The organism is Parabacteroides sp. AF17-28, assembly GCF_003479205.1.
Classification (GTDB): Bacteria; Bacteroidota; Bacteroidia; order Bacteroidales; family Tannerellaceae; genus Parabacteroides; species Parabacteroides acidifaciens.
The window spans coordinates 1-57,671 of record NZ_QUGV01000019.1 but is presented as its reverse complement, the minus strand read 5'-3'; the positions used below and the strand labels follow the sequence as shown (position 1 = coordinate 57,671).

The following is a 57,671-nucleotide window of genomic DNA, read 5'->3' as shown; positions in this document are numbered from 1 at the left end:
CGACGTCAAGTTCGACCTGAACGCCCGTTTCGGTGGCGAGCAACGCATCGGATTAGGCGGTAACGTGGAATATTTTAACTACAGCCTACCGACACAGAACGGACAGGAATATCTGGAATTTGAGAACCATGCCGAAGCAACCCTTTCCCCTTATTATAAGGTGGCAGGAGACAACTGGAATTTGAAATTAGGTGCTAACGTGATGTTTGTAACCGGCGATAACAGCAAGTTCATGGCTTCGCCCAATATCGCGGCGGATGTGGAAGTGGCCGACAAGACACAGCTTTACCTGGTTGCCGGCGGTAAACTCTACTCCAACAGCATGTACGATATGTCCCTGATCAACCGTTATATAAATCCGACGATGGAACTGCTTCCTTCGCGCAATTACCTGGACGGCACGGTCGGCATCAGAAGCGGTGTCGCTCCCGGTTTCTGGTTTGATGTATTCGGCGGTTATAAGATCACGAGTGACGAAGTTTTCTTCGTTCCGACGCTCCTTGCTCCAAGTATGCAAGGCGGTATTTTTGCCAACACCGGCACAGCTTTGCAAGCGAATGCCAAACAAGCATTCGGAGGCGTGAACCTGAAATACAGCTATCAGCAATTATTCGACATCAACCTGAAAGGCGTTTACAATCATTGGAGCGTAGACGACCTCGATAACGCTTACGGCAAACCCGAAATGGAAGTGACGGCAGGTGTGACAGTCCGCCCGATCAGCCAAGTCACCGCATCTTTGGATTATTACCTGGCCACCGGACGCAAGACTTACTTAGGAATGTCCGGCGAAGAAAAGATGAAGAACATCAACGAACTGAATCTGACCGGTTCATACACGCTGAACGACACCTTCGGCCTGTATCTGAAACTGAACAACGTCTTGTTCCAGAAGTACGAACTCTATTACGGCTATCCGCTCCAGAGCTTCAGTGCAATGATTGGCGTGAACATTAATTTCTGATTCATCTACAGATAAATTTCATAATAAAGCCTCGCGGTGCTTCCGTGAGGCTTTATTATTTATGGATTCCACGTCAAGCTCTGGATTGAGGCACTATTGGCACCTGTAATGAAAGATTGAACGGTTTTAGTCTATTTATTTTATTGTTGGTATCTTTGCAACCAAATACGAAACGGACATGCAAGGGACAAAGAATCTGACGGAAGGACCTATCAAGAAGCAACTGTTTAACCTGGCACTTCCCATAATGGGGACCTCGTTTATACAGATGGCGTATAGCATCACCGATATGGCTTGGGTGGGACGTCTGGGCAGCGAAGCGGTGGCAGCAGTCGGAGCTGTCGGTATTCTGACGTGGATGACGAGTTCCATCTCCTATCTGAACAAAGTAGGTTCGGAGGTCAGCGTTGCGCAAAGCATCGGGGCGCAGGAGGCGGAAGAAGCCCGGAACTTTGCATCCCACAACCTGACAATCGCGCTGATTATCTCGATCTGTTGGGGATTGCTGCTGTTCGCCCTCGCGCATCCTGTCATCGGTTTCTTCAAACTGGATGCCGCCATTTCGGCACATGCCGTGTCTTACCTGCGGATTATCTCGACGGCTTTTCCATTCGTGCTCCTGTCGGCGGCCTGTACCGGAATTTATAATGCGGCGGGGCTGAGCAAGATACCGTTCTACGTCAGCGGAAGCGGATTAATAATGAATATGATACTCGATCCGCTGTTCATATTTGGCTTCGGGATGGGGACGAACGGAGCTGCCTGCGCGACCTGGCTGTCGGAGGCGACTGTCCTTGCGATTTTCATTTATTACCTGAAAAAGAGATACAAACTGTTCGGAGGCTTCTCCTTCTTCGTACGGTTGAAAAGCCGGTACAGCAAACGGATCTTTCAGTTAGGACTTCCCGTTGCGATGCTGAACAGCCTCTTTGCCGTTATCAACCTTATGATGGCGCGTACGGCGTCGACCTACGGCGGGCATATCGGGCTGATGACGCTAACTGCCGGCGGTCAGATCGAGGCGCTTGCCTGGAACACCTCGCAAGGGTTCAGTACGGCGCTGAGTACCTTTGTCGCCCAGAACTATGCCGCCCGCAAGAAGGAGCGTGTCCTCGGGGCTTATCATACGACATTGAAGATGACGGCGATATTAGGAGTCTTTTGTACCCTGTTGTTCGTCTTTTTCGGCAGCGAACTGTTCTCCCTGATCGTTCCGGAAAAGGCGGCTTATGAGGCAGGCGGCATCTTCCTGCGCATCGACGGTTATTCGATGATATTCATGATGCTTGAGATAACGATGCAGGGCTTGTTCTACGGAACAGGTCGCACGGTTCCGCCGGCCATCATCAGCATCACGTTCAACAGCCTGCGCATCCCGATGGCGATCGGACTGACGGCTATGGGACTGGGAATAACGGGTGTCTGGTGGGCAATCAGCATTTCCAGCATGCTGAAAGGAATCGTCTTGTTCGCCTGGTTCCGTATTTTACAGAAGAAGATATTGTGATAGTAACGAACTATTCCTTATTTTTGCCGGATAATAACAAATACTTAGTAAAACATTACCATAATGAACAATCCATTAAAGCCGGAAACCCTCTGTGTGCAGGGAGGCTGGCAACCGAAAAAGGGAGAACCGCGCGTCCTGCCTATCTATCAGAGTACGACATTCAAGTATGACACCAGTGAACAGATGGCCAAACTGTTCGACCTGGAAGAAAGCGGATACTTCTACACCCGTCTGCAAAACCCGACCAACGACGCCGTTGCGTCCAAGATTGCAGCTCTGGAAGGCGGTGTAGGCGCCATGCTGACCTCTTCGGGACAGGCTGCGAACTTCTATGCCGTATTCAACATCTGTGAGGCGGGCGACCACCTGGTTTGTTCTTCTACTATCTACGGCGGAACGTTCAACCTGTTTGGTGTGACGATCAAGAAATTGGGCATCGACGTGACATTCGTAGACCCGGATGCGCCGGAAGAAGAGATATCGGCAGCTTTCCGCCCGAACACGAAAGCGCTGTTCGGCGAAACGATGTCCAACCCGGGCATGAGCGTGCTGGATATCGAGAAGTTCGCCCGCATCGCCCACAGCCATGGCGTTCCCCTGATTGTCGACAATACCTTCGCCACACCTATCAACTGCCGCCCGTTCGAATGGGGAGCAGATATCGTGACCCACTCTACGACCAAGTATATGGATGGCCATGCGACAAGCGTCGGCGGTGCAGTAGTAGACAGCGGTAACTTCGACTGGGATGCCCACGCAGACAAATTCCCCGGCCTGACAACTCCGGACGAATCCTATCACGGCCTGACCTACACGAAAGCTTTTGGCAAGATGGCCTATATGACAAAGGCGACGGCACAGTTGATGCGCGACTTAGGTTCCATCCAATCTCCGATGAACTCATTCCTGCTGAACCTGGGACTTGAAACCCTTCACCTGCGTATGCCGCAGCACTGCAAGAACGCACAGCAGGTAGCCGAATGGTTAGAAGCGAACGAGCAGGTGGCTTGGGTCAACTTCCCCGGCCTGAAGAGTAATAAGTATTATGAACTGGCTCAGAAATATATGCCGAACGGCACGTGCGGTGTCATCGCTTTCGGCCTGAAAGGTTCCCGCGAAGATGCCATCCGCTTTATGGACAACCTGAAGATGATTTGTATCGTTACGCATGTGGCCGACGCCCGCACCTGTGTCCTCCACCCTGCCAGCCATACGCACCGCCAGTTGTCGGACGAACAGCTGATCGAAGCAGGCGTAGCTCCCGACCTGATCCGCCTCTCCGTCGGTATCGAGAATGCCGGCGACATTATCGCAGACATCGAACAAGCGCTGAAAGGATAACACCATTACAAATGGTATAAACATGGAACACTGATAATACAAACTTTTAATCATTATTCCGTCCGGCTGATTGTGAGGATCTCCGAGAAAGAGATAGGCCATTCGATTGCATTCATCAGGGTTTCAAATGCAATCCGAAAATTGAGGGGAACATGAGTATAACCGGAATAGAAATCACAGACAGTCAACGCAAGTAGCATCTTCTTATTGTAGTGCATGCCTTTCAAGACAACCAGGCTGGACAAGACCGACGCCGAACGCGCCTGTTCGAAGTCAGAATCGGTTATATTCATTTTCCCTTTCAATGATTGATAGTGGCGGCAAGCCTCTATATCGTCTTCCGCCCCCATAGCCTTCATAACATCCAGTAAAACACAACATATTGCAATTCTTTCCGATTCACCTGAGCTCATACTGCTATTATTGCCGCCCTGCTCCCCTATGTTTGGCATCTATATGTTAAAAAGCGTGGGAACTGTAATCTACTATTCGAAACTGAGGCATCGCCAAACACCCATCGGACAAATAATAAACAACAGCCCACGCTTTATTCTATATACACGAGTATATATAACAAGCGTGAGCGTCCAGTTGTCTATTATCTTTGTCCGAGTTGAAAGTTGGCGATTTTCAGTTCCAAAGATAATATCTTAAACGCTTAAAGCTTCCTACCATAAAACAGCCGAAAAGTCAAAGCTCCGACGATTTTAGGTCTGCCACAAAGATAAGCAAAAACGATGAACTATATAGTTTACAAAGAAACATTAACAGATATGAATCTAAGATTTCCCGCAACCAAAAAGGGCGGCCTTTTACAGCCGCCCTCCCCAATCTTCCGATTGTCAAAAATCCCCCTTAGATATCGTGTAATTATTTCTCTACCGTAAATTTATAAAGGCATTCGCTGAAGTATTTCTCACCCGGACGCAGCACTACACTCGGGAAGTTCGGCTGGTTGGGAGAGTCGGGATAATGCTGTGTTTCCAGGCACAAAGCACCGCGATGCGGATAGACAACACCCAGTTTTCCCTTATCACCGGCTTTCGCCATTGCGTTTCCTGCATAGAACTGGATACCCGGTTCGTTAGTGTAGACTTCAAGACCGATGCCGCTTTTTGCCGATACGGCTTTTGCAGCCAGGACATTCATGTCACAATTATTATTCAAGACCCAGTTATGGTCATATCCTTTACCTCTTACCAACTGTTCGAACGGCTCATCGATATGAGTACCGACAGCAACCGGCTGGCGCAGATCCATCGGAGTACCGGCTACATCTTCCAACACTCCGGTCGGGATCAGTGTCTCGTCTACCGGAACATATGTGTCGGCATTAATCATGATCGAGTGGTCCAGAATCTGGGAACCCGGAACGCCGGAAAGGTTGAAATAGCTGTGATTAGTCAAGTTGACAACAGTCGGTTTGTCTGTCGTAGCCTCGTATTTGATATCGACAGCATTGTCGTTTGTCAGCGTATAGGTAACCTTTACGTTCAGATTACCCGGGAAACCGGCTTCACCGTCTTTGGAAAGATAAGTCAGTTCGACAGTCTGGTCGTTCACCTGTTTGGCATCCCAGACAACCGTGTGGTAACCGTTCGGGCCACCGTGCAGGCAATGGCCGTTGTTGTTCAGCGGAAGCTGGTAGTCGTTGCCGTCCAATGAGAACTTACCGTGTGCGATACGGTTGCCGTAACGTCCGATCAACCCGCCGTAGTTGTTATCAGGATTGTCGACATACTGCTGGATATTGTCGTAACCTAAGACGACATCCGTCATCTTGCCGTCTTTGTCGGGCACCATAACCGAAACCAGGCGTCCTCCCCAGTTTGTTACACAAGCTTCTGCACCATTCTGGTTTTTCAACACATATAATGCGGTCGGTTTTCCTTGTACTTCTGATACGAAATCAGATTTCATCAGTCCAGAAAGAGTGGCTTCCTCTTTTTTCTCCGTACATGACAACAAAACACACATTGCCATGACAGCCATACATAGTCTCTTCATCTTCGATACTAATAAATTAATGTTTGTTAGATATGCTGGCAAATATACAGTATTATTGTCAAAAACAAACGATGCTGCTGAATAATGTTGTTTAATACAAATCACTTTCGTACATTTGTGTGCATTAATAGAGAAAAATGAAACAATATTTAGATTTACTCGATCGTGTCCTCCGTGAAGGAGTTAAGAAAGAAGACAGGACCGGAACCGGTACATACAGTGTGTTCGGACATCAGATGCGCTTCAATCTGGAAGACGGTTTTCCTCTGCTAACGACCAAGAAACTGCATTTGAAATCCATTATATATGAACTGCTATGGTTCCTCCAGGGCGATACCAACGCAAAATACCTGCAAGACCATGGTGTACGTATCTGGAACGAATGGGCGGATGCAGACGGCAACTTAGGGCATATCTACGGTTTCCAATGGCGTTCATGGCCGGACTATAAAGGCGGCAGCATCGACCAGATCAGCGAGGCGGTGGAAACAATCAAGCACAATCCCGATTCGCGCCGTATCATCGTCAGCGCCTGGAATGTCGGGGATTTAGACAATATGAACCTGCCTCCCTGCCATGCATTCTTCCAGTTTTATGTGGCAGACGGGCGTTTGAGCTTGCAGATGTACCAGCGCAGTGCCGACATCTTCTTAGGCGTTCCGTTCAACATCGCGTCGTACGCACTGTTATTACAGATGATGGCTCAGGTGACAGGCCTGAAAGCCGGAGATTTCGTGCATACGCTCGGTGATGCGCATATCTATACGAACCACATCGAGCAGGTGAAGTTGCAGCTGACACGCGACCCGCGTCCGCTCCCCCGTATGGAGATCAATCCGGAAGTAAAGGACATATTCAGCTTCCAATACGAAGACTTTACTCTGACAGGATACGACCCGCACCCGCATATCAAGGGTGAAGTGGCCGTCTAAATAAAAATAAAGACAGCAAGATTTATTAAATTCGATAAGTTTATGAGTACTATTTCAATTGTAGCAGCTATTTCCGACAACAATGCTATCGGGAAGAATCTGGGACTGCTCTGGCACATGCCGGCAGACATGAAGCGTTTTAAAGACCTGACAACAGGCCACGCCGTAATAATGGGACGTAAAACTTTCGAGTCTTTACCTAAAGGCGGACTGCCCAACCGCAAAAACGTAGTACTGACGACCATGCCGGAAGCCGGTTTCGTCAATTGCTTCGCTTGCGAGTCGATGCACGACGCTTTGGATATTTGCGAAAAAGAAGAAGACATCTTCATCATCGGCGGTTCCTTAGTTTACAGACAAGGATTAGGCATTGCCGACAAGATGTATCTGACCCGCGTACACGGCGACTTCCCCGATGCGGACGCGTTCTTCCCGGTTGTCAACTGGGATCTGTGGGAAGAGGTGGAACGCCAGGAATTCGAGGCAGACGAGAAAAATCCGTACCCTTACACATTCCTGACTTACGTGCGTAAAAAATAGAATTACTCCTATTTAACAGTAGTTTTACAACTTTTTGCTCTTTCTTTGTATCTATACACTAAAGGTTGTTTGTTTAACAAGTAAACTCATATAGATATGAAGATAAGAGCATTCATTGTTTTAGCCCTGATCGCTTGTGGAATATTGTCTACGGTATTCTACGTGCAGGCAAACCGGGCCTCTCTCGATGAGAAGGCGATAGCAGAAGCCATCCAAACGAAAAACACGCCGCAGTTAATCCAGTCGCTTATTACGAAGATGAAGAATCAACTGGAGAAAGACAGCGAGACTTTCCCCGAACTGATAAAAGAGGTGGAAACATATACCGCCGTATGTCCCGATTCGGCCTCTGTCGCCATACTCCACTCCATGATTGCGGAGATGTATAACAACTATTACAGACAGAACCGCTGGAACATCAACCAGCGGACGGAACTCACCGGTTACGTGCCCGACGATATCCGCGAATGGACCTCCAACCTCTTCACGGAAAAGATTAAACAGGAACTGACACTCTCCCTCGAACCCGCCCGTTTGCTGCAACAGACGCCGGTCGGCCAATACAACCTGATCCTGAAGAAAGGGAAAGACAGCCCCGAACTCCGTCCGACACTGTACGATTTTCTGGCTTTCCGCGCCATCGGGATACAGCCGGCGGCAGAATGGTATAACGACCTGATCGCCTTCCGCCGCACCCAGCCGGAAAAGAAAGCCCTGCTGCTGGACGAATTGGACTACTGGCAATATAAATACGACAACCGGCTGACAACCTCCGCAGACTATAAAAACGCATTAGACAGCCTGTTCCAGGTGTACGGAAAAGAACCGTTTGCCATCGAAATAGAGATCGCACAGATGCATCGCCTCCAACGCGAACGCTATCAGGGCAACAAAGCGCACCAGGATTCCATCCAGGCCGCCATCTACGCACTTTGCAAGGAAAGCATCGCCCGGTACGCTAAAAACGACCGCGTCAACGCGTTCAAGAACCAATTAGGGCAAATGGAAATGCCCGTCCTGAACGTCGAATCGCAGAACAACGTCTATCCGGGAAAGAGCCTGACGCTCCGGATCAGATACACCAACACCCCGCAACTGACCGTCCGCATCTACAAAAGCCTCCGTCAGCCGCAGGATGCCTGGCGGAACTATAATAAAAACAACAAGAACATGTTGGGCGAGTTAGTGAAAGAGCAGACGTTCAAGATGAATATGCCCGACACCTACACCGAAGGCGATTCCACACTCTCCATTCCGATGGATAAATTAGGATTATACGAATACGTCATCACGGTTCCGGGCAAGCAACTGACCGTCTCCAACCGTTTCAGCGTGAGCCGCCTGGCCGCCCTTACCCGCAGCCAGACGAACAACTCGGAAGTGCTCGTCACCGACCTGGAAAGCGGCAAACCCATCGAAGGCGCAACCGTGATCTACTACAAGACCGATATGATGAAGGGAACGCTTCAACGCCAGGGAGAAGTGAAGACAGACCATTTAGGCATCGCTGTCCTTCCCGCCAAAAAGAAGATCGAACAAATCCGTCCGGTCTTCCGCGAAGACACCGCTTCCATCATCACGAGCATCTATCCTTACGGCTCTTTCCGTCCGGAAAAGGAACAGGTGGAACTGTCTCTTTTCACAGACCGCGGCATTTACCGTCCGGGACAGAACGTCTTCTTCAAAGGGATCGCTTACGTAAAAGACACGGACGATCCGCATGTAGTGGCGGGACGAACCTATACCGTCACCTTGCGCGATGCCAACTACAAAGAAGTGGCAAGCAAAGAACTCACGACCGACAAATTCGGCTCCTTCAACGGCGAGTTTACCATACCGGCACAGACATTAAGCGGCAACTTTACCCTCGTGTCGGAAAGAGCCCGCACGAATATACGGGTGGAAGAATACAAACGTCCGACCTTCAAGGTGGACTTCCTGCCGATCAAGGAAGAAGTCACATTCGGCAAACCGGTCAAAATTACGGGTGAAGCACAGACATTCTCCGGCATCGCCCTTCAGGCAGGCGAAGTCAACTGGACCATCACCCGCCGCCCGTTCTGGGCACGTTTCTATATGCCGAATCCATTCGATTATACAACCGAGCAGGTCGCCAACGGAACGGCAAAGGTCGACAGCAAAGGCAACTTCACCCTCTCCTTCGTTCCCGAACGGCCGGAAACGACCGGCATGCGCCCCGCCTACCAGAGTTATGAAGTAACGGCAACCCTGACCGACAGCAAAGGAGAAACACAGGAAGCGCAATACACCTTCTCCGTAGGCGACACCGGCATCCTGTTGGATATCCAAATGCCCGGAGAGGAAATGGAAAACGACTCCGCCAAAGCGGTGATAACGGCCTATACGGTAAACAGGCAGAAAGCATCCGCCGAAGGCAGTTACACGATTTACTCCCTGTCAGACGAGAAGACAGAACCGGACCAGTTCGGCCTGGATCAGTATAAGATAGACAAACTGATGACCGTCGGCACCTTTATAACGGGAGACGAACTCTCGCCCGCCCTGTTCCGCAACCTCCCGGCCGGACGTTACCGCCTGGAAGTGAAAGCGACCGACTCCAACGGAAAAGAAGTTTCTGCCAGCCAGGACTTTATCCTCTACAGCCGCCGGGACAAACGCCCGCCGGTATTCATGCACACCTGGCTGATCGAGGAACGCACGACCTGTGAGCCGGGAGAAGACGCCGAGTTTATGTTCGGCACATCCGACAAGGATACACACGTCTTATACGAAGTCTACAGCAGCGACCGGAAATGCACGGAACGGAAATACATCCGGATGAGCGATGAGAACCGGACGTTCCGCCTCCCGTTTAAGGAAACGGACGGAGACGGGTTTACCGTCACCTTCACCTTCGTCAAGGAAGGAAAGATGTACGTCAAGCAGGTTCCCGTCTACCGCCGCCAGCCAAACCGGAGACTGAACATCCTGGCCGAGACATTCCGCGACCACCTGCTGCCTGGCAGCAAAGAAAACTGGAAATTCCGTATTACGGATGCGGATTCCGTCGCCGTCACAGCCGAAGTGCTGGCCAGTATGTACGACGCATCATTGGATAAGATCATACCTTTCGGCTGGTCATTCGTCCCCAAAAGATATATTAATCTCTATGCCCCGCAATTCTCGGAAGGGACAGCCTTTACAAGCAACAACAAGTACGAGACGGGAACAAACAAGAACCTGCGCATACCCGAATACCAGTACGACCGCCTCAACTGGCAGGATGTATTGTCTTTAGGCTCCCGCTACGGAAGTAACCGTGTCTACGCATCCGGAGTCATGATGAAATCGGCGGCCGCCCCGGCTGTGGCCGAAGTCCTCAGCATCACCGAAGACAGTGCACCTCTCGAAGAATCCGCCGTACAATCAGAGCAGATTTTTGCGTCTAAGGAAGATATGGGGCAGGCTTTGTACGGCAAGAGATTGCCCGAACCGGTCAAGCTACGCGAAAACTTCGCCGAAACCGCCTTCTTCTATCCGGCGCTCGTGACCGGCAAGGAGGGCGACGTTGCGTTCAGTTTCACGATGCCCGAAAGCAATACGACCTGGAAACTGCAACTGTTAGCACAGACGGAAGACCTGAAATACGGCTACCTGTCGCGCGAGATCATCACTAACAAGCCGCTGATGGTGACCCCGAACCTGCCGCGTTTCCTGCGCCAGGGCGACGATGTGACAATCACGGCACAGGTCAGCAACCAGTCCGGCGAAACCCTCAGCGGACGCGCCAGCCTGGAACTGTTCGACCCTGAGGGCGACCAGCCGGTCGTCTGCCTGACCAAATCGCAGAAACCATTTACCCTGGCGACCGACAGCACGACAACCGTCAGCTGGTCTTTCCGCGTCCCCGCAGCGGCGAATGGCGTTATCGGCTGCCGCATCATAGCTGATTCGGACAAGGGAAGCGACGGTGAACAGCACCTTATCCCGGTTCTCTCCAACGAGATCTTAGTGACGGAAAGCACCCCGTTCTACCTCTTCGACAAGAACGAAGAAGTGATCCGCCTGAAAGACCGTAGAGACGCACGGCCGTTCCGCACGACACTCGAACTGACGGCCAACCCCATCTGGTACGCCGTCCAGGCCCTGCCGACCCTCACGCAGCCGGAAGACGACAACGTCATCTCCTGGTTCGCCTCTTACTACAGCAACACGCTGGCAAGCTACATCGCAACGGCCCATCCGCGCATCCAGCAGGTTATCAGCCAGTGGAAAGCACAAGGCGGAAACGCCTCCACGCTCTATTCCAACCTCGAAAAGAACGCGGAACTGAAAGACATCCTCCTGCAGGAAACGCCCTGGGTATTAGAAGCAAGCAACGAGACGGAGCAGAAACAACGCCTCTCCCTCCTTTTCGACCTGAACCGGGCAGCCGGGCAACGGGAAATCGCCCTCCGACGCCTTCTCGACCTGCAAAGGCCGGACGGCGGGTGGAGCTGGTTCAAAGGCATGTATCCAAACCAGGAAATGACACTCTATATCCTGAAAGGAATGACTCAGTTAGTGCAGTTGAACGCCATCGGGTATAACCAGCAGGAAAAGGAGATGCAGATGAGAGCGCTGAAGTTCATCGACCAGCAAATCCAGTCCGACTACGAAGCGCTCCAAAAGATCAAGAACTGGCAGAAAAACGAAATTTCTCCCTTGGAAATCGAATACCTGTTTGTCCGCAGCGCCTACCGCGACATCCCGGAACTGGGTTCGGCCCGCGAAGCGATCCGCTACTACACGAACTTAGCGGAAAAGCAGTGGAGCAAACAATCCATCTACGGAAAAGGTGAAATCGCCTGGCTGATGCTGCGCAACGGCAAGAAAGAGGTTGCAAACAACATCCTCGCCTGGTTGCGCAAGACGGCGACCACATCCGCCGACCGGGGCATGTATTGGGCGAACAACCGGAGCGGCGCAAGTTTCTTCACCTCACCGATCGACACGCATTGCCTTTTGATGGCCCTCTTCAACGAAACGTCGGCCAACCGGCAGGAGACCGACCGGATGAAGCAATGGCTCCTCAGCCAGAAACAGACGCAAAACTGGCCCTCCGTCCCGGCCACAGTCAACGCCATCTACGCCTTGCTGCTGACCGGAAGCGACTGGCTGAGCGACAGCAACACCTGCACCGCCGAATGGGGTAAGGAAACCTATAGCACCACAAACGGCGAGTTGGCCACCGGCTACCTGAAAGTCACCCGTTCGGAAGAAAAAACCGTTGCATCCGGCGGAAACACCATCACCATCCGCAAGGAAGGCACCGCGCCTGCCTGGGGAGCTGTCTACGAACAATACCTCCGGAACATCAACGACATAAAGAAACAGAAAGGAGCACTGAACGTCGAGAAGATGCTCTTTGTCGAGACGAACAACGGTTCCGAACGGCAACTGCGTCCCGTCACGCCCCAGCAACCGCTCCGTGTCGGCGACAAAGTTATCGTACGCCTGACTGTCCGCACCGACCGCACGATGGACTACGTCTTCCTGAAAGACCTCCGCGCCGGATGTTTCGAACCGGCTACCCAGCTTTCCGGTTCGACCTATCGGGACGGAGCCTGGTATTACCAGTCGCCGACGGATGTATCGGAAAACTTCTTCTTCGACCGCCTGCCCCAAGGCACATACGTCCTGGAATATGCCGTATATGTGTCACGCCCAGGTGAATACGCAGGCGGCATCAGCACGATCCAATGCCTGTATGCTCCCGAGTTCGTGTCGCATACGGAAGGAGGACTTTTAAAAGTGGACTTCTAAACCGAAAGTAACCGGCAAAGGGATTAACTTGAACTCTTTGCCGGTTACTATTTTTTAGCATTGATTATTGGTATAAAATATACAGATTTGTTTCAATGATCATTTAAAAATCGGAACAAAGATCGACACCTGCAAGTCTCTTGTATCTGTATTGCCGACTACATAATTCCAGTAAATTCGCTTGAATCCGTTTTTATAAGAGAGATCGACTTGAAACCAGTTGAAATCATAGCCTATTTTTACAACAAGAGGGATATCGAATTTATTATCTGCCAGGTTAACTTTGGCTTTCGTATTAAAATAGATCGTCGGTTCTACCCCGATTCCTGCTTTTAGTCCTTTCCACAACTTATAGCCTACAGTTGCATTCAGGGATAATCCGTTAAATAATTTGGTATCATCATAAATAGCTCCACCCGGCCATTGTTCACCGTAGTCTAAACTTTCACCTCCTCCCTCTTCTTGATAAGCGATGTTTACTCTTCTCGCTTGATATAGCAAAGCAGCATCAATTAATAAATGATTTTTAAATTCATATTGGAACTGATATCCAGCATTAAAACTGAAACGGTGATCCCATTTCAAATCCCTTTCCCCTGTCAATCGAGGGGATTCAACTTTTGACTTGTGCATCCAGCTATCACCTCCACCAACTACAATACCCGATTTAAGCTGTGCGTTGGATACTAAAGGAAGCAACAGCAGGTACGTAAATACAAATAGATAAATTGTTCTTCTCATGGCGATATTTTTTTGAAATGTTTTACTTGATTATTCTATCCCTCTTTGATTAACAGTCATACGAGTATAAATATCTGAACTTTTGAAACCAATGACAAAAGAGCGTTCTTCTCCATTATTTGAACTGACTTTAATTAAAAGCGATACTCCTTTGTCTTTTTTTATTAGTGTGTACCATTTCATGTTTATGGTATCTCCTTCTACTCGATTGCCATTTTCGTCTCCTACTGCCATTTGCCAATGGTCACGGTTCGCTTTTACTTCTACTTCCTGTTGCCGAGAGTCTAAATTAATGACATCTTTTTCAAACTTAAATGAGCCAACAGTCGTATAATCAACCTTGTGACAAGCAGGACTGAGCAGTAGAGGCAACACAATTAAAAAAATATGGAGCTTTTTCATCTGGAATTGTTTTATAGGTTGATAAACACCATTCGTTTGAATCGTAAAGCTATGAATTTGCAGGCTCCCATCCAAATGAATAGCTATGAATTTGTCATTATCAGCATCATTTTCTTTTGATCTTTAAACAATGAGTATAATCGTCTAAGATAATTCAGTGACAACCGTTCATCCTTTCTTTCGCACAAACCATTATGACAGTCTTGAATATCGAAAGAAGATTCTTAAAGTGCTGTCATTAAAAACTCACGTATGTGAATCTGTTGGATGCCTTTTTCATTCGTCCCGGCGTTAAACTCATCCATGCTAACAACATATTTAGGATAATGGTCCGTGATATTCATCAAATTACCAAATTCACGTTCTCTTGTTCTCTCATCCATAAGTTGATAAGCCACTTGAATATAGATACGATTCCCGTTTTTTGACCCTATGAAATCAATTTCGTAGTTTCCTTGTTGGCCTACTTTAACATCATAGCTACATCGAAGTAAATGAAGATACACGGCATTTTCTAATAGTTTTTGTATCTCTTTGCCTAAATTATATCCTCGGATTACATTTCGTAGACCTAAATCTTCGAAATAATATTTTTCTCCTATTTCAAAGATTTTTAGTCCGTTTATATCCATTCGATTTACCTTATGGATAAAAAAAGCATTGAGTAAGGGTGTTATATAATTAATCACAGTTTGGGTTGAAACGGTAGGACGTTGGGATTTCAGATATTTTGCAATATTGGATGCAGAAAACATATTCCCGAGATTGTCTGCTAAATATTCCACTAAGTCATTTAAGAATGATACATTTCGGATATTCTCCCGCGCTACAACATCTTTCAGTAGAATCGTGGAATATACATTGCGTAAATATTCAAAAGCATGAACCTCTTCCGTTCCGATTACTTTTAAGTAGGGCATTCCACCTATTGTCAGATATTTATAGAGACTCTGGTTGCTATCTTCCAATGTGAAAAAACGAAGGAATTCTGCATAGCCTAAGCTATGGATCGGGAATTCAATGTATCGGCCGCTTAAATGTGTGGCAAGCTCCCCTGATAACATAGACGCATTGCTTCCCGTACAGGTAATATCGCAAACTCCCTCTGCCAATAAACATCTTAAAGCATATTCAAAGCGTTGTATTTCTTGTACTTCATCAATGAATAGGAAGTTTTTACAGTTTTGTTGTAAATTGGTATGTACATATTGGTATAAGTCGTCATCTGTCCGGATAAATTCGTGAGGCTTTAGCTCCCTGTTAATATATATGAGATGAGCATTTGGAATCGTTTTTTCGATGTAATCCATTAGCTGATACATGATATAGCTTTTCCCGATTCTGCGCTGGCCTACCAGGATTTTTATAATGTCTTTTCCTATAAAAGGCTTGATACGCTCAGTGTAAATCGGGCGATCTATATAATCTCGGGTAAAACGAATTTTGTCAATCATAATGGATGCTTTTTGCAAATATAGTAATTTTGTCAATCATAATGGATGAATTTGCTTGCGATTTTAGTGCTGTTCGCTTTTACTTCTAAAGTATATTTTGATTTGATAAGTAAGAGGCACTTTTCGGCATCCGCGGATTATCTCTTCAAAAGAATTAATATCGGGAATGAAATCCTTTTTCTGCAAATTGGAAAATTGACAATAACCCCCATTTCAGCCGTTTTTCTATTTCGTCCAAAATCTTGATCGATTTTGGATTGACTCTTTTCACGGTTTAAGCTCCCCTTTCTGACAATAGGAAAAACGAGGTGCGCAGCCCGTTCCAGAAAGCGTGCAATTTGATTACCGGGAGGTGAAAACACCAGCAAAGTGATAAACCTTAACTCCTGGAGAATCGAATATTTGCGGACGAAGGCGGACGGCGTTCCAAATATCCCAAGGAATTTATGAGGGCTTGTCACCGTGAAGTGCGCAGAAAATTGCCGTGAAGTAACGCTTCATCGCTCTGAAGGTTGACTTCGCACTATATGAAGTCAGACTTCAGAGCAACAAAGTTCCGGATCAGAGCAATAAAGTCCCTCTTCATGACGATAAAGTGCCTGATCATAGGAAAAAGCCCCTTTTTGACAACTGCAAAGCTGATTAACATTTGTTTTGTTTCGAATGTCTTTCGAACCGAAAAAATGCGTTTTATACAATAAGCCTCCCACATCGCAGGCCCTCTTTCTTGTAATTGCAAATGCGCAACGGCCCGTTGCGCATTCGAGCGCATTGTTGCCCCAACCGATTTGTTTTTGACTTTCTGATAACAATTTACCAATATCCCAATATATGGTAAGCATTTCTTCATTGGCTGCGTAAATACTCTCATCTTTTATTTCTTAATCGCAGATTTTTTGTCTAAATTTGCATCTTAAACAATAGCTAAATAAAGAGAAGATGAAACAGATTATTTTTATTTTCATGACAATCCTGCTGGCTACAGGAATGGCGTCAGCGCAAGGCAAAGCTGTAATTTCAGCAGATGAGACCTCTTTCGATTTCGGTACAATCAAAGAGGCGAACGGAAATGTATCGCATACTTTTAAGATCAAGAATACAGGCGAAGCCCCGCTCGTCCTGACACGCGTCATTGCTTCCTGCGGTTGCACGACACCGGAATGGACCAAAGAGCCGATCGCCCCGGGAAAGACAGGTGACATCAAAATCACGTATAACCCGAAAGACCGCCCGGGTCCTTTCGTGAAGACTATATCCGTTTACAGCAATGGTAAAACCGGTAGTTTTATCCTGACAATCCGGGGAGAGGTAGAATAATAACACAGGAAAAGCGAATCACTTAGAATGTTGAACAGAAACAAACTAATCTCTATCCTTGCCGGCATACTGTTTGCAACAAGCAGTATGCTGGCACAAAATAACGCCCAAATCAGCGCTGACGAACTCATCTACAACTTCGGAACGATTGGAGAGTCCGACGGATTGGTCAGCCATGTCTTTACAGTCAAAAACACAGGTGACGGCCCGCTCGTCATCACACGGATTACAGCCTCATGCGGTTGCACGCAACCGGAATGGTCCAAAGAGCCCATCGCCCCGGGAAAGACCGGAGAGGTGAAAGTGACCTACAACCCCAAAGGACGTCCCGGTCCTTTCTACAAGACAATCGCGATCTACAGCAACGGAAAGAAAGGCAGTTTCTCGTTAGGCATCAAAGGTAACGTGACGCCCAAAGAGGCACTCCCGATACTGATTTATCCGTACAGCATCGGCGACCTGAAACTGCAAACAAAGAATATCCTCTACAGCACGATTCGTCCCGAAGAGACTTTAGGGGAAAAAATCAGCGTAATCAATGAAGGAAAGACATCCCTGACCATCCATTTAGGGAAAACGGCCCATTACCTGAACGTCGTAGCCAACCCGACAAAGTTAGCTCCCGGCGAAACAGGCGAAATATCCATCCTGATGAACGCGAAAGAGGCTAAACGGAAGGGGCGCGTAGCAGACGAAATCCCCGTAACGATCGAGAGCATCGGACAGAAGAAAGGGACGGAAGGCGAGATACACGTGGCTGCCAATATCATAGACGACTTCAGCAAACTGACCGCATCCGACAAGGCGAAAGCTCCGATAGCCCAACTGTCCGGCACGTTGCTCGATTTCGGCAAGCTGCCCGATAAAAGCAGCTTCATCCCATTGGTCGGCGGAAGGGTCAGCGGCACGATCGACGTGACCAACTCGGGCAAATCGCCGCTCATCATCTACAGCGCGACCTGCGACGACGAACGCGTAGCCATCTCCGGAGGTAAAAGAGAAATCAAACCGGGCACGACAGCCACCTTCAAAGTGACCGTACGCCCTAAAGAGATAAAGACAAAGCTGGAAGCCCTTATTAACCTCGTATGCAACGACCCGAACGGTCCGGTACGGTTAGTGAAGGTGACAGCGGAGAAATAATATGCCAATTATTCAATATGCCAATATGCCAATGCAGAGAAAGACTTCTTAATTGGCACATTGGCATATTGGCAAACTAAATAATTATTTATTATGGAACATCCCGAAAACGACGATCTATACAAAGGATTAAAGGTAAACAAGGGAGTAGCTGACGTACCGACAGTCAATCCTTATCTGAAAAGAAGAGTTCAACGCAAAGAATATACGCCTTCCGAGTTTGTGGAAGGAATCCTGAAAGGAGACATAACGATCCTCAGCCAGGCTGTGACACTGGTGGAAAGCGCCAAATATGAACACCAGCAGGTTGCACAGGAAATCATTGAGAAATGCCTGCCGCATGCCGGCAAGTCCGTCCGCATCGGTATCACCGGAGTGCCGGGAGCCGGTAAAAGTACGTCTATCGATGCATTCGGTATGCACCTGATTAACGAAGGACGCAAACTGGCAGTCCTGGCAATCGACCCGAGCAGCGAGCGTTCGAAAGGCAGTATCCTCGGCGACAAGACCCGTATGGAGGCGTTGTCGCGCGAGAAGAATGCCTTTATACGCCCTTCGCCATCGGCCGGTTCGTTGGGAGGCGTGGCACGCAAGACACGCGAAACGATTGTCCTTTGCGAAGCTGCCGGATTCGACACGGTATTCGTCGAAACGGTCGGTGTCGGACAGAGTGAGACGGCTGTCCATTCGATGGTCGACTTTTTCCTGCTGATCCAGCTTGCCGGTACCGGTGACGAACTGCAAGGCATCAAGCGCGGTATCATGGAAATGGCAGACGGCATCATCATCAACAAGGCGGACGGCGACAATATCGAAAAGGCGAACCTTGCCGCCGCCCAGTTCCGCAACGCCCTGCATCTGTTTCCGGCTCCGGAATCCGGCTGGTTCCCGAAAGTATTGACTTACTCCGGCTACTACAACTTAGGAATCAAAGAAATCTGGGATATGGTCGGCGAATACATGGAGTTCACCCAAAAGAACGGCTACTTCAACTACAAGCGTAACGAGCAGGCCAAGTATTGGATGTATGAAAGCATCAACGACACGCTTCGCGAAAAGTTCTATCACAACCCGGCTGTCGAAGGCATGTTAGGCATGACCGAACAGCAGGTATTGAACAACGAAATCAGTTCGTTCGTCGCTGCTAAGCGGATGATGGATTTGTTCCTGGATAACTTGTCCGGAAAGAAATAAAAAAACGGGATTGTCAAAAGTCAGTATTTACCGGACGCAGATGACGCAGACGAGCGCAGAGTAACGCAGAAATTATTTATTATTTATAAAGTCTGCGTCCGTCTGCGTATTCTGCGTCATCTGCGTCCGGTTTATTAGATCAGACACGACCCTTCATTTTATCTAAATTATCATGAAAAAGAAAAGACTTATACTGCTATTACTAAGTTGTGCCGCGTTCGTGCCGGTAAGCGCCGCCTATCAGGGCCGCGTGTATGTAGATGCCAACCGGAACGGAGTCTACGACAAAGGAGAGAAAGTATTGAAAGACGTCCGGGTTTCCGACGGGCTAAACGTTGTGAGAACAAATGCCGAAGGTCTTTATACGCTTCCCGGACACGAACGGGAACGCTTCATCTTCATCACGACGCCTTCAGGCTATAAGACGGATAACCGGTATTACCGGCGGATCAGCGGGGAAGAACAAGCCTACGACTTCGGGCTGCAACCCTGGAAAGGACGCATCCGGCAGGACGGAAGCCACAAGTTCATCCACATCTCCGACACCGAGATATTCAACACCGACGATCAGGAAAGCTGGGCGAACAACGTCCGCGATTACGCCGCCAACCAGGAAATCGCCTTTATCATCCATACCGGCGATATCTGCTACGAGAACGGATTGAAGAAGCATATCCACCTGATGAATACGTCAAACATGGACTGCCCGATGTTTTACTGCCTCGGCAACCACGACCTGGTAAAAGGGAAGTATGGGGAAGAGGTCTTTGAAAGTGTCTACGGGCCGGTCTACTATTCCTTCGACTTCGGCAACGTCCACTATATCGTCACGCCCATGGCGGGAGGCGACCATCAGCCGGGCTACACGAAAGAAGACGTCTATCGCTGGCTGAAGAATGACCTGGCAGAAATCCCGGCAGGCAAACCGGCCATCGTCTTCAATCACGACCTGCTGACCTCCGGGGATGAATTCGTATTCGGCATCAGCGACAGCGAACAGATCAACCTGAACGAACACAATCTGAAAGCCTGGCTCTACGGACACTGGCACAATCACTTTGTCCGCAAGCAAGGAGATGTCCTGACTATTTCGACGGCGACACTCGACAAAGGCGGCATCGACCACTCGACCTCCGCTTTCCGCGTGATAGACGTGGACCGGAAAGGAGATGTCCGGACAGCGCTTCGCTATACATATATAGATAAGTCTATCGAAATAGCGTCTATCTCCAATGATGCGTGTGCAATCACTGCGGACGGAAAACTCCCGGTCTCGGTCAATGCCTACAACGCGGTTGCGCCTGCCACGCATGTCACCTGCAATTGCATGGCAGACGGGAAAACAGTCGTCCCGGAAACGCAGCTTTCCCAAAACACGGACTGGAACTGGTCGGGCACGGCCAAACTGCCGGCAGACTGCAAAGGCAAGCGTGTTTTCATCACCGCCAAGGCTGTGTTCAATAACGGAGAAACAGCCGTCCGCCGCTCTTCCTTCCTGTACGGACCGGCGGAGACAGCTAATACGCCGCAGCTTGCCTGGATACGCAATGTCAATGCAAAATTATACTTTGCCTCTCCGGTCATTGCCGGCGGAAAAGTATATGTCGCTTCCCTCGACGAAGACTTAAAAGGGGAAAGCGCAGTCTCCGCCCTGGATGCAAACTCCGGCGAACTGCTATGGAAATGCCCGGTGCGCAACTCCATCAAGAACGCGATTGCCGTAGACGGCGGAACGGTCTTCGCGCAAGATGCGGAAGGCTATTTATATGCAATCGACGCACAAACCGGCAAGTTGAAATGGGACAGGAAAATGAATGTAGCCGGACTCCCCGTGCTTGTCGACGGACTGACAGCCGCCAACGGTATCGTCTACGCAGGCAGCGGAAAAGGATTCGGGGCATACAACGGAAAGACGGGCGAACCGCTCTGGCTGAACAAAGGCTGGGCACAAGGCGAGGCGACCACTTCAAGGCCATTGTTAGCTGACGGAGTAATCGTTTCGGGTGCCAACTGGCGGGGCTTCTACGGCAACGATGCGAAAACGGGTGAACTGCTCTGGAAACTCGATAAGGACGGAATCACTGACCGGGGCGCCACGCCTGCGCTGGTCGACGGCTTGCTCTACGTCGCCGCCCGCAAGTCTCTCTTTATCATCGACAGCCGTTCGGGCAGAGTCGTCGTCCGCAAAGAGCTGCCGTTCAACGTACAGGTAAACTCGACTCCGTTAGTCACTGACAACCTGATTATTGTCGGCACACAGACCGATGGCATGGTTGCACTCGACCGCCAGACTTTCGAGGTCAAATGGACAGCCCGGACATCGCCTGCCCTAATTTACACCGCACCCTATTCGCGCCATCCGGCAGCGACAATCGAGACAAGCCCTGTCCTGATCGGCAAGACCGTCTACTTCGGAGCTTCCGACGGAATCATCTACGGAGTGGATAAAGAGAGCGGACGGACAATTTGGAAACATAAAACGGGAGCACCTTTATTCTCCACGCTAACAACTGACGGCAGGATGATCTTCGCCGCCGACTTCGGAGGGAATGTTTATGCTTTCAATATAAACTAAGAAGGGACGCAGATTACGCAGACGAGCGCAGAATAACGCAGACTTATTTATCAATTAAATATTATCTGCGTAAATCTGCGCTCGTCTGCGTAATCTGCGTCCCCTAAATCCTTTAGATAGAGGAAACACGTAATGTGTCCAGCAAATCGCGGTTTATCGGTTTGTCGTTCTTGATTGCTTTGGAGAAGGGAACGTAAACGATCTCATCGTTCTGGATGCCCATCATCACATTGCGCTGGTCATCCAGCAGAGCGTCAATAGCGGCAACGCCCATGCGGGTTGCTAAAATACGATCCTGAGCCGTCGGCGAACCGCCGCGCTGCAAGTGTCCTAAGATGGAAACACGAACATCGAACTGCGGATATTCCTTCTTCACACGTTCGGCCACGCCCATAGCACCGCCGGTCACTTCGCTTTCCGCTACCAGCACGATACTACTGTTCTTCGATTTGCGGAAACCTGTTTCAATCATTTCTGCCAACTGGTCTTTCTCCATCGATATTTCCGGAATAATGGCAGCTTCCGCACCCGAAGCAATCGCTCCGTTCAGGGCAAGGAAACCGGCATCGCGTCCCATCACTTCGATAAAGAACAGACGGTCGTGAGAAGTCGCCGTGTCACGAATCTTGTCCACACACTCCATAATCGTATTCAGAGCCGTGTCGTAACCGATCGTCACGTCAGTTCCAAACAAGTCATTATCGATCGTTCCGGGCAAGCCGACGATCGGGTAGTTAAATTCCTGCGCAAAGATACGGGCACCGGTCAAAGAGCCGTCGCCACCAATCGAAACCAGGGCATCGATTCCGTGCTCCACCAATCTGTCATAAGCCAGCTTACGGCCTTCCGGAGTCTTGAATTCCTCGCAACGGGCAGTCTTCAGGATCGTACCGCCGCGCTGGATAATATTACTTACGTTCTGAGTCTTGAAATCTACAATTTCGTCGGTTATCAAACCCTTGTATCCACGATAGATACCTTTGACGGACATTCCGTTATAAATAGCGGAACGTGTCACTGCCCGAATGGCAGCGTTCATTCCGGGAGCATCACCTCCGGACGTTAAAATGCCAATACACTTAACTGCAGACATAGCGTCTTATATTTTAATTGTTCGCGGCAAAAGTAATAATTATTTGCCAAAATGCTGTCTTTTTTCCAAAACTTCATGCAATCTTAATCCGAAAAGTCAACGTCCGGAATTCAGTTCCCGGATGCGGACCGCCACTTCCTCCATCAACCACTTCGGTGTAGATGTGGCCCCGCACACGCCGACACTTCGCACGCCTTCCGGCAACGGCTCGGCAATCTCTTTTGCCTCTGAGATAAAGACCGTATTCGGATTAGCCTTCCGGCATTCCTCCAACAACATCTTCCCGTTGGAGCTTTTCTTTCCGGCAACGAAATAAACCCAGTCATGCCGGGACGCAAAGACCTTGATGTTCGGCAACCGGTTGGCCACCTGTCGGCAGATCGTATCGAAATATTCGAACTGCACACCGTCCGCCATACGTTGTTGGATGGCCGTCACCACCTCGCGGAAACCGTCGAGCGACTTGGTCGTCTGGGAGAAGAGGCAGATATTCCGGTTAAAATCCAGCCGGTCCAGGTCCTGCACCTTCTCGATGACGATAGCCGTGCCTTCCGTCTGTCCGACCAGGCCGTTCACCTCGGCATGCCCTTTCTTCCCGTAGATCACAACCTGCGTATGGCTGTCGCGCGTCGCTTCGTAGCATTTATGGATCTTGCGTTGCAGGCGGAGCACAACGGGACAGGTCGCATCCACAATCGTGATGTTGTTCCGCCGGGCGATCTCATACGTCGAAGGCGGTTCGCCGTGTGCACGGAGCAGCACTTTCTCCCCTTTCAGGCGGCTGAACTCGTCGTGTCCGATCGTCCGCAAGCCCGAAGCCTCGAGCCGCTCCACTTCGAGGCTGTTGTGCACGATGTCCCCGAGGCAATACAATGTATTCGTATTCTTCAGTTCGCGTTCGGCACTTTCGATAGCCGTCACCACACCGAAGCAAAAGCCGGAACCGTTATCTATCTCGACTTCTATCATAATCAATCCGCCGTTACGACCTTCTTATACTGTTCCAACAGCCAGGCTTTCTGCTCGGCAATCGTCATCTGCGAGTTATCTAACTCCAGCGCGTCGTCGGCTTTACGGAGCGGACTTTCCGCGCGCGTCATATCGATATGGTCACGTGTCTTCACGTTTTCAAGCACCTCCTCGAAAGAAGCCGCCTCGCCTTTGGCCTTCAGTTCGTCCAAACGGCGCTGGGCACGCACTTCGGGGCTGGCTGTCACGTATATCTTCAGTTCCGCATCCGGGAAGACAACCGTTCCGATATCCCGTCCGTCCATCACGATTCCTTTCGCACGGCCCATCTCCTGTTGCTTGGCAACCATCGCACGGCGCACAAAACCCAACGCGGCGATCGGGCTTACCCGGTTGGCTACTTCCATTCCCCGGATTTCCTTTTCCACCTTTACGCCGTTCAGATACGTGTCGGGCCGTCCGGTTTCCGGGTTCAGACGGAAGGAAATATCGATGTCGTTCATCGCGGCCTGTAACTTCGGTTCGTCGATCCCGCCGTCCGTAAAGAATCCATGTTGCAGGCTGTACAACGTCACGGCGCGATACATCGCTCCGGTATCGATATAGGTATAACCCAGCTCCTTCGCCAGGTCTTTCGCCATCGTGCTCTTCCCGGTAGAAGAGACACCGTCTATCGCTATAATTATCTTTTTCATCGTTCGATATTATATTAATGTAAGAGGATACAAATATACAACAGTTTGCGGCTCCCTTCTGCATAATTTATCCGATTCATCCTCGTCCGTTAACATTTTCCAGCCATTCCATTAGTTGTCCGCTTGGTGGCGAACGATCGTTCGCTTGCCGCCGGACGATCGTTCACCGCCAAGCGGACGATCGTTCACCGGGCGGCGGACAACTTACGAGACGTTAGTAAAAGGATAAAAGGTGCCCATGAAAAGGACAGTCCTTAGAAATCGCTGATCGTAGTAGAGATACTCAGCATCATGGAAAGAGCCGACGGATGATATTTGGCAACCGAAACGCCCACGTCGAACATCTTGATCTTCACACCGGCGCCACCGGAAAAACCGGCAAGGGCATTCCCGCCCTGCAGCTTCATGTCCAAAGCCGTCTTGGGATTATATCCGACGCCGAGCCAGAAGTTTTCGGAAGGGACATAGTCGACGCCGATCACCATGTGTTTGATGAAAGACTTGAAGAAATTGTCTTCCTTGTATGTATTGTCGGTGTCGTCCACATAATCGAGTTTCCACTTAGTCAGGTATTGGGCAGTCAGCGACAGGCGGATCGGAGCGTGTGCCATCCGTTTTGTGATTCCCATCTGGATATCCCAGGGCATCTTCTGCCTTTCGTCTTCGTATGCCTTCAGTTGTGCCCCGATATTCTTGAAAGCAAAGCCGAAAGAGAACTCCTTTTCCGAATTATAATAGCTCAATCCGGCATCGACAGCCAGCCCCATCGAGGTGTAATCTCCTATGCCGGAATAGAGGAACTTGAGTGCGACCCCGCCGCGCCAGCGTTCGGAAAGGTCGTATGAGAAGAAACCGTTCACGCTGATATCCTTCGCCGTAAAATCGCCCGTCGGAAGTCCTTCCACCGACATGCCCCGGATATTTCCCTGGCTGAAGAACGAAGCTCCCACGCCCCAAGCTGCTTTTTCCTTCAATGCGCGAGTGAAAAGGGCGCTGCCGACATTGATATCCGATATATAATTCAAGTAGTTCAAGTTGACCATCTTGTCCATTTCTGCCCCTAACAAGGCCGGGTTATGAAAGATCAGCGAAGGGTCCCGCTCGATCAGCGACATCGTATTGCCGCCCATCGCGTTCGCCCTTGCCGAAGACGGATAACGCAGGAACGTGTATCCGGCATCGCCGGTCTGGGCAACGGCAGCCTGTAACAGAAAGGAAAAGAAGAATATAAACAGAAAATGTCTCATATTTATCTGGTAAAATGCGTACAAAGATAATAAATGCGGGCATATAACATCCCAATTACAGAAACGGGAAAAACCGGAAAAAGGTATATGGAAGCTATTATTTTTATTTCCAGTCAAAAAAAAAGTAAAAATGCATCAGTATTTAATACGAATCGTTCGGATTTAGAAAATAATCCGTATATTTGTCGCAAAAGAAAAACACATCTTTAAACATTAAGAGATATGGAAGTTAAGAAATCACCAAAAGCGGACCTGGAAAAAGGTAAGACGTTAGGTGTCCTGATGGGCATGATCGTCGGACTTGCAGTACTGTTCGTCGGCTTCGAATGGAGCGACCGCGAGGTCACAATCGTCCAGAGTGGGGGCGTTGCTGATATCATCGCGGAAGAAGAAGTGGAAATCACGAGACCGGAGGATACTCCTCCCCCTCCTCCGCCACCCCCAGCACCTGCTATTGCAGAGGAATTGAACGTTGTAGAAGATGACGTTAAGTTGGATGATGTAGACATCATTTCTTCTGAAGACGACGCTTCTTCAGCACAGGTTGAAGCCTATACGCCTCCTGCAGTAGTAGAGGAAGAAGAAGAATCTTCACAGCAGATCTTTACGGTCGTAGAAACAATGCCTGAATTCCCGGGCGGCCAGATGGCTTTGTTACAGTACCTGTCAAAATCAATCAAATATCCGGTTATTGCACAGGAAAACGGAATCCAGGGTCGTGTATCCTGCTCGTTCGTGGTTAACAAAGACGGTTCCATCGTAGACGCTGAAGTTATTCGTGGTGTTGACCCATCGTTGGACAAAGAAGCTCTCCGTGTGATCAACAGCATGCCGAAGTGGTCACCTGGTAAGCAGAGAGGTAAACCTGTACGTGTTAAATATACAGTGCCTGTTACATTCAGACTGCAATAATAACATGTAAATAGTATAAAAGGCTGCGATTGAAAGCAGCCTTTTTTATTTAAACAAATGATTTATGTACGCTTTTAATGATATCTTACAAAAGATAGAGCAGGAAATCGCCCAGCTTCAATTCCCCCATCCTCCCAAAAGCTTATACGACCCGATCGAATACATCCTTTCATTGGGAGGGAAAAGAATCCGTCCGGCATTGGTATTGATGGCTTGTAACCTGTATAAAGAAGATGTAGAGGATGCGGTCAAACCCGCACTCGGACTCGAAGTATTCCACAACTTCACGCTTCTGCATGACGACCTGATGGACGAAGCCGACATGCGAAGAAACAAACCGACCGTACACAAAGTATGGAATGCAAACACGTCTATCCTCTCCGGTGATGCCATGCTGATCGCGGCCTACCAACTGATCGGTGAAACGAAATCCGAATCATTAAAAGAAATACTGAACCTGTTTACCGTTACCGCACTTGAAATCTGCGGCGGACAACAGTACGACATGGAGTTCGAATCGAGAACAGACGTGACGGAAGAAGAATACATTGAAATGATCCGGCTGAAGACGGCTGTACTGATCGCCTGCGCCTTGAAAATGGGAGCGATTGCAGGAAATGCTTCGAAAGCTGATGCAGAGGCATTGTATCAATACGGTATCAACATCGGGCTGGCATTCCAACTGCAAGACGACCTGCTGGACGTATATGGAGACACAGCTACTTTCGGCAAAAACATCGGCGGGGACATTTTGTGTAACAAAAAGACATTTATGCTGATCAACGCGCTTCGCCGTGCTTCGGACGCACAAAAAGCAGAGCTGGAAAACTGGATCAGTAAAAAGACATTCGATCCGGCAGAGAAGATCGCGGCTGTAACAGATATTTACAGCCAATTGCATCTGAAGGAGTTATCCGAAGACAAAATACACATTTATTACGAACAGGCAATGAAATGCCTGGCATCGCTAAGTGTTGCTCCCGAAAGATTGAACATATTAAAAGAAATCAGTGCCCGTTTAATGAACCGCCAGTCTTGATATGAAGCTGATCGACACACATAATCATCTATATCTGGAAGAGTTCGACCCGCAACAGGATGAACTGGTCGCCATCGCAAAAGAGTCCGGCATCGACGCCTTGCTCCTTCCCAATGTAGACACGACTACGATCGGACGGATGCACGACCTATGCGACCGCTATCCGGATTTTGCCTATCCGATGATGGGGCTGCATCCGACAAGTGTGGACGAGCACTATGCCGAAAACCTGAAGACAACGGAGTCCTGGCTAAATAAACGCCCGTACTGCGGAATAGGCGAAATCGGCATCGACCTGTATTGGGATAAAACCTATCTGAAGCAGCAAAAAGAAGTATTCGAGGAACAACTCCGATGGAGTATCGACCTCGAGCTGCCGGTCGCCATCCACACCCGTGATGCGTTCCCGGAAGTTTTCGACTCCTTATATAAGGTAGGGTGTGAAAAAATGACCGGAGTATTCCATAGTTTTACAGGAAATGAGGACGAGCTTGAAGAAATAAAAAAATTAACAAACTTCAAAATCGGAATCAATGGCGTAATAACTTTCAAAAACTCACGATTATCGGAAATTATCCGGCAGACAGACATCCATAAAATAGTTTTGGAAACAGACGCTCCCTATCTCGCACCTGTCCCTTACCGGGGAAAAAGGAACGAGCCGGTCTATATTTGGAAAACAGCTGAAAGAGTCGCTCAAACCTATGGACTAACACTCGAAGAGACGGTTGAAACGACAAGAAAAAACGCGTTGAATTTGTTTAAAATCGAGAATAAACCGAGATAGTGAGATATTTTCGTCCGTATTCTAAATTTATCCGCCAGATATTGTGAATATATCAGGCAAAAACTATAGATTTGTGCACTGAAACGTTTGGATATGCGATTTTTTTCGTATTTTGCACCCGTTTTAGAAAAAAGCGGTAGCTCGCTTTTGGAGAGATGCTCGAGTGGTTGAAGAGGCACGCCTGGAAAGCGTGTAAACCTCTAAAGGGTTTCGCGGGTTCGAATCCCGCTCTCTCCGCTTTAAGGAACCATGATGATTATTAATAACAAAAAAATAAAAACAAATAAGAGAATTATTAATCTTAAAAATTAAACACACAATGAAAAAGTATTTTGCAAAAACATTCATGAGTTTATGTGCTCTTGGAATCACTTCCGTAGCATTCGCGCAAGAAGCAACCGAAGCCGCTATTGAAGGTGGTATGTACCAAGCTTTAAAGACTAAGTTTATCGAAGGTGGTGCCAACTTTATGAGTTTGGTTGCCATTGCATTGATTTTCGGTTTGGCTTTCTGCTTGGAAAGAATCATCTACCTGAACTTGGCTGAAACTAATTCAAGCAAATTGCTGAAAGGTATTGAAGACGCATTGGATAAAGGAGATGTAGAAGGAGCTAAAGCTATTGCTCGTGATACAAGAGGTCCTATCGCTTCTATCGCATACCAAGGTTTGATGAGAATTGATCAGGGTATTGACGTTGTTGAAAAATCTATCGTTTCTTACGGTGGTGTTCAGGGCGGTCTTTTGGAAAAGAACATGTCTTGGATCACATTGTTTATCGCTATGGCTCCGTCATTAGGATTCTTGGGTACTGTAGTCGGTATGATCATGGCGTTCGATAAAATCGAACAGGTTGGTGATATCAGCCCGACGGTTGTTGCCGGTGGTATGAAAGTGGCTTTGATCACAACAGTAGGTGGTTTGATCGTAGCTTTGATCCTTCAGGTATTCTATAACTATTTGTTGAGCAAATTGGAAGCTATCCTGAACCAGATGGAAGATGCTTCTATCACTTTGCTGGACTTAGTTATCAAATACAACCTTAAATTCAAAAAATAATAGACAACTATGGCAGTTACTAAAATAAGAAAAATGTCCAGCTGGACACTGCTGATCGTATCATTGATCAGCCTTGTCGTACTGGGTATGTTCTTCGGGGGAGGCGTAGTCAACCCGGGCGAAGAAATGATAGAATATGTACATACAGGTCTGTTGTTAAACTGGACTTCTGCATTATTCTTTATCACGATCATTAGTATGGTGTTATTTGCTATCTGGCAGTTTATCACCTTACTGAAAGTAAATCCTAAATCAGCAGTTACCTCATTAGTTGTAGTAGTTGCATTCGCAGCAATGATGTTCATTACTTATTCCATAGGTGATGCTACTCCGTTGAATGGATTGAATGCAGACTCACAAGAATTCAACACAGCCGGTTGGTTGAAAATCACAGATATGTGGATTATGTCTACAGTTGTTCTGTTGGTTTTGATCATTGCCTGTGTAGTTTGGGGCTCTGTTAAAAGAATGATTAAATAATAGTAATAACGAAATTTGATTAAACAAGAAAGAAATGGGTAAGAAAAGAAAGACACCGGGTATCAATGGTTCTTCTTCAGCCGATATTGCTTTCATGTTGCTGATCTTCTTCCTTATTACTACATCCATGGATACAGATAAAGGTTTGGCAAGACGTTTGCCGCCTCCTGTACCTAAAGATCAAAAGAAGAATGATGTTGATGTAAACAAGAGAAACTTGCTGGTCGTACTGATCAACAGTAACAACCAGATTCTCTGCGGCGATCAATTCGTCGACATCAAGCAATTGAAAGACAAGGTTAAGGATTTCATTGATAATCCGTTTAACGATGCTAATAAGCCCGAAAAAACAGAAGAGGATGTTCCTTTCTTTGGAAAAGTGATGACCGCTAAAAAACACGTTATTTCTTTGCAGAATGACCGTGGTACTGAATATCAGGCATATATTAGTGTTCAGAATGAACTGGCTAAAGCATACAATGAACTGCGTGATGATATTTCCAGAAAGAAATTCGGAAAAGCATTTGCAGATCTGGAAGAAGAACAACAAAAGGCTGTGCAGCAGATTTATCCGCAAAAGATATCTGAAGCAGAACCCAAAAATTATGGAGATAAAAAGTAATGGGAAAGTTTAGTAAAGCGGGCGGACGTGAAATGCCCGAATTGAATACGTCATCATTACCTGACTTGGTGTTCGCTTTCTTGTTCTTCATCATGATGGTAACATCTATGCGTGAAGTAACATTGATGGTACAATTCCGAGCTCCACAGGCTACTGAACTTCAGAAGCTGGAAAAGAAATCGTTGGTTACGTTCATCTATGTAGGAAAGCCGACAGCGGAATATCAGGCTAAGATGGGTTCTGAAGCTCGTCTGCAGTTGAACGACAAGTTCGCTGAAGTAGCAGAAATTCAGGATTACATCGCACAGGAAAAATCCAGTATGAAAGAAGATGACCAGCCGTTTATGACTGTATCTATCAAGGCCGATCAAGAAACCAAGATGGGTCTGATCACAGACGTTAAGCAAGCGCTTCGTGAAGCATACGCATTGAAGATTAGTTATTCTGCCCGTCAGGCAGCAGACTGATCCGAGGATATACTTACAAAAAAGGCGAGGTGAAAACCCCGCCTTTTTTTATTGTTTTTCTATCCGGATCATAAACCTTTAACGCCATAAACATACTTATGCAGACAATTCTTTACCTGCTCGAAAGAATGTTCCAGATCAATATTTCCATACGTCATAAGCCGCATTTCCAGCCATTCCCCGCCATCCCTGTAAGGAGGTTGATGATAGACATGATGATCTAACGTATAGCCTAAGCGCTCATAAAAGCCGATTCTGCGCCGACTCATCTCGTCAGCAGGCATCTCTACTTCCAATACGACCGGAGTTCCGCAAAAGGCAAGGAATTGCTTCATAGCCTCAGCCCCTATCCCACCATTACGGGCTGACGGATCGATGGCAAAATGCTCCGCATACGTGTAACCATCGAAAAGCCAACCGGTGATGAAGCCGGCATACCGGCCATCTCTCGACAAGGCATATACGACAAAACGAGGTTCGTCTTTTACCAAACCACGCACAAGCGAGAAGTCACGACGTTCCTCTTCCGGAAAAGATTCCGTATATGTTTTCTCTATCAAATCCAATACCGGATCGGTAAAATCCTTAACCGGCTTACATATTACTGTTGATTTTAAATCCATAAGACCATAAAATTGATGATTACTATTACAAAAGAGACTTACAAAATAAAATATTATACTAAAAAATATGGATTAATCATTAGAGATTAATTATATTTGTATTAAGATTGTAAGAACAGATAATACAGATATACAAATATAGATAAATTATGGCACACCATCAACTGGATGAACTTGACGAGAAGATATTAAAATTAATCATAGGCAATGCCCGTATGCCTTTCCTTGAAGTGGCAAGGGAGTGTAATGTATCGGGGGCTGCTATACACCAACGCATTCAGAAACTGACAAATCTGGGTGTTATCAAAGGTTCCGAATTCATTGTCGACAATACGAAAGTCGGCTATGAAACATGTGCGTATATGGGCTTATTCCTCAAATCACCCGGACAGTTTCCCGCCGTAACGGAAGCTCTAAAGGAGATTCCCGAAGTAGTAGAATGCCACTATACCACAGGACAATATGACCTGTTCATTAAGATATATGCCAAAAATAACCAGCACTTACTAAGCATCATCCATAATAAACTGCAGCCATTGGGGCTTGCCCGGACCGAATCGCTCATCTCCTTTAAGGAAGCATTCAAACGGCAGATTCCAATCGACCTGGATGATGAATAAATAAAAAAAACTCCGCGCAGAACTTCTGGACTACGCGGAGTTTTTTATTTATTATGCGGATACAGATCAGAAATCTGCATTCTTCGGTGTACGCGGGAAAGGAATCACATCGCGGATGTTTGTCATACCTGTAACAAACAGCAGCAGGCGTTCGAAACCTAAACCGAAACCGGAATGAGGCACAGTTCCGAAGCGGCGTGTATCGAGATACCACCACATATCCTTCATCGGAATACCCATTTCATCGATACGGTTCATCAACTTGTCATAATCAGCTTCACGTTCGGAACCGCCGATGATCTCACCGATTTTCGGGAACAATACATCCATCGCACGGACTGTCTTGCCGTCTTCATTCTGCTTCATATAGAAAGCCTTGATCTCTTTCGGATAATCAGTCAGGATAACCGGACGTTTGAAATGCTCTTCAACGAGATAGCGTTCATGCTCGGAAGCCAGATCGACACCCCAATATACCGGGAATTCAAACTGATGGCCCTTGGCTACCGCTTCTTCCAGAATCTTGATTCCTTCCGTATAAGCCAAGCGGACAAAGTCGTCTTTCAACACACCTTGCAGACGTTCGATCAGCCCCTTGTCGAACATATCGTTCAAGAACTTGATATCGTCCATACAGTTATCCAAAGCCCATTGTACACAGTACTTGATGAACTCTTCAGCCAACTGCATATTGTCCAGGATATCGTTGAAAGCCACTTCCGGTTCGATCATCCAAAACTCGGCCAAGTGACGCGGCGTATTGGAGTTTTCAGCACGGAATGTCGGGCCGAACGTATAAATCTGTCCTAAAGCCGTGGCAGCCAACTCGCCTTCCAACTGGCCGGAAACAGTCAGGCTTGCCTGTTTGCCGAAGAAGTCGTTATCATAAATGATAGATCCGTTTTCATCCTTCTTCAGATCGTACAGGTTCATCGTCGTTACCTGGAACATCTGTCCTGCGCCCTCACAGTCGGAAGCTGTGATCAGCGGTGTGTGGAAATAGAAGAAACCTCTGTCATGGAAAAATTTATGAATGGCATAAGCCATGTTATGACGGATACGGAATACTGCTCCGAACGTATTCGTACGCGGACGGAGGTGAGCGATCTCACGCAGGAATTCCATCGAATGACCTTTCTTCTGCAAAGGATATGTATTCGGGTCCGCACTACCGTAAATTTCGATCTCGGTAGCCTGGATCTCGACACTCTGGCCTTTCCCCTGCGACTGCACCAACGTACCGTTTACACTGATACTGGCGCCTGTCGTAATCGGCTTCAGATATTCTTCGCCCAGCTTATCCACGTCTACAACGATCTGAACATTATTTATTGTAGAACCGTCGTTCAGGGCTATAAAACTAACCTGTTTACTACCACGCCGGGTACGCACCCAGCCTTTCACATTAACGGTCGTACCGAAAGCATCGCTTTTCAGCACATCTACAATCTTTGTTCTTTTAATTGCTTCCATGTTTATATTTTTATTCTTAGGTAATCAAAACAAGTTAGCCGGCTTTTCCAACCGGCTAAACTCTTATATTTATTCAAAAGCACCCATGCGGAGCGCGTTCACCTCACGTTCGTTCAGATAACGCCACTTTCCACGTCCCAGGTTCTTTTTGGTCAGGCCGGCAAAATAGACACGGTCCAGTTTAATCACATGATAGCCGAGTGATTCGAAAATACGGCGTACAATACGGTTACGTCCGGAGTGGATTTCAATACCGACCTGGCTCTTATCCTCTTCGCTTGCGTAACTGATTGCGTCGGCATGGATTTCTCCGTCTTCCAGTTCCAATCCGTTAGCGATCTTTTCCATATCTTCGATAGACACGTTCTTATCCAACCATACGTGGTAGATCTTTTTCTTCTTGAATGACGGATGAGTCAGCTTGGAAGCCAGATCGCCATCGTTAGTCAACAGCAGTACACCTGTCGTATTGCGGTCCAGACGGCCTACCGGATAAATACGTTCCTGGCAAGCGTTCTTTACCAAATCCATAACAGTCAGACGTTCCTGCGGGTCATCGGATGTCGTCACGCAATTCTTCGGCTTATTCAGCACGATATACACCTTGCTTTCGATCTGAACCGGCTGTTCGTTGAACAACACCTTATCCTGGCGTGTGATCTTCGTACCCAATTCAGTTACCACCACGTCGTTAACCTTAACGGCACCTGCCTGGATAAATTCATCTGCCTCGCGACGTGAACAAACACCTGCGTTAGACAAGAACTTATTCAAACGGATCGGTTCGTTCGGATCAGCCAACACTTCCTTATACTTCAACTGCTTCTGGAAGTTGTACTTGGCATTCGGATTATAATCACCCGTACGGCGATTATTGTTCGGACGTCTGTTGTTATTATAACCGCCACGTCCGCCACCGCCATTATTGCCATAAGGACGATTGTTACCGTATGAAGGTCTGCCACCGCGATTATCACGGTTGTCGTAAGGCGAACTTACGCGGGTATCCCCTACACGTGGTCTTCTTTTCTTTACGCCGTCACCCGAAACACCTTCACCGGCCGGAGTAGCAGAGTATGCTTTGCCCCTGTCTTCATAGTTGCTGGGACGAGTCGGACGATTGTACGGACGATCGCCATAGGACGGACGATCACCGCCATAAGAGCGGTCATTGCCGTAAGAAGGACGATCATTTCCGTAAGACGGACGATTGTTTCCATAAGAAGGTCTGCTGTTGTAACCTCCTTCACGATTGTTACCATAGCCACGGTTTCCACCATTGTCGCGGTTATACGGTTTATTGTAACCGCCACCTTCGCGGTTATCATACGTACGCGGACGACTCGGTCTGTCCCCATAAGAAGAGCGGTTGTCCCCATAAGAGTTATAACCGCCACGGTCATCCCGAGTTGGACGGTTATACGGTCTCCGTTCATAGTTGTTTCCTTCAGGTCTGTTATAACCTTGATTGTAAGGTCTTCTTTCAGAATCCTGGTCTGTGTTTTCCCGTCTGATACTTGGTATCACCTTTCTTGGACGCGGTTGAGATTCATCTCTTTCTTCTGTGCTCATTTGTTGTAAATTAAATGATAATTAACTACTTGGTAACCTCACGGCTACCCATTGTTTCTCACTAAATACCTGTATAATTATGCGGCGTTATCGCCTTTAATTCTGCTTTAACAGCATCGCAAACCTGCAACTGATCGATAAAATCACTGATCGATCCGGCAGTAATGCCTTCGTTTGTACGGGTTAAGGCTTTCAATGCTTCGTAAGGTTTCGGATATCCTTCACGACGAAGAATAGTCTGAATGCCTTCGGCCACCACAGCCCAGCAGTTATCCAAATCCCGGTACAACGCTTTCTCGTTCAATAACAACTTACCCAGTCCTTTTGTTAAGCTTTTGAATGCTATTTCAATATGGGCCATGGGTACACCGACATTACGAAGCACCGTAGAGTCTGTCAAGTCGCGCTGCAAACGCGAAATCGGCAACTTCATCGCCAGATGTGTCAAGATAGCATTTGCCATACCCAAGTTGCCTTCTGCGTTTTCGAAGTCAATCGGGTTTACCTTATGCGGCATGGCGGAAGATCCCACCTCGCCGGCTTTGATCTTCTGTTTGAAATATTCCATCGAAACATACTGCCAGAAATCGCGGCACAGGTCGATCAAGATCGTATCGATCCGTTTCATCCCGTCGAAAATAGCAGCCAGGTTGTCGTAGTTGGAAATCTGCGTGGTCCATTCCTCACGGCTCAGCCCTAACACTTCATTCACAAACTTATTTCCAAATGCCTTCCAGTCATATTCCGGGTAAGCCACATGGTGCGCATTGAAATTACCGGTTGCCCCGCCGAACTTGGCAGAAACAGGAGTCGCTTTCAACAGCTTCACCTGCTGTTCCAAACGGTAAACGAACACCATTACTTCCTTCCCCAACCGAGTCGGAGAAGCCGGTTGCCCGTGTGTCTTGGCCAACATGGAAACCTCCGCCCAGTCTTCGGCATATTTCTTCAACATGTCGATCACTTCCTGCAAGCCGGGGTAGTACACCTCGTTCAACGCATCTTTTATAGACAAGGGGACAGAAGTATTGTTAATATCCTGTGAGGTCAATCCGAAATGGATAAATTCCTTATACTCCTGCAAAGACAACTGATCAAACTTTTCCTTAATAAAATATTCAACTGCCTTTACATCATGGTTTGTTACGCTCTCGATCTCTTTAATACGGGTTGCGTCCTCAACTGAAAACTCGCGATAAATTTTCCGCAAAGCCTCTTTGTTCTCCGCAGTAGCCAAAGCTTGAAGCTGCGGGAGAAACTCGGACAGAGTAATAAAATACTCTATCTCCACCTGCACTCTATACTTGATGAGTGCATATTCTGAAAAGTAAGCCGCCAGGTTCTCGGCTTTATTTCTGTATCGCCCGTCTACAGGCGAAATTGCTGTCAGTGTCGAAAATATCATATACATTATTAATATGGAGCTGCAAAGTTACTATAAATCTTAATACATATAGGTAGAGAAGCAGTTTTTTTCTACTTTTTCTCTAAAATATTTGGAGGTAATAAAAAAAGCCGTATCTTTGCAGCGCTTTAGAGAGATAGAGCGTACAACTTTACTTAATGAAGAATGAAAGGGCGTTTAGCTCAGCTGGTTCAGAGCATCTGCCTTACAAGCAGAGGGTCGGCGGTTCGAATCCGTCAACGCCCACCTTTCATAACGAATTGATTTCACTTTGGGCGTTTAGCTCAGCTGGTTCAGAGCATCTGCCTTACAAGCAGAGGGTCGGCGGTTCGAATCCGTCAACGCCCACTCACTACCAAATTGATTTCACATTCGGGCGTTTAGCTCAGCTGGTTCAGAGCATCTGCCTTACAAGCAGAGGGTCGGCGGTTCGAATCCGTCAACGCCCACCATTTAATAGAGAGCAATCATGATTTGCATGATTGCTTTTTTTATTTTCCCAACCAACACAAAAGAACACCTTACTCTCCCGCTATTTAAAAGAAAAGGCTAAACACAACCAAAAAAGGCTGGAACTCTGTTCCGGCCTTTTTTGGTTGTATAAACATGAATGCAAATTGAAAAATCCGGATCCATCACAGCATGTCATTTTGCGTTCCCTTCCAACTTTCAACTTTCAACTCTTAACTTTCAACTATCCGGGGGGGGCTTATTGTAAAAAACGCCTTTTTCAAGCCCAAAAGACATCCGAAACAAAACAAATGTTAATCCGCTTTTTTGACCTCAAAAAGGGACTTTTTCCTCTTTTTTGAGCGTTTTCAACAATTACGACCGTCCTCTTTGCCATTACGACCGTGCTAATGTGTAGTGCACTCGGCACCTCGCGAAGATTAGCACGGTCGTAATGGCGATTTGGACGGTCGTAATTGAAAAGAGGACCGTCTTTAGGGCAAAAAAGCACCTGAATTTCCTTACGATATTTGGAACGCCGTCCGTTTTATTTTCAAATATTCGATTCTCCGGGAGTTAAGCTTTATCACTTTGACGGCGTTTCCGGTTTTCAGTAATCAGATTGCACGCTTTTTGGAATGGGCTGCGCACCTCATTTTATCTGTTGTCAGTTGAACAGGCTAAAACAATGAAAAAAGTCAGTTCAAAATCGATCAAGATTTCAGATGAAATAGAAAAACGCCAGAAAAAGGGGTTATTGTAGTTTCTGTTTGCAGAAGATTCAAAATTTGAATCGGTAGCTCACTCGCTCTTCACCACATCCGCCGGATTACTGTTGGCGGCCTTCAATACCTGTCCCAAAACTGTTAGCAGGACTACCATAACGACACCCGTAATCACTCCCGCCAACAACCACCAGGGGATATTCGTACGATAGGCATATCCTTGTAACCAACGGCTCATAGCAATGTAGGCCAACGGAAGTGCAACGACACCCGCAAAGACAACCAACGATGTGTATTCACGGAAAAACATACGGACAATGCTGTTCACCTCAGCCCCCACCACTTTACGGATGGCAATCTCCTTGCGACGACGCCGGGATGCAGCGGCAGCTACGGCATAAATGCCGAATAACGAGATCAGCAGGCAGACGCCCGCCAAGACGGAAAACATTTTCAGACCTGCCTGTTCCGACTGGTTGAGACGATCGTACAACTCGCTTATCGGCGTCAGATGCGCATCGACCAACGTTGCATCGATATCAGGAAGCATAGCGGTAACCCGCCGTATAACCTCCATTTCCTGCCCGGGCGTGACATGGATATACAAGGTATTATACAGAGCTGGAGACTGCACAAAGAAAGTCGGACTGATGCGGTTACGGAGCGACAGCGTGTGAAAATCGCGAACCACACCCGCCACTTCGTAGTCCTCCATCATCGAATTATCATCAAAAGAGGGCATACGGACAATAGAACCCACCGGTTCGCTAAGTTCCATCACCCGGACAGCTTCTTCGTTGAGAACAATCTTTTTGGTTTGACCTTCGTCCCACCATTCCCCCATAAGCATTTTCAGTCCGAATGTTTCGGCAAACCGGCTGTCGGTAAAGAGAAGGTTAAAAGCCGGCTTCTCTGATACCGGTTTTCCCGGCCAATCCACATCGGTGACTGTCGTAAAGGGGCTCGCTTTGTGTTGGGGCTCGAAGCTGGCATCGGTGATATTTTCGATTTGCGGGATAGCCGCAAGTTCATGTATCAGGACCTTCTCCACTTTTCCCGAATAATCCGTAAACCCGGACAACTGTATGATCCCGCGACGGTCGAACCCTAAATCTTTATGGTTGACAAAACTCATTTGCATCATAACGACCCATGCTGCAACAATGAAAACCACACTGACAACAAGTTGCAAGGACACAGCCATACGCCGCAACGCCGGCCTACCGATTGCCTGTCCTTCCGGCCGGGGACGCATAGCCAACCGGCTCAACCGCCAGAAAAGGACAGAACCGACGGACATCATCAACACCATCACTCCCATACCGCAAACAGCAAGCAGCAGAACGACCTGCACCATCCCGATCTCAATCCCGAGCAAACCGGAAAAGAGCGGACAGGCAATTACGACGAAACAACAAGCCGGCAACAATGCCAAAAGGATAGAACAAGACAGCTCGAACATCATCTGCCAGATGAGTTGCCCGCCCGACGCACCATGCACCGTACGCAAGCGTAACTCGCGGATGCGTTGGCGGAAAAGGTCGAGATGCAGGTTCAGGAAGTTGAATATCGCCGTAAGCAACAACAAGATTCCGGACGCCACGAAAAGCCCGATAAAATTCATGGTAAACGGAGCATCGGAATCCAGCTTGTGGCGGACATCGCCAATAGGAAGCATCCGCAACTCGATATCGGGATTGGTGCCCAGCCGCGAAGCGAGATCGCGCAACTGCTCAGCTATTTCTCCGGTATTCGCGTGAGGATTGAACTTCACATACAGTTCCATAAAGAACATCTTCCACTGTGACTCTTCCGGGAACTCGGAGAAAGATTTCAGCATATCGTGATAAATGATAGCATCAAACAGCAGATTACTGTTGGGCGGCAGGTCTTTTATTACGGCTGTGACCGTGTAAGGCGGCCAATCCGCCCTGATCGTATTTTGCACCTTCTGACCGATCGCTTTCTCCGCATCGCCAAACAGACGTACGGCCATCGTTTCCGTAAGAATCATGTTATTAATAACTTGCAGTGGCTGCACGGCATCTCCGCTAACAAATGTCTGTGGGAAAACACTGAAAAAAGTATTGTCGGCATAAAGCATACTCATCCGGACGTGCGGTATTTCTTCAGTACGACAATTTTCCTTTCCGCTCATCAGACAGGTAGACGCTTCCACTGCCGGAAACTGCTCACGCATCTTCTTTTCCATAATCTTCGATGCGACTTTATTCACTTTCCCCGATTGTTTTTCTACGGTATGGACGCGGTAAATATGTTCCGCATCGGGATAGAAACTGTCGTAAGAGGTTTCATAATGCATCCAATAGAGTGCAGGGACGAAACAGGCCAGTCCGAAAGCCAACCCGAAAATACCGGTAAACGACTGCGTCTTGTATTTCCACATATTGCGGAAAGCGATTTTAAAGTAGTGTGCAAACATAACAATAGGCTGATTTAAATAAGGTTATCCCGTCAGAATCAAAATATCAATTAAACTTGAACGTATAAAGCGCCGCCTCCCCGCGCCGGAGCAGTTTGGCCTTTTTGGTATTCGGGGCATAGACGAAGGTTTCCGCCACGACCACCCGCTGGTTCTTTTTGTCCAGATAGGCATGGCTTATGAACGGGCCGCCCATCATATCGCCTTCCAGTTCCCACAAACCCCTCACTACGCCACAATATTCACCGTCCCGATTGATCGCTTCGTAAGAAGGAGGAAGGCGTTTAACAGTCGTCATATAGGAATTAGGGAAAGCGCCCGGTATCTGCTCCCCTAAAATGGAATCGCGCATCGACACAAGATAATCCAAAGTAAATGTCCGGTTACTGGTATAAGGGAAACTGTAGACTATCAGATCGGTTCGTCCTTGTTTGCCATGATCCGTCACCCAAAAGAAATCCGCCGTGTCCTTATAAGAACACATCTCTTCCGGCACATACAAACTGGCATTAAAACGTTCCTTCACCTTCTCGTTCACCCAGGCGCTATGCGCTCTTTCGAGATAACCGGCAGACCGCTCACGCTCCTTTCCCTCCAGATAAGCGACCAATGAAGCTCCGTGTTCCGTCAGATACTCCATCAACTGTTGAGAGGAAGGGACATTCAGCGTGACGACTTCCTGTCCGGTAGCCCATACGTCCTTCTCTTTGTGAACCGACACTTTCGTATATTGGGACGGATTAACCCGGACCACCATAATATTGCGGACGTAACGCAGAAGGCCGTCAAACTGCGACGGTTCGGCATATGTCACCCGCATGGTCGGTTCGTTTTGCGGCAGTCCCGGAATGGAAGCCGTCAACTGGCCATACAACAATCGTCCGGCTTCTCCCTTCCATGCATCTTTGTCCATTACGACCAGGACTTCATAAGCAAACCCGGTTGCCCGCTTCATAAAGATGGACTGTTTCGGCTTTGAAGACCGGTTACACGATGTCCCGCCTATCAGGGCAAGCAGGATCACGATTAATAAAGATTGTGTTCTCATTCTATTATCTCCTATCAGGTTTTCTTAAAAACTAAATTCACACGGAGCAAAGGTAGAGAGATGATTTAAGAAGAGGAAGAAACGATGCCGGACAAACAAATAAACAAATAAACAATTGACAAACAAAAAGATAAGTTCAGCAAAGCCACATCAGACACACGATATGGCGGACAATCGGATTGCTTTTTTACAGCTAATATAAACGGATAAACTGGTCCAGATCGGTCTTCTCATCCAACTGAAGCTTTTTCTTCAACCGGTTTTTAGACTTGGTCAAGGCATCGGTGGTATTGTTGAAAACGGCCAACTGCTCCTTCCGGGAGAAGTTCCATTTAACAAGGCAACAGATTTCCTGTTCGTGGCGGGTGATCCCCTGTTTCGCCTTTAAATCGGTCAAGATATGATTAAAGAGCATATCCGTATAATGCAGTATCTCGTTCCATTCGGTACGCGTCAGATTGGTGTGGAGCGGGTCTTCCTTCAGCTGGATCAGCATAGACAGGACATTCGCATCGGCCAGGTCGATCCGTTCGCTTGCGCGTAGCTTCTGCTGGTAAAACTCGAGGTCGGACATCCGTTCGCGATACTGTTCGGACTCGGCTGTCAGATGTTGCAATTCTTCTTCCAGCTGCTTCACCTGCCGGGCATACTCATAGCGTTCCTTTTGTTGCCGGCAAAGCATGGCCTTATTACGCTTCATCTTTTCCTTGACCTGCCGGAAACGTTCCTGCCTGCTCCCCGTCCGCCGTCCGATCAGGAAACCGAGCAAAGCGCCCGCTATCAGCGCAACACAACCCAAACTAAACAGGACGAACGTCCAGGAAGAAGACATATCCATACCGCCTACATCTTATTTTTCAAATATTCATAAATAGCCAGTTGGGCACGCACCTTCTCCGGATTGCCATCCCGCTTGAAGTTGTTGCGCAACTGTTCGTCTATCAGGCAAGCCTTGACATTATCCCGCATCTGTATCTGCAAGATATGGATAATATCCTCCTTTATCTCCGGGTCCAATATCGGGAAAGCCGTTTCGATACGGCGGTTCAGGTTACGGCGCATCCAGTCGGCGGAAGTCAGGAACAGGTCTTCCTGCCCGTCATTATAGAAATACCAGATGCGCGAATGCTCCAAGAACATATCCACAATACGGGTAATCCGGATATTCCGGCTGAACGGCTGGTTAGGAACCAGGCAACAGATACCACGGACAATCAAGTCTATCTCGACACCGTTCTCACTGGCCTCATACAGTTCATCAATCATATGCTGGTCATGCAGTCCGTTCATCTTCAACACGATGCGTCCTTTACGGCCGGCTTTGACATGCTCGATCTCCCGATGAATCATCCGAGTCAGCTCCGGTACCATATTAAAACGGGCAACGAGCAAATGACGGAACGTCGGCTCATGCAGCTTCCCTTCCAGGACGGCAAACACCTTGTTGATATCCTTAATCATCTCCGCATCCGAGGTCAGCAACGCCATATCGGAATAGATACGCGCCGTCTTTTCATTGAAGTTACCGGTGCTCAGATAGGCAAAGTCGCGCCGCTTAATGCCGTCGTCCGTATCTTTACGCAGTATAACGGCTACTTTCGCATGTACTTTCAAGCCGGGGATGCTATAGATGATGCGAATACCTGCCTGCTCCATCCGCTCGGCCGTGCTCATATTGTTCTCTTCGTCGAAGCGGGCTTTCAGCTCGACAAAGACAGTCACTTTCTTTCCGTTCTGGGCGGCACTGATCAGCGTATTGATAACTGCCGAATTTTCCGCTACGCGGTATTGCGTAATCTTTATCTCGTCTACCTTCGGATCGAACGCCGCTTCCATCAGGAAACGGATCAGGTAATCAAAAGACTGGTAGGGGAAATGCAGCAATATGTCCCGTTTCTTCACCGCCCGGAAGACCGAACCCATCTCGTCCAGGAACGGTACGCGCATCGGAGACGGGATCTCCTGTTCCAACTCCTTCCCCTTCGGGTTCGGCAGCTTGATCAGGTCCTGCAGGTTGTTGTAGCGTCCACCCAAAACCAGGTCATCCACCGTAATGCCGAAAGCATTGCAGACAAACGCCAGAAAATCGTCCGGCATACTGCTGTCGTACATAAAGCGGCTCAAGGCTCCTATCTTGCGTTTCTTCACCTTCTTCCGGATGTTCTCCACGATATTGCCGCCTTTCTCGTCATCCAGGTAAATATCCGCATCCCGCGAAATCTTGATACTGTAACAGCTTTCCACCACATACCCCGGAAAGATGCTGGACAGGTTGGCCCGGATAATATCGTCGATAAACATGATATAATACTTCCCTTCATGCGACGGCAACTCGATAAAACGGGGAACTTTCGCGTACGGGATCTTCATCAAGGCATAATAATACTCTGGCACATAATCCGGCTCTGCCATCCGCTTGCTCTTCTTTATCATCCGGATAACCAGGTAAAGACGGCGGTCGCGTATAAACGTACGGATATCTCCCGCTTGTATCATCACAGGCGAAAGGAAGGGGAAGACCTCTTCGTTAAAGAAGTTGTGCACAAATTCTTCATGGAACGGTTCCGGATTGCTGTCCTGGTACAGATAGATATCCTGCCGGTTCAGCTCCTGCAATACTTTTGAAAAGATACGGTAATATTCCCGTTGCTGGCGGTTCACTTCTTCGGTTATTTCGGCCAGTATCTCTTCCGCCTCAGCACCGCTCTCATCGGTGAAATTCTTTTTCATGATCACGCCCCGGTGCTCGGCAACCCTTATTTCGTAGAACTCTTCGAGATTGGACGAATAGATAGAAAGGAACTTAATACGCTCATAGATAGGCAGCGCATCATCTTCCGCCTCCAGCAAAACGCGATAGTTGAAAGACAGCCAACTGATATCCCGTTTGAAATATTTATGTGAATTCTCCATCGTATTATTATCTTCGGTCGGTAAATATAAATACTTTTGCGAGATAAAAGAAATTGTTATGCTTAAAATAGGACTTCTTTCAGATACCCACGCCTGGTGGGACGACAAATATGCGGAATACTTCTCCGAATGCGATGAAATCTGGCATGCGGGAGACATCGGTTCGGACGGCCTGGCTGCCCGGTTGGCAGCCTTAAAACCGTTCCGCGCCGTTTATGGTAATATAGACAGTCAGTCGCTCCGCTTGCAATATCCGCAAGTCGCCCACTTCAAGGCAGAGGAAGTGAACGTGATGATGACGCACATCGGCGGATATCCGGGACGTTATAACCCGGCTATCCGCAAAGAGCTATACGACACGCGCCCCAACCTCTTCATTGCCGGACATTCGCACATACTGAAAGTAGCTTTCGACAGAAGCCTGAATTGTTTGTACATGAATCCGGGCGCGGCCGGCAAGAGCGGGTTCCATCAGGTAAGGACGCTGATACGTTTCATTATTGACGGACAACAAATCAAGGACTTGGAAGTAATAGAACTGGGACATCGTTAACAATCTCCACAACAGAAGTTTTCCGCCAGTAGAACCATATTCTGCAAATAGTCGAACTCCTGCTCGAAATATTCGCTGAAAACACCCGAGCCTAAGTTTGCTTCTATCTGTTTAGTGGTCCAGAGCTTACCGTTCGGCTGTTTGATCTGGTTCATTATCTCTTCAGAACGTACACAGATGACGTAGAGGTTGACCAAATGCTTCACCTTTTCGTTCTCGAATGTATAACGAATCAGGAACCGGGGCATCATATCTTCTTTTTCCCCTAACTCACCGATCGTTTCCCGCACAGTGCTTTCTATGCTATGGCGAAACAAAACATAACTGTAATACGGATAATCGATCGTATCCGGCGATACGAATGCTTTCTTTCCTCTCGTCACCAGATACAGCATTCCCTGGTAGATGACTGCCACACGTACAACCGGATGGTAATACTTTTTAGGCAAAGAACGGCTTACGGAACGGGCAATACAGCCGATCACCTTTCCCCCGTCATTCAACACCGGCAGCCACATTTCCTTGCGAAGACTGCCTTGCATCATCGAAATCCTTATCTGTTCATACAGGATCAGGAACACCCCGATCACGATCCCAAGCTCCCTGTACAGGAAACGCTCCATACGCACACCTTGCATCGTATCCGGCAGGATACTGTACACCAGGATGATAAACAAGTGTAATGTATAGAGATTCTGGACAAGCTGGGCAACAAAAAAGAATTCATTCAACGTAGTACGCATCAACGTCCGTTTGTAGGTCGGATGCTTGGAGGTCCGGATCTTGCGTAAGATCGACCGTTTGGCAAATCCGAGAAACGCCAATACGACAACCAGCAATACTTCAGTTATTAACGGAGAATAAATAAACAACACCGGCTCAAGCCTGATACAAAGAAAAATCGAATAAAGAACTAATGTCGTTGCGGCCGGTAATAACAGGAACTGATAGACCTTATCTTTACTAAGTATTTGAAATAAAAAAATACATACAAAACAAAAAGTAACACCGATTATGAAGGATAATAAGTATGAAAAATAATTATCCAAAAACATAAACAGCAGCAGTGGCACTAAGCCAATGGCCTGGTTATCCAGGCTCCTCTTCACTTTATTCATACCCATTCCCCCTTTTTTCCCTTTATAACATAACAAACTGTATAAAGAAATGTTCTCACCATCATACGTGTTTTTCGGCGTGATAAGAGGAACGGACCAGCGGAGCGCTCTCCACTTTATTGAACCCTTTTTGTAAAGCAATTGATTTATAGGTCTCAAACTGTTCAGGAGTGACGTATTCCTTTACCGGAATATTTTTTCGGCTGGGCTGCAAATACTGTCCGATTGTCAGGACAGAGACTCCGGCGGCCCGTACGTCATCCATCAACTCATACACTTCTTCCGCCGTTTCGCCCAGGCCGACCATGATACCGGTTTTAGCGACAACGCCTTGTCCTGCAATGCGTGCAAGCACCGAAAGGCTCACATCGTATTTGGCAGCGCTACGCACTTCCGGGCTGATCCGGCGAACCGTTTCCATATTATGGGATATAATTTCAGGAGCCGCTTCCACCACCATGTCCACTAATTCCAGACGTCCCTGGAAATCGGGTATCAGGACTTCGACAGTCGTTTCCGGGTTTACCTCTTTTATGGTACGGATCGTATCCACCCAGTGCTGTGCACCCAAATCCAGCAAATCGTCCCTATCGACCGAAGTGATCACGGCATGTTTCAGCTGCATCAGCCGGATGCTTTCCGCCACATTCGCCGGTTCTTTCGCATCCAGCGGAAGCGGTTTGCCGGTCAGCGTATTGCAAAAACGGCAGGAACGGGTGCAAATATCACCCGCAATCATAAAGGTTGCCGTCCCCCGGCTCCAGCACTCTCCCATATTCGGGCATTTCCCGCTGGTACAAATCGTATGTAAGCAGTGAGATTCCACGATAGTTTTTGTCCGTGTGAACTGCTCGTTCCCCCCCAGCCGGATCTTTAGCCAATCCGGCTTTCTCAAATGTTCTGACATTATAAGTTATAAATTATCGAATAAGAAATTAGACATTCTGGTGTACAGATGATAGCGGGTGTTTCCTCCGTAAATACTGTGGTTACGGTCTTTATAAACCTGCATTTCAAACTGTTTACCGGCTTGCACCAGTGCTTCCGCATAATCCATCGTCTGCTGGAAATGTACATTATCGTCGGCCGTACCGTGGATCAGCAACAGTTTTCCTTGCAAATCCTTCGCCAGACGGATCGGGGAAGTAGCGGCATATCCTTGAAAGTTTTCTTTCGGCGTGCGCATAAAGCGTTCCGTATAGACAGAGTCATAATATTTCCAGTCGGTAGGAGGTGCTACCGCAATGCCGGCCTTGAAAGTGCCGTTACCGACACTCATGGACATCAGCGTGTTATATCCGCCGAAGCTCCATCCCCAGATCGCCATACGGCTCTTGTCGACAAACGGCAGTTTACCTAATGCCTGCGCAGCTTCGACCTGGTCTTTCGACTCCAGTTCGCCCATACGCAGATAGGTACATTTACGGAAAGCTTCGCCCCGGGCACCTGTTCCGCGTCCGTCCACACAAACCGTGATGATACCGTTAGCAGCCAAATACTGTTCCCAATCGAAACTGTATTTATCCAACACCTGCTGGGAGTTCGGGCCGCTATACTGGAACATCAGGACCGGATATTTCTTCGATTCGTCGAAGTCCACCGGTTTCACAATCCAGGCGTTCAGTTCATAGTCGGAAGCTGTACGCACTTTGATAAACTCTTTCTTCGCATACGAGTAACCGGCCAGCTTGTCGATCAGGCGGGCGTTGTCCTGCAAGACTCGCAACACTTTGTTCGACTTCGTTTCGTTTACCGTAATCCTTACCGGCGTATTGGCATTGGAATATTGGTTTACATAATAAGCGAAGTTATCACTGAACGTGGCGTTGTTCGTACCTTCCCCGGTCGACAGTTTGGTCTTTACGCCTTTTGCGTCGACCTTATAGACAGCGCGACGCATCGGGCTTTCTTCCGCCGATTCGTAATAAACCGTCTTTGTTGCCTCGTCGTAACCTAAGAAAGCGGTTACGTCCCAGTTTCCTTTCGTCACCTGGCGTTGCATGACGCCTGTCGGTGAATACAGGTAGATGTGCGCATAACCATCCTGTTCGTTTACATACGTGAAGCTGTTCGTATAGAAATGGATGGAGTTCAACCATTCCGAATCGACATAAGCCTTGTTCTCATCCCGCAGGATCAAGCGGAACACACCGCTCTTCGGGTTGGCGTAATACATATTGAACACATTCTGATGGCGGTTCAGCGTCATCACGGCCAACTGGTCCGAATTATTGGTAAAGACAATCCGGGGGATATAACTATCCTCTTCCACGGGGACTTTCAGCATTTTCGTATCTTTTGTCGTCACATCGTAGGCATGCAACGTCACCTTCGAGTTCTTCTCGCCTGCCTTCGGATATTTATAGTCGTAATAACCGGGATAGAGTCCTGTACCGAACATCTGCATCGAGTATTCCGGCACTTCCGATTCGTCGAAACGGACAAACGCCAACTGCTCGCTGTTCGGCGACCAGGCCATCAGGTTCGTCACGGCAAATTCTTCTTCATACACCCAATCGGTGATACCGTTCAGAATCTTGTTCAGCTCACCGTCTTTCGTCACCTGTACTTCCGTATCGAAATCGAACTTACGGATCCAGATGTTGTTATCGCTCACGTAGGCAACCATCCGTCCGTCCGGCGAGAAAGTCGGAATCATCTGCTTGCTCTTGGAATCGGAGATCGGTTTCACGTAATTACGGCGCACGTCATAATCGTAAACATTTGCCCGGAACGAGCGGCGGTAAATCGGCTCCGTATCACGCCATACCAATATATGGTGCCCGGTACTGCTGATCGTATATCCCTCGAACGTATCGAACGTACATTCGCGTGCCTTTGCTGCATTAAACAGTGTATCGACAGGCGCACCTGTACGATAGGAATATTTTATAATCATGTTACGGGCATCGTTCATCGCCGTATAATGCTCGCCGTCAGGCAGCGAACGCATCTCACCGATATTAGTAACCTGGCGGAACTCTCCGTCCGTAATCTCTTTTAAATCGACACGTTTACTCCCATTCTGCGCAGACAAGCTACCGGCTAACATGAATGCAAGTAAAGCTCCAAACCCAAATCGTCTCATATATACTCTTATTGTTTTCTTAATGTTTCAAATAGAACAGATTGCAAAGTTAGTACATTCTCGCTGGATTTAACAGAAAACTGCCGACTAATAAAGGATATTTGTGTAGAACAGAGGCTCCCAGATATCATTTTATCAAATTATTAACCACCGGATATTGCCCTTTAACCATTATAAATTACCTTTGCCGGCATGGAAAACAGCAAACCATATCGGGACTTCGGTGACTTCCTTCGGGAAGTCTTTCCCCACAAAGTGCAAAAGATATCGATCAACGCCGGTTTCACCTGCCCCAACCGTGACGGGACGAAAGGTTTCGGTGGCTGCACGTATTGTAACAACCAGACGTTCAGCCCGGAATACTGCCATACGGAGAAAAGCGTGACGGAACAGCTGGAAGAAGGTGTCCGCTTCTTTTCCCGCAAATATCCGGATATGAAATACCTGGCCTATTTCCAGGCCTATACAAACACATATGATGAATTGGATTCGCTGATCGCCAAATACGAGGAAGCCCTCTCCTATCCGGATGTCAGGGGACTGATTGTCGGAACCCGCCCGGACTGTATGCCGGAGGCTTTGCTGGATTATTTCGCCGCTCTGTCCAAAGAAAAATTCGTCATGATCGAATACGGCCTGGAAAGCACACTGGACCGTACGCTCGTCCGCATCAACCGCGGCCATACGCATGCCGAATCGGAAGACGCCATCCGCCGGACAGCAGCCAAAGGCATTTATACCGGCGCCCACCTGATATTAGGCCTGCCGGGAGAAAGCCGGGACGAGATCCTGCATCATGCCGATGTCCTTTCCACGCTGCCGCTTACCACGCTGAAACTGCACCAGTTGCAACTGATCCGCAACACGCGCATGGCGAAGGAACAGGCCGAGCACCCCGAACAGTTCCACCTCTACACCGCGGACGAATACATCGAACTGGTCATCGACTTCATAGAACGATTAAACCCCTCTATTGTGGTAGAGAGGTTTGTATCGCAATCCCCCAAAGAGTTGCTGATCGCACCGGATTGGGGACTCAAAAACTTTGAATTTACGGCAAAGGTAAATAAACGTATCTTAGAACGAAATGCGCGGCAAGGACGTCTGTTCACTCCTTCTTCTTCGGAGCGACTTCTCCCTGGTAGGTAATGCTCTGCCTGTTTGTCGGCGTTACGCTTATAATGGCAGAACCGTTAGAAAACACCTGCACGTCAAAACGGAAAGTATCTTCTTTGGTACGGGTTACGAATTTAATTCGAGCGGTTCCCTTCTTCTCGAAGGTTGATTGATAATCGGTAATTGATTCTTCAAAACGCAGCCCGTCGCCTCCACCATACGGCAAAGAATACGCTCTTCCGAAATAAGGAAGATAAGAAATCGCCGAATCACCGCGCATCTCAAAAGAGTAAGGAGTCGTCAGGTTCACCGTACGCCCTCCCATTGGCAGTGCACGGTCCACATCTATCGTAAACCGCTGCTCATCTATCATTTCTTTTATCTCTTTCGCTTTCTGCTCTTTCCTTTCTTTCTTAGTCTGGGAATAAAGGGATTGCCCTCCGAGAAAGAGGACAATCCCCATAAAAAATAATAACCTGATGTTCTTCATATAACCTTAAAAACTAAACACTATTATTTGCCTTTCTATATATAAGACAACTCATAGGCTTAAAAGGTTTATTCCAATATCATTAAATTACTTTAAAATCAAAGAAAACTGATTAGCCGGGGCTATCCATTCCGTTTTGGATCATAATCGTGTCTTATTCCCGAAATAATCAAGCAGTCCTCTCCCAACGCCTTTTCCGTACCAAAGCCGACGAGAGGATACGGTCGACAGAGAATTTACCCGGCCCTGTTATATACATAAGGATGAATATGACCAGATAGATAAACGCCAACTCTTTTGCAGCAAACGGATCATTCCCGTGTATCACGAAAAAAGCCATCCCCATCGTGAAAATCATCGGAATCAGGGCCAGGCGGTAAAGCGCTCCAAAAATAAAGCCGACAGAACAAGCCACCTCTCCAAAAATCGCCAACCCTAATGAAACCGTACTCCCGACTCCCAACGGATCCGGGAAAGAGGTCGACAACACCTCAAAGTTAGCCCATTTCTGCACACCGTGCGAAAGGAATAACACCCCCAAAAGGATACGTAAAGCCAATAAAAACAGGGAAAAAGCATTTCCTTCCGGCTTGGAAGGGAAAAGGAATCTATAAATTGCTACCATAATCTTTGTTCTTTCTTAATTAGTTATTCATTTATAAAACATAAATAAAAAAGAAATGTTTACGTGTATGCCATAAAAAAGGGCTTCCGAAAACTCGGAAACCCTCGTGTGACCAGGGTGGGATTCAAACCCACGACCTTCAGAACCGGAATCTGACGCTCTATTCAGCTAAGCTACCCAGCCAAAGACAGCGCAAAAGTAGACATAATCTTGCAGGAAAACAAACGAACGGGCAAAAAAAGATTACTTTTGATATTTTGCAACCCTCCAATCGATAATCACTTCCATTTTGCAAATAAAATAAGGCATACGATTGCTATTTTGCCATTAATCATTATCTTTGCCACGCATTATTTACAAACACAAAGCACAACAAACATATGAGCTATCTAATTAAACCCGCAGGATACAGGGCTTTATTGAACTTATCGCAGACTGAGATGGGTATCAAAAAGATTAAAGACTTTTTCCAGCAAAACCTGTCTTCCGAATTGCGGTTGCGGCGTGTCACCGCCCCGTTGTTCGTTTTAAAAGGGATGGGTATCAATGATGACTTGAACGGCACGGAACGCGCAGTCACGTTTCCAATCAAAGATTTGGATGATTCCAAAGCGGAAATTGTCCATTCGCTTGCCAAATGGAAACGCCTGACACTCGCCGACTACCAAATCGAAAAAGGATACGGAATCTATACCGACATGAATGCCATCCGCTCCGACGAAGAATTGGGCAACCTCCATTCTTTATATGTAGACCAGTGGGACTGGGAACGTGTAATGGGTGCGGAAGAACGGAATGTAGACTTTTTGAAAGAAATTGTACGCCGCATCTACGCTGCAATGGTGCGCACCGAATATCTGGTTTACGAAATGTTTCCGGAAATCCGTCCGACGCTTCCCCAGCATATTCATTTCATCCACTCCGAAGAGCTATTGCAAAAGTATCCGACTTTCACCCCGAAAGAACGGGAAGATGCGATCACAAAGGAATACGGGGCCGTGTTTATCATCGGCATCGGTTGCCAGCTGAGCAACGGCAAGAAACATGACGGACGTGCTCCGGACTACGACGACTGGTCGACAGTTGCCGAAAACGGGCAGGTCGGATTGAATGGCGATTTGCTTGTCTGGGACGAAGTGCTGAACCGCTCGATGGAACTTTCATCCATGGGTATCCGTGTCGACAAAGAAGCATTGCTCCGCCAGTTGGCGATATGCGGTGCCGAAGAAAAGAAAGAATTATACTTCCACAAACGCCTCCTGAACGGCGAACTACCTTTGAGCATCGGTGGTGGTATCGGACAAAGCCGCCTGTGTATGTTCTACCTGCGCAAAGCCCATATCGGAGAAATCCAGGCAAGCATATGGCCGGAAGACATGCGCCGGGAAGCCCGTGCTGCCGGCATGTACCTTATTTAATTGAAAATTGATAATTGAAAATTGAAAATTATTTCGGATATTCGCACAACAAAGATAATTTTCAATTTTCAATTACAATTATGGACGTTAAGATAGAACAGAGCTGGAAGCAACGATTGAATTCAGAGTTTGAAAAAGATTACTTCAGACAACTGATAACCTTTGTCAAAGACGAATATCGCCAAAGAACCATCTATCCTCCCGGCCCCTGTATCTTCAGCGCGTTCGAACACTGCCCGTTCGACAAGGTCAAAGTGGTCATTTTCGGACAAGACCCTTACCACGAACCGGGACAGGCACACGGACTTTGCTTCTCCGTCCAGGACGGGACACCGTTCCCGCCGTCACTCATCAATATATTCAAAGAGATTGAAAGCGATTTAGGCAAGCCGGTTCCACAGACCGGTAACCTGTTACGCTGGGCGGACCAGGGTGTCCTGTTGCTCAACGCAACCCTGACTGTCCGTGCACATCAGGCCGGTTCGCACCAGAATAAAGGTTGGGAGGAATTTACCGATGCCGTCATCCACCGCCTGGCAGAAGAACGGAGCCATATCGTTTATATACTTTGGGGATCGTATGCACAGCGGAAAGGAGCTTTCATCGATGCGGCACACAACCTGGTACTGAAATCGGCACACCCGTCTCCCCTATCCGCTTACCGCGGCTTTTTTGGAAACAAACACTTCAGCAAAGCAAACGACTATCTGATCGCCACGGGACAGACACCGATAGAATGGTAAATTATTTCCAGGTCTGTCCGTCACGATAGTTGCTGCTCTGACGCCATTTCAGGTCTTTCAGCAGGGACGAACTTACAGCAATATTAAAGGTATAAGACTTATAAGGACCTACGGGGACGAAACTGGCGGTCATCTGCCAGCAGTGCAGGTCGCGGGTTATATTACAAGTCATGTATGAAATCTTTTTCGTATCGAAGTCGTACGTCGCATTGAAGTTAAAACGCCAGTTCTTCGTCGGCTGGATATTACCGTTAAAGCTCAACGCATGCGTCAACTTATAATTATATTCCATTTTACTCGGATTAAAATCACCATAACGCAACTGCATACTATAGCTGAACGAAAGGCTCCAAGGCACCTTATTGATCATATAGCCATACGAATCATACTCGCCCGTCTCTTTCTTCGCACCCCGTAAGCGGCCGCCTTCCGTTTTTGCTTGCTGGTCGCCCTCCTCTCCCGGAGAGATTTGTTCAAATTCGGGATCGTTCGTGGCGTTCGGATCGGCAGGAGGATTGTTGGAGTCGTCCTTGTCTTTCTTGCCAAACAACTTGCCGAACGTATCGTTATTAAAGGTATAAGAGAAGCTCGTTCCCGTCTGGCGCAGACGACCGAGGCCCTTACCGGCTTTCCAACGCGGGATATCCAGACGGCGAACCGTCTTTGTCGCATCGTCATACCCGTATGTGTAGGTATCGAACGTACCGTTCAGGTTCAAAGTATAGCTCTTGGAGAATTTAAGACGCAGACCGACACTCAAGTCGCTCCACTTGAATGAATCGGCTGCCATGTTATAGCTCATACCCAACGATAGCTTATCGATCAGGCTGATCTTGCGCTCACCCGTCGAATCGCGATCCGACTTAATCTTCATTTCGAGGTTGTTATCCAACTGGAAGCTCACACTCCCCGACTTCCCGTTTGGAGCCGTTCCGAACATACCGCGCTCAAAAGGCGAATAAGAAATATGTTGTTCCTGGCCGTACTGGTCTTCATAAGTGAGATCCTTCCAAAAACCATATTTGGCAGCTCCGAAATCCGGCGTATAGCTCAAAGTGACGGAAGGCTCGAAGCGATGGCGTATCATCTGAATCTTATCTCCTAAAAACGGCAACGGCTTGTAGAAACCGTACAAAGTTGTAGAAGCGGAAACGGACGTGCTATAGTCGAACACACGATAGAAACCGTAAGTCGTATCGCGGTCCACCACCGTCTTCTTCTGCATATCGTAGGCCTTTTCCACTTTATTGGTATACCAGCGTTCGGTATAGCTGAGCGACGGAGAGATATTCAGATATTTGAGCAATGTAAAGGTTGCGCTGACCGGAATCTGGTGCTGCATGGCGTTCCGCCAATCCTTTACCAGGCTCGACTTAAAGAGTTTGTCTTCCTTCGTATCGATGCTGTTACGCAGATAACCGTTATAACTCATGGAAATCTTTTCATACCAACGTTCCTTGCCGACAGCGCTTTTCCGCTTGAACGGGAAGATACGGCTCATGGTAATCGTGATATCGGGCAGCGTCAGCGAGATCGTCGAGTCTTTGGAACGCTGGTTCACATTCATGGTAGCCGAGAGGCTGAACGGGTTATTCGGGAAACGTTGCGTCAAACTGATACTGGAACCTTTCGTATTCTGGTTCGCATCTGCAAACCCTTGCGAACCGGGATAGAAACTGTTCAGGTTATTACGGTCGTAGCTACTGGTCGCGAAGTTCACACTGGCCGAGAACGTCCGGTAAGGGTTTGCTTTCGGGTCCTGCGAATGCGTCCAGTTCAATTTAAAGTCTTTCGACAGGCTATAGTCAGGAAGTCCTTTGTCTCCCAAACGGGTAACCAGGTAAGAGGCGTTGAAACTACCCGAAAACTTATACCGCTTGCGGTAAGAAGAACGAGCCGACAGCCCCCATGAACCTTTCGTATAGATTTCACCGGTCAAAGCCAAGTCCATATAATCGCTCAATGCAAAGTAATATCCCCCGTCACGCAGGTAGAAACCGCGCGAACTTTCATCACCGAACGTCGGCATGATGACACCGGAAGAATACGAACTGGAGAACGGGAAGAAACAGAACGGCAAGCCGATCGGGTAAAGGGGCACATCCTCGAACACCATATAAACCGGTCCGGTCACAATGTTCTTTTTCGGACGGACTTTCGCCTTTGTCATCTGGATATAGAAGTGGGGATGGTCGTGCTCATCGCAAGTCGTATAGCGTCCGCCCACCATATTCAGGACATCATTATCCATCTTTTTGGTACGTCCGGCGGTCACATATCCTTCGCCCTGCTGCGTGATTACATCCGTAATATACCCCTTTTTCGTACCGAAATTATAGCGCATCGTCTTGGATTCGTATTGCTGGTCGCCATCCTTAAAAAGCGGATAACCGAATTCTTCCCCGATCGAGTCAAGGCCGAAGGTAGCATACACTAAGCTACTGTCCATATTCATCTCTATATTCTCGGATTGGAGTTCGATCTGTTGATATTTTACGTTGCTTTCCCCAAACAGATAGGCCCAGTTATTACCGGTCATAATGATCGAGTCTTTTGCCTCATACGAAACCGGCGCATCCAGCCCCGCCTGCTTTCTCGGAACGGTATCCAATACAGCCACACTGTCGGCAGGCACGATCGTATCGCCCACAACAGCCAGTACCGTGTCGGTTGGAGCAATAAGTTCCTGCGCCTCAGTCATCAGGTTTCCGGTGAGGAAAAACAACAAAATAATCAGGCATTTGTATTTCAAAAACATTCCGTCGTTATTTGCAGTGTGTTACAGCGGGCAAATGTATAACTTTTTAGTGAGCCAATCCCTTTTTATTCCCCTAAAAAGAGTTTACACCAGTTATCAAACCGCATAACAGTGTCATTCCCATACTTGGAAAGCCCCTGTTTAACCTTTTCGACAGACTTCTCTTTATCCAGTTTCGTTTTGCTATAAAACTTATCGGCGAAACAAATCAATTGTTCTTCCAGGGTTTCCGGCATAAAGTCGCGATGCGGAAGGGGCAAGTTGCGTTCTTCGATCATCGCCAGCGTAATACCCGTTCCGGTATGCCGCTCGCACACACGGGCATGGCGGGGATAACCTTCCGCCCGCATCAGCTCGGCGCCGAGGTAGCCGTGGCAAATATATTCGGCATCACCGTAACAAGCAATATCGGGAGCGTTACAACGGAAAATACCTATATCGTGCAGCATCGCCGCTTCTTCCACAAAAGTCAAGTCGAGATTCATCTCCGGATGCATCCGGGCTATGGCCAAGGCCTTATCAGCCACGCTTCTACTATGAATAACCAATATCCGGTACACTTCCGAGTCTACCGGGTAGTATTTGGCTATAATATCTAAAGGGTTCATATTTTCCTATATCTTTATATTGGATGACAAAGATAAAGAATAGATAACGACTATCAAAATAATAAGATATGAGACGGATTCGAGAAGGGGGGCTTATTATAGTTCCGGATACGGCACGTCAAGCACAGGGACAAAGAAGCGGCAACCCTATAAAACGACAAAGCCCCGGAAGTGTTACCATCTTCCGGGACTAATCTTTTGTATGCTTTCGTCCTTCACAGGGCTACAGGCTACATTGAACTTTTAATTCAATTACTTTAGTATTATTAATATTAAACTTGACCGCTTGTTCGCCTGTCACAGGGTAATTGGTGTTGATTGGGATAAACGGATATTCATCCGTAATGTAGAGACGGACGGCCGTCCGTCTCTACGCGCATCCCGCACAACCCCGCGCAATCTATTTAGAATTATTTGATTATAAATTCATTCTTATTTTACGATTGCCTTTACAGCATCTTCACCTTCGATAGCAACTACGACTACACCGGCAGGAGCAGCGATTGTTGCGTTGTCTCATCCGTAATGTAGAGACGGACGGCCGTCCGTCTCTACGCGCATCCCGCACAACCCCGCGCAATCTATTTAGAATTATTTGATTATAAATTCATTCTTATTTTACGATTGC

The 57,671-nt window shown here is 47.8% G+C and carries 47 protein-coding genes, 5 tRNA genes and 1 pseudogene (1 of these 53 running past the window's edge); 26 read left to right on the top strand and 27 right to left on the bottom strand.

Translation table 11 applies throughout. The features are described 5' to 3' along the window. The 3 genes from DWW90_RS14055 to DWW90_RS14045 form a co-directional block, all read left to right on the top strand. Nucleotides 1-964, top strand: the 3' portion of a protein-coding gene (locus DWW90_RS14055) for a TonB-dependent receptor (protein ID WP_122345409.1). 788 nt of this gene lie to the left of the window's left edge; the window shows 964 of its 1,752 coding nt (coding positions 789-1,752); its start codon lies off the left edge, out of view; it ends in the stop codon at nucleotides 962-964. 178 nt (nucleotides 965-1,142) lie between these two features. Further along, on the top strand, nucleotides 1,143-2,471 hold the full coding sequence (locus DWW90_RS14050) for an MATE family efflux transporter (RefSeq protein WP_122345408.1): 1,329 nt from the start codon (nucleotides 1,143-1,145) through the stop codon (nucleotides 2,469-2,471). A gap of 63 nt (nucleotides 2,472-2,534) precedes the next feature. Next, nucleotides 2,535-3,815, top strand: coding sequence for an O-acetylhomoserine aminocarboxypropyltransferase/cysteine synthase family protein (locus tag DWW90_RS14045; RefSeq protein ID WP_122345407.1), 1,281 nt, complete (start codon nucleotides 2,535-2,537; stop codon nucleotides 3,813-3,815). 53 nt (nucleotides 3,816-3,868) lie between these two features. Here DWW90_RS14045 and DWW90_RS14040 read toward each other — a convergent pair whose 3' ends face one another. Both DWW90_RS14040 and DWW90_RS14035 read right to left on the bottom strand, forming a co-directional pair. Next, on the bottom strand, nucleotides 3,869-4,228 hold the full coding sequence (locus tag DWW90_RS14040) for a hypothetical protein (RefSeq protein ID WP_122345430.1): 360 nt from the start codon (nucleotides 4,226-4,228) through the stop codon (nucleotides 3,869-3,871). 457 nt (nucleotides 4,229-4,685) lie between these two features. Continuing rightward, nucleotides 4,686-5,822: an aldose epimerase family protein gene (locus DWW90_RS14035; RefSeq protein ID WP_199662201.1), complete on the bottom strand. Its 1,137-nt coding sequence runs from the start codon at nucleotides 5,820-5,822 to the stop codon at nucleotides 4,686-4,688. 137 nt (nucleotides 5,823-5,959) lie between these two features. Between DWW90_RS14035 and DWW90_RS14030 the strand changes: the two genes are divergently transcribed. From DWW90_RS14030 to DWW90_RS14020, 3 genes are all read left to right on the top strand, one after another. Beyond that, nucleotides 5,960-6,754, top strand: coding sequence for a thymidylate synthase (locus tag DWW90_RS14030; protein ID WP_122331543.1), 795 nt, complete (start codon nucleotides 5,960-5,962; stop codon nucleotides 6,752-6,754). A gap of 42 nt (nucleotides 6,755-6,796) precedes the next feature. Beyond that, the gene (locus DWW90_RS14025) at nucleotides 6,797-7,294 is read left to right on the top strand and encodes a dihydrofolate reductase (RefSeq protein ID WP_122345405.1); all 498 of its coding nucleotides are present in this window, start codon (nucleotides 6,797-6,799) and stop codon (nucleotides 7,292-7,294) included. 96 nt (nucleotides 7,295-7,390) lie between these two features. Next, on the top strand, nucleotides 7,391-13,060 hold the full coding sequence (locus tag DWW90_RS14020) for an alpha-2-macroglobulin (RefSeq protein ID WP_122345404.1): 5,670 nt from the start codon (nucleotides 7,391-7,393) through the stop codon (nucleotides 13,058-13,060). Nucleotides 13,061-13,159: 99 nt separating this feature from the next. Here DWW90_RS14020 and DWW90_RS14015 read toward each other — a convergent pair whose 3' ends face one another. From DWW90_RS14015 to DWW90_RS20845, 4 genes and pseudogenes are all read right to left on the bottom strand, one after another. Next, a complete protein-coding gene (locus DWW90_RS14015) occupies nucleotides 13,160-13,801 on the bottom strand; it encodes an outer membrane beta-barrel protein (protein WP_233547762.1) in 642 nt (213 codons plus the stop codon). A 30-nt stretch (nucleotides 13,802-13,831) separates the two neighbouring features. Further along, nucleotides 13,832-14,203 (bottom strand): BACON domain-containing protein, encoded by a 372-nt coding sequence (locus tag DWW90_RS14010; RefSeq protein ID WP_122345403.1) that lies wholly within the window; start codon nucleotides 14,201-14,203, stop codon nucleotides 13,832-13,834. A gap of 224 nt (nucleotides 14,204-14,427) precedes the next feature. After that, a complete protein-coding gene (locus tag DWW90_RS14005) occupies nucleotides 14,428-15,657 on the bottom strand; it encodes an ATP-binding protein (RefSeq protein ID WP_122345402.1) in 1,230 nt (409 codons plus the stop codon). Nucleotides 15,658-16,418: 761 nt separating this feature from the next. Further along, a pseudogene (locus DWW90_RS20845) lies at nucleotides 16,419-16,605 on the bottom strand (hypothetical protein); the annotation flags it as partial. Here DWW90_RS20845 and DWW90_RS13990 point away from each other — a divergent pair. From DWW90_RS13990 to DWW90_RS13975, 4 genes are all read left to right on the top strand, one after another. Then, complete coding sequence (locus DWW90_RS13990; protein ID WP_115499372.1) at nucleotides 16,597-16,974, top strand: DUF1573 domain-containing protein; 378 nt, start codon at nucleotides 16,597-16,599, stop codon at nucleotides 16,972-16,974. The pseudogene DWW90_RS20845 and the gene DWW90_RS13990 overlap by 9 nt on opposite strands. Before the next feature lie 27 nt (nucleotides 16,975-17,001). Further along, nucleotides 17,002-18,117, top strand: a complete 1,116-nt coding sequence (locus DWW90_RS13985; RefSeq protein WP_115499373.1) for a DUF1573 domain-containing protein — start codon at nucleotides 17,002-17,004, stop codon at nucleotides 18,115-18,117. A 93-nt stretch (nucleotides 18,118-18,210) separates the two neighbouring features. Beyond that, nucleotides 18,211-19,311, top strand: a complete 1,101-nt coding sequence (gene meaB / locus DWW90_RS13980) for a methylmalonyl Co-A mutase-associated GTPase MeaB (protein WP_122345400.1) — start codon at nucleotides 18,211-18,213, stop codon at nucleotides 19,309-19,311. 172 nt (nucleotides 19,312-19,483) lie between these two features. Next, nucleotides 19,484-21,886, top strand: coding sequence for a PQQ-binding-like beta-propeller repeat protein (locus DWW90_RS13975; RefSeq protein WP_122345399.1), 2,403 nt, complete (start codon nucleotides 19,484-19,486; stop codon nucleotides 21,884-21,886). 112 nt (nucleotides 21,887-21,998) lie between these two features. On the opposite strand, the gene pfkA is transcribed toward DWW90_RS13975, so the two are convergent. From pfkA to porQ, 4 genes are all read right to left on the bottom strand, one after another. Further along, nucleotides 21,999-22,979, bottom strand: a complete 981-nt coding sequence (pfkA, locus tag DWW90_RS13970) for a 6-phosphofructokinase (RefSeq protein ID WP_122345398.1) — start codon at nucleotides 22,977-22,979, stop codon at nucleotides 21,999-22,001. Between the two features lie 96 nt (nucleotides 22,980-23,075). Then, nucleotides 23,076-23,948 (bottom strand): 4-hydroxy-3-methylbut-2-enyl diphosphate reductase, encoded by an 873-nt coding sequence (locus tag DWW90_RS13965; RefSeq protein ID WP_122345397.1) that lies wholly within the window; start codon nucleotides 23,946-23,948, stop codon nucleotides 23,076-23,078. A gap of 2 nt (nucleotides 23,949-23,950) precedes the next feature. Further along, nucleotides 23,951-24,643 (bottom strand): (d)CMP kinase, encoded by a 693-nt coding sequence (gene cmk, locus DWW90_RS13960; RefSeq protein ID WP_122331537.1) that lies wholly within the window; start codon nucleotides 24,641-24,643, stop codon nucleotides 23,951-23,953. Between the two features lie 254 nt (nucleotides 24,644-24,897). Next, nucleotides 24,898-25,890 (bottom strand): type IX secretion system protein PorQ, encoded by a 993-nt coding sequence (porQ, locus tag DWW90_RS13955; RefSeq protein ID WP_115499379.1) that lies wholly within the window; start codon nucleotides 25,888-25,890, stop codon nucleotides 24,898-24,900. A 222-nt stretch (nucleotides 25,891-26,112) separates the two neighbouring features. Here porQ and DWW90_RS13950 point away from each other — a divergent pair, with 222 nt between their 5' ends. The 8 genes from DWW90_RS13950 (at nucleotide 26,113) to DWW90_RS13915 (ending at nucleotide 31,254) form a co-directional block, all read left to right on the top strand. Further along, nucleotides 26,113-26,802: an energy transducer TonB gene (locus DWW90_RS13950; RefSeq protein WP_115499380.1), complete on the top strand. Its 690-nt coding sequence runs from the start codon at nucleotides 26,113-26,115 to the stop codon at nucleotides 26,800-26,802. Nucleotides 26,803-26,866: 64 nt separating this feature from the next. After that, nucleotides 26,867-27,841 (top strand): polyprenyl synthetase family protein, encoded by a 975-nt coding sequence (locus DWW90_RS13945; RefSeq protein WP_122345396.1) that lies wholly within the window; start codon nucleotides 26,867-26,869, stop codon nucleotides 27,839-27,841. A 1-nt stretch (nucleotide 27,842) separates the two neighbouring features. Next, a complete protein-coding gene (locus DWW90_RS13940) occupies nucleotides 27,843-28,628 on the top strand; it encodes a TatD family hydrolase (protein WP_122345395.1) in 786 nt (261 codons plus the stop codon). Between the two features lie 149 nt (nucleotides 28,629-28,777). Further along, nucleotides 28,778-28,865 (top strand) — tRNA-Ser (locus DWW90_RS13935). Between the two features lie 82 nt (nucleotides 28,866-28,947). Continuing rightward, a complete protein-coding gene (locus DWW90_RS13930; RefSeq protein ID WP_115499383.1) occupies nucleotides 28,948-29,685 on the top strand; it encodes a MotA/TolQ/ExbB proton channel family protein in 738 nt (245 codons plus the stop codon). Between the two features lie 9 nt (nucleotides 29,686-29,694). Further along, nucleotides 29,695-30,165: a hypothetical protein gene (locus DWW90_RS13925; protein ID WP_115499384.1), complete on the top strand. Its 471-nt coding sequence runs from the start codon at nucleotides 29,695-29,697 to the stop codon at nucleotides 30,163-30,165. Nucleotides 30,166-30,199: 34 nt separating this feature from the next. Then, entirely contained in the window at nucleotides 30,200-30,787 is a 588-nt protein-coding gene (locus DWW90_RS13920; protein ID WP_115499385.1) for a biopolymer transporter ExbD, read from the top strand. After that, complete coding sequence (locus tag DWW90_RS13915; protein ID WP_115499386.1) at nucleotides 30,787-31,254, top strand: biopolymer transporter ExbD; 468 nt, start codon at nucleotides 30,787-30,789, stop codon at nucleotides 31,252-31,254. The genes DWW90_RS13920 and DWW90_RS13915 overlap by 1 nt, the downstream gene beginning before the upstream one ends. 68 nt (nucleotides 31,255-31,322) lie before the next feature. Here the strand turns inward: DWW90_RS13915 and DWW90_RS13910 are convergent, their stop codons facing one another. Continuing rightward, the gene (locus DWW90_RS13910; protein ID WP_115499387.1) at nucleotides 31,323-31,877 is read right to left on the bottom strand and encodes a GNAT family N-acetyltransferase; all 555 of its coding nucleotides are present in this window, start codon (nucleotides 31,875-31,877) and stop codon (nucleotides 31,323-31,325) included. 149 nt (nucleotides 31,878-32,026) lie between these two features. Between DWW90_RS13910 and DWW90_RS13905 the strand changes: the two genes are divergently transcribed. Then, nucleotides 32,027-32,497 carry an Lrp/AsnC family transcriptional regulator gene (locus DWW90_RS13905; RefSeq protein WP_115499388.1) on the top strand — a complete coding sequence of 157 codons (471 nt, stop codon included), beginning with the start codon at nucleotides 32,027-32,029 and terminating at the stop codon, nucleotides 32,495-32,497. Between the two features lie 66 nt (nucleotides 32,498-32,563). Here the strand turns inward: DWW90_RS13905 and asnS are convergent, their stop codons facing one another. The 3 genes from asnS to purB all read right to left on the bottom strand — a co-directional run bounded on the left by asnS (nucleotide 32,564) and on the right by purB (nucleotide 36,947). After that, nucleotides 32,564-33,970 (bottom strand): asparagine--tRNA ligase, encoded by a 1,407-nt coding sequence (gene asnS / locus DWW90_RS13900; RefSeq protein ID WP_122345394.1) that lies wholly within the window; start codon nucleotides 33,968-33,970, stop codon nucleotides 32,564-32,566. 69 nt (nucleotides 33,971-34,039) lie between these two features. Further along, nucleotides 34,040-35,542 carry a pseudouridine synthase gene (locus DWW90_RS13895; protein ID WP_122345393.1) on the bottom strand — a complete coding sequence of 501 codons (1,503 nt, stop codon included), beginning with the start codon at nucleotides 35,540-35,542 and terminating at the stop codon, nucleotides 34,040-34,042. Nucleotides 35,543-35,603: 61 nt separating this feature from the next. After that, nucleotides 35,604-36,947, bottom strand: coding sequence for an adenylosuccinate lyase (purB, locus tag DWW90_RS13890; protein ID WP_122345428.1), 1,344 nt, complete (start codon nucleotides 36,945-36,947; stop codon nucleotides 35,604-35,606). A 171-nt stretch (nucleotides 36,948-37,118) separates the two neighbouring features. Between purB and DWW90_RS13885 the strand changes: the two genes are divergently transcribed. The 3 genes from DWW90_RS13885 (at nucleotide 37,119) to DWW90_RS13875 (ending at nucleotide 37,399) form a co-directional block, all read left to right on the top strand. Next, nucleotides 37,119-37,193: transfer RNA gene (locus DWW90_RS13885), tRNA-Val, on the top strand. Nucleotides 37,194-37,220: 27 nt separating this feature from the next. Next, a tRNA-Val gene (locus DWW90_RS13880) sits at nucleotides 37,221-37,295 on the top strand. A 26-nt stretch (nucleotides 37,296-37,321) separates the two neighbouring features. Then, a tRNA-Val gene (locus DWW90_RS13875) sits at nucleotides 37,322-37,399 on the top strand. Nucleotides 37,400-38,198: 799 nt separating this feature from the next. On the opposite strand, the gene DWW90_RS13865 is transcribed toward DWW90_RS13875, so the two are convergent. From DWW90_RS13865 to DWW90_RS13850, 4 genes are all read right to left on the bottom strand, one after another. Continuing rightward, nucleotides 38,199-40,565, bottom strand: a complete 2,367-nt coding sequence (locus DWW90_RS13865) for an ABC transporter permease (protein WP_122345391.1) — start codon at nucleotides 40,563-40,565, stop codon at nucleotides 38,199-38,201. Nucleotides 40,566-40,611: 46 nt separating this feature from the next. Further along, nucleotides 40,612-41,613, bottom strand: a complete 1,002-nt coding sequence (locus DWW90_RS13860; protein WP_122345390.1) for a DUF4837 family protein — start codon at nucleotides 41,611-41,613, stop codon at nucleotides 40,612-40,614. Nucleotides 41,614-41,806: 193 nt separating this feature from the next. After that, nucleotides 41,807-42,451 carry a hypothetical protein gene (locus DWW90_RS13855; protein WP_122345389.1) on the bottom strand — a complete coding sequence of 215 codons (645 nt, stop codon included), beginning with the start codon at nucleotides 42,449-42,451 and terminating at the stop codon, nucleotides 41,807-41,809. A gap of 5 nt (nucleotides 42,452-42,456) precedes the next feature. Beyond that, on the bottom strand, nucleotides 42,457-44,526 hold the full coding sequence (locus DWW90_RS13850) for an RNA degradosome polyphosphate kinase (RefSeq protein WP_122345388.1): 2,070 nt from the start codon (nucleotides 44,524-44,526) through the stop codon (nucleotides 42,457-42,459). Between the two features lie 58 nt (nucleotides 44,527-44,584). On the opposite strand from DWW90_RS13850, the gene DWW90_RS13845 reads away from it, so the two are divergent. Continuing rightward, a complete protein-coding gene (locus DWW90_RS13845; RefSeq protein ID WP_122331881.1) occupies nucleotides 44,585-45,079 on the top strand; it encodes a metallophosphoesterase in 495 nt (164 codons plus the stop codon). On the opposite strand, the gene DWW90_RS13840 is transcribed toward DWW90_RS13845, so the two are convergent. The 3 genes from DWW90_RS13840 to DWW90_RS13830 form a co-directional block, all read right to left on the bottom strand. After that, a complete protein-coding gene (locus DWW90_RS13840; protein ID WP_122345427.1) occupies nucleotides 45,076-46,197 on the bottom strand; it encodes a hypothetical protein in 1,122 nt (373 codons plus the stop codon). The two genes, DWW90_RS13845 and DWW90_RS13840, sit on opposite strands and share 4 nt — an antisense overlap. A gap of 61 nt (nucleotides 46,198-46,258) precedes the next feature. Continuing rightward, nucleotides 46,259-47,104, bottom strand: a complete 846-nt coding sequence (lipA, locus tag DWW90_RS13835; RefSeq protein ID WP_122345387.1) for a lipoyl synthase — start codon at nucleotides 47,102-47,104, stop codon at nucleotides 46,259-46,261. 6 nt (nucleotides 47,105-47,110) lie between these two features. Next, complete coding sequence (locus tag DWW90_RS13830) at nucleotides 47,111-49,285, bottom strand: S9 family peptidase (RefSeq protein ID WP_122345386.1); 2,175 nt, start codon at nucleotides 49,283-49,285, stop codon at nucleotides 47,111-47,113. A gap of 192 nt (nucleotides 49,286-49,477) precedes the next feature. Here DWW90_RS13830 and DWW90_RS13825 point away from each other — a divergent pair, with 192 nt between their 5' ends. Further along, nucleotides 49,478-50,434: a TIGR01212 family radical SAM protein gene (locus tag DWW90_RS13825; protein ID WP_115501170.1), complete on the top strand. Its 957-nt coding sequence runs from the start codon at nucleotides 49,478-49,480 to the stop codon at nucleotides 50,432-50,434. Here DWW90_RS13825 and DWW90_RS13820 read toward each other — a convergent pair. From DWW90_RS13820 to DWW90_RS13810, 3 genes are all read right to left on the bottom strand, one after another. Next, a complete protein-coding gene (locus tag DWW90_RS13820) occupies nucleotides 50,394-50,891 on the bottom strand; it encodes a DUF4251 domain-containing protein (RefSeq protein ID WP_122345385.1) in 498 nt (165 codons plus the stop codon). The genes DWW90_RS13825 and DWW90_RS13820 overlap by 41 nt on opposite strands. Nucleotides 50,892-51,060: 169 nt before the next feature. After that, nucleotides 51,061-51,516 (bottom strand): DoxX family protein, encoded by a 456-nt coding sequence (locus DWW90_RS13815; protein WP_115501172.1) that lies wholly within the window; start codon nucleotides 51,514-51,516, stop codon nucleotides 51,061-51,063. Nucleotides 51,517-51,625: 109 nt separating this feature from the next. After that, nucleotides 51,626-51,699, bottom strand: a tRNA-Arg gene (locus DWW90_RS13810). Between the two features lie 197 nt (nucleotides 51,700-51,896). Here DWW90_RS13810 and asnA point away from each other — a divergent pair. Next, on the top strand, nucleotides 51,897-52,934 hold the full coding sequence (gene asnA / locus DWW90_RS13805; RefSeq protein WP_122345384.1) for an aspartate--ammonia ligase: 1,038 nt from the start codon (nucleotides 51,897-51,899) through the stop codon (nucleotides 52,932-52,934). Between the two features lie 80 nt (nucleotides 52,935-53,014). Next, the gene (locus DWW90_RS13800) at nucleotides 53,015-53,677 is read left to right on the top strand and encodes a uracil-DNA glycosylase (protein ID WP_122345383.1); all 663 of its coding nucleotides are present in this window, start codon (nucleotides 53,015-53,017) and stop codon (nucleotides 53,675-53,677) included. A gap of 1 nt (nucleotide 53,678) precedes the next feature. On the opposite strand, the gene DWW90_RS13795 is transcribed toward DWW90_RS13800, so the two are convergent. From DWW90_RS13795 to DWW90_RS21025, 3 genes are all read right to left on the bottom strand, one after another. Then, nucleotides 53,679-56,435, bottom strand: coding sequence for a putative LPS assembly protein LptD (locus tag DWW90_RS13795; RefSeq protein WP_122345382.1), 2,757 nt, complete (start codon nucleotides 56,433-56,435; stop codon nucleotides 53,679-53,681). A 65-nt stretch (nucleotides 56,436-56,500) separates the two neighbouring features. Continuing rightward, nucleotides 56,501-57,043, bottom strand: a complete 543-nt coding sequence (locus DWW90_RS13790; protein ID WP_115501176.1) for an HD domain-containing protein — start codon at nucleotides 57,041-57,043, stop codon at nucleotides 56,501-56,503. 432 nt (nucleotides 57,044-57,475) lie between these two features. Continuing rightward, entirely contained in the window at nucleotides 57,476-57,547 is a 72-nt protein-coding gene (locus DWW90_RS21025) for a DUF6383 domain-containing protein (RefSeq protein WP_368665689.1), read from the bottom strand. Between the last annotated feature and the right edge of the window lie 124 nt (nucleotides 57,548-57,671).

Bases quoted from the DNA above. Each gene is read 5' to 3' on its own strand.
- DWW90_RS13855 (WP_122345389.1), bottom strand. From the start codon at position 42,451: ATGGATATGTCTTCTTCCTGGACGTTCGTCCTGTTTAGTTTGGGTTGT.
- DWW90_RS14020 (WP_122345404.1), top strand. From the start codon at position 7,391: ATGAAGATAAGAGCATTCATTGTTTTAGCCCTGATCGCTTGTGGAATA.
- DWW90_RS13925 (WP_115499384.1), top strand. From the start codon at position 29,695: ATGGCAGTTACTAAAATAAGAAAAATGTCCAGCTGGACACTGCTGATC.
- DWW90_RS13965 (WP_122345397.1), bottom strand. From the start codon at position 23,948: ATGATAGAAGTCGAGATAGATAACGGTTCCGGCTTTTGCTTCGGTGTG.
- lipA (WP_122345387.1), bottom strand. From the start codon at position 47,104: ATGTCAGAACATTTGAGAAAGCCGGATTGGCTAAAGATCCGGCTGGGG.
- DWW90_RS14040 (WP_122345430.1), bottom strand. From the start codon at position 4,228: ATGAGCTCAGGTGAATCGGAAAGAATTGCAATATGTTGTGTTTTACTG.
- DWW90_RS13800 (WP_122345383.1), top strand. From the start codon at position 53,015: ATGGACGTTAAGATAGAACAGAGCTGGAAGCAACGATTGAATTCAGAG.
- porQ (WP_115499379.1), bottom strand. From the start codon at position 25,890: ATGAGACATTTTCTGTTTATATTCTTCTTTTCCTTTCTGTTACAGGCT.
- DWW90_RS13860 (WP_122345390.1), bottom strand. From the start codon at position 41,613: ATGAGAACACAATCTTTATTAATCGTGATCCTGCTTGCCCTGATAGGC.
- DWW90_RS13790 (WP_115501176.1), bottom strand. From the start codon at position 57,043: ATGAACCCTTTAGATATTATAGCCAAATACTACCCGGTAGACTCGGAA.
- DWW90_RS13975 (WP_122345399.1), top strand. From the start codon at position 19,484: ATGAAAAAGAAAAGACTTATACTGCTATTACTAAGTTGTGCCGCGTTC.
- DWW90_RS13850 (WP_122345388.1), bottom strand. From the start codon at position 44,526: ATGGAGAATTCACATAAATATTTCAAACGGGATATCAGTTGGCTGTCT.
- DWW90_RS14015 (WP_233547762.1), bottom strand. From the start codon at position 13,801: ATGAGAAGAACAATTTATCTATTTGTATTTACGTACCTGCTGTTGCTT.
- DWW90_RS13830 (WP_122345386.1), bottom strand. From the start codon at position 49,285: ATGAGACGATTTGGGTTTGGAGCTTTACTTGCATTCATGTTAGCCGGT.
- DWW90_RS13915 (WP_115499386.1), top strand. From the start codon at position 30,787: ATGGGAAAGTTTAGTAAAGCGGGCGGACGTGAAATGCCCGAATTGAAT.
- DWW90_RS14005 (WP_122345402.1), bottom strand. From the start codon at position 15,657: ATGATTGACAAAATTCGTTTTACCCGAGATTATATAGATCGCCCGATT.
- DWW90_RS13825 (WP_115501170.1), top strand. From the start codon at position 49,478: ATGGAAAACAGCAAACCATATCGGGACTTCGGTGACTTCCTTCGGGAA.
- DWW90_RS13940 (WP_122345395.1), top strand. From the start codon at position 27,843: ATGAAGCTGATCGACACACATAATCATCTATATCTGGAAGAGTTCGAC.
- DWW90_RS13910 (WP_115499387.1), bottom strand. From the start codon at position 31,877: ATGGATTTAAAATCAACAGTAATATGTAAGCCGGTTAAGGATTTTACC.
- DWW90_RS13820 (WP_122345385.1), bottom strand. From the start codon at position 50,891: ATGAAGAACATCAGGTTATTATTTTTTATGGGGATTGTCCTCTTTCTC.
- DWW90_RS13945 (WP_122345396.1), top strand. From the start codon at position 26,867: ATGTACGCTTTTAATGATATCTTACAAAAGATAGAGCAGGAAATCGCC.
- DWW90_RS13795 (WP_122345382.1), bottom strand. From the start codon at position 56,435: ATGTTTTTGAAATACAAATGCCTGATTATTTTGTTGTTTTTCCTCACC.
- DWW90_RS14010 (WP_122345403.1), bottom strand. From the start codon at position 14,203: ATGAAAAAGCTCCATATTTTTTTAATTGTGTTGCCTCTACTGCTCAGT.
- DWW90_RS13840 (WP_122345427.1), bottom strand. From the start codon at position 46,197: ATGAATAAAGTGAAGAGGAGCCTGGATAACCAGGCCATTGGCTTAGTG.
- DWW90_RS13895 (WP_122345393.1), bottom strand. From the start codon at position 35,542: ATGAGCACAGAAGAAAGAGATGAATCTCAACCGCGTCCAAGAAAGGTG.
- DWW90_RS14050 (WP_122345408.1), top strand. From the start codon at position 1,143: ATGCAAGGGACAAAGAATCTGACGGAAGGACCTATCAAGAAGCAACTG.
- cmk (WP_122331537.1), bottom strand. From the start codon at position 24,643: ATGAAAAAGATAATTATAGCGATAGACGGTGTCTCTTCTACCGGGAAG.
- pfkA (WP_122345398.1), bottom strand. From the start codon at position 22,979: ATGTCTGCAGTTAAGTGTATTGGCATTTTAACGTCCGGAGGTGATGCT.
- DWW90_RS14025 (WP_122345405.1), top strand. From the start codon at position 6,797: ATGAGTACTATTTCAATTGTAGCAGCTATTTCCGACAACAATGCTATC.
- DWW90_RS13985 (WP_115499373.1), top strand. From the start codon at position 17,002: ATGTTGAACAGAAACAAACTAATCTCTATCCTTGCCGGCATACTGTTT.
- asnS (WP_122345394.1), bottom strand. From the start codon at position 33,970: ATGGAAGCAATTAAAAGAACAAAGATTGTAGATGTGCTGAAAAGCGAT.
- purB (WP_122345428.1), bottom strand. From the start codon at position 36,947: ATGATATTTTCGACACTGACAGCAATTTCGCCTGTAGACGGGCGATAC.
- asnA (WP_122345384.1), top strand. From the start codon at position 51,897: ATGAGCTATCTAATTAAACCCGCAGGATACAGGGCTTTATTGAACTTA.
- DWW90_RS14030 (WP_122331543.1), top strand. From the start codon at position 5,960: ATGAAACAATATTTAGATTTACTCGATCGTGTCCTCCGTGAAGGAGTT.
- DWW90_RS13815 (WP_115501172.1), bottom strand. From the start codon at position 51,516: ATGGTAGCAATTTATAGATTCCTTTTCCCTTCCAAGCCGGAAGGAAAT.
- DWW90_RS13865 (WP_122345391.1), bottom strand. From the start codon at position 40,565: ATGTTTGCACACTACTTTAAAATCGCTTTCCGCAATATGTGGAAATAC.
- DWW90_RS13930 (WP_115499383.1), top strand. From the start codon at position 28,948: ATGAAAAAGTATTTTGCAAAAACATTCATGAGTTTATGTGCTCTTGGA.
- DWW90_RS14035 (WP_199662201.1), bottom strand. From the start codon at position 5,822: ATGAAGAGACTATGTATGGCTGTCATGGCAATGTGTGTTTTGTTGTCA.
- DWW90_RS13950 (WP_115499380.1), top strand. From the start codon at position 26,113: ATGGAAGTTAAGAAATCACCAAAAGCGGACCTGGAAAAAGGTAAGACG.
- DWW90_RS13990 (WP_115499372.1), top strand. From the start codon at position 16,597: ATGAAACAGATTATTTTTATTTTCATGACAATCCTGCTGGCTACAGGA.
- DWW90_RS13845 (WP_122331881.1), top strand. From the start codon at position 44,585: ATGCTTAAAATAGGACTTCTTTCAGATACCCACGCCTGGTGGGACGAC.
- DWW90_RS14045 (WP_122345407.1), top strand. From the start codon at position 2,535: ATGAACAATCCATTAAAGCCGGAAACCCTCTGTGTGCAGGGAGGCTGG.
- DWW90_RS13920 (WP_115499385.1), top strand. From the start codon at position 30,200: ATGGGTAAGAAAAGAAAGACACCGGGTATCAATGGTTCTTCTTCAGCC.
- meaB (WP_122345400.1), top strand. From the start codon at position 18,211: ATGGAACATCCCGAAAACGACGATCTATACAAAGGATTAAAGGTAAAC.
- DWW90_RS13905 (WP_115499388.1), top strand. From the start codon at position 32,027: ATGGCACACCATCAACTGGATGAACTTGACGAGAAGATATTAAAATTA.